This window comes from Pseudomonas sp. MF6751, assembly GCF_016613265.1.
Lineage (GTDB): Bacteria > Pseudomonadota > Gammaproteobacteria > Pseudomonadales > Pseudomonadaceae > Aquipseudomonas > Aquipseudomonas fluorescens_BV.
This window is the reverse complement of record NZ_JAENSV010000016.1, coordinates 1-57,671: the sequence shown is the minus strand read 5'-3', so window position 1 is coordinate 57,671 and position 57,671 is coordinate 1. Positions and strand designations below refer to the sequence as shown.

The following is a 57,671-nucleotide window of genomic DNA, read 5'->3' as shown; positions in this document are numbered from 1 at the left end:
GCGGAAGTCGGCACCGATATTCTCAAGGCCCTGGCCGAACTGTCCCCGGCCACCTCGCTGTCACGCCTGGCCGAGCATGTGCAGATGCCGGCGAGCAAGGTCCACCGCTATTTGCAGGCGCTGATCGCCTCGGGTTTTGCCGAACAGAACAGCGCCACCAACCATTACGGCCTGGGCCGCGAAGCGTTGCGCGTAGGGCTGGCGGCGCTGGGCAGCATGGATGTGTTGAAAGTCGGCGCCATGCCCCTGGCCGAACTGCGCGATGAGTTGAATGAAACCTGCTTTCTGGCGGTGTGGGGCAACCAGGGCGCGACCGTGGTGCAGATTGAGCCGGCAGTGCGCGCCGTCACCGTGGTGACGCAGTTGGGCTCGGTGTTGCCGCTGCTCAGCTCGTCCACCGGGCTGGTGTTCAGCGCCTACTTGCCGTCGCGGGAAACCGTGGAGCTGCGCGAACGCGAGGTTCAAGCCGGCACCGCTCACACCTTGGCGGACGATCAGGCCTATGCCAGCGTGTGCGAGCAAATCCGCAGCCGCGGCCTGCACTTTGTACATGGCCTGCTGATGCCCGGCGTGGATGCGTTGTCGGCGCCGGTGTTCAATGCGGTCGGGCAAGTCGCGGCGGTGATGACCGTGGTCGGCCCAACCTCGCTGTTCCATGCCGATGAAGATGGCCCGGCGGCGCAGCACTTGCTGGCGGCGACCCGGGCCGTGAGTTGGCGGATGGGCTATCAGCCCTGAATCACTCGTCGCTGCGCGCCAGCGCCACGGCCACGCGATCCTCCAACGCCTTGACCTGCGAGCCGGCCACCACGTAGTTGTTGGTCAGCATCGAGAACACCAGCTTGCGCCCGCCGGCATCGGTGATGTACCCACTCAATGACGACACGCCGCCCATGGAGCCGGTCTTGGCGTGCAGGTTGTTTTGCGCCTGCGTGTCGCGCAAGCGATAGCGCAGGCTGCCGCCGGTCATGCGGTCGGTGTTGCCGGCAATCGGCAGCGCGTTGTACCAGGCGTCGAACCACGGCTGTTTGCTGGCGGCCAGCAGCAGGTCGGTGAGGGTTTGCGACGACACCAGGTTGCGCCGTGACAGGCCTGAGCCGTCAACCTGACTGAATGTGGCGGTTTCCAGCCCCTGGCGCTTGAGGAACCCGGCCACCGCCACAGCGCCCGCTGCTGCCGTGCCGCTATTGGCCGTCTTGCGCCCCATGGCCTTGAGCAAGGCTTCAGACATATTGTTGTTCGAAAGCTTGAGCAGCGGTGTGATCAACGCCTGTAACGGCGCCGATTGGTGCTCGGCCAGCACCGTTACCGCCGCCGGGCTTGCCCCGCCCATCACCCGACGCCCCAGTACGGTAATGCCCTGCTGCGCCAGGGCTTGTTCAAACAGATTCGCGACCAGTTGCGTTGGCTCCCAGACGCTGACCAATTGCTGGCTCTGCTTTCCCGGCGCTACTGCGCCGCTGAGTTGCAACAGGTTGGTGCCGTGACGGCGATTGATTCCATAGCTGTTGCCCGGTCCGCTCATGGCACGGTTGCTCAGTTGCAGGTAATCAGTAGGCGGGAAAATATCGACACTCACCGGCGAGCCGGCCAGCAATGGCGCCTTGGCCGTAACCAGCACGCTGCCCGCATCAAAATCCGCATTGGGCGCCACGGTCAGCGCCGAAATCTGCGCGCCGTAGTAGGTGGTTTCGTCATCGTGGGACCAGTCGACACCTAGCCGCTCGGCATCAAACCAGGTGTCATCGAACACCAGATCACCCTGCACCTGGCGCACGCCCTGGCTGGCCAATTGCGCGGCCAGCGCCTGGTAGTCGGCAAACTGAATGCTCGGGTCGCCCAGGCCACGCAGGTACAGGTTGCCGGTCAGGCGGTCGCCCTGGCGTATGCCGTTGCTCAGCAGTTGGGTGGCGAAGCGATATTGCGGCCCCAGCACATCCATGGCCGCCGCAGTGGTCAACAGCTTGAGGTTGGACGCGGGCACCAACCGGCTGCGTGGGTTGTGCTGATACAGCGTGGAGCCCGTGCGGGCGTCACGTACCATCAGCGAGACCGTAGCACCTTGCAGCGCCGGATCGCTCAGCAGTTTATCCAGGGTTGCCGGAGTGGAAGTTTGGGAGACGCTGGCGCAGCCGCCCAGTAAAAAACTCAAACCGACCAGCAGGGTGCCGGTGCGTAGCCATTTTCCAAAGTACATCAGTAGCGTTTTCCATAAGCATGCAATGGCGGCAACGCTAACAGCTCGCTATCAATGTGGCGACCGCTTTCCTGTAGGAGCTGGCTTGCCTGCGATGCAGACAACTCGGTGTATCAGGCAAACCCCGTCGATGCCATCGCAGGCAAGCCAGCTCCCACAGATAAATGAATCAGAAGGTCAAGGTACTGGACACCGACACCTGCCGCGCATCGCCCATGGACACAAACTGCGTATTCACCGAGGACGTGTAGTAGGTACGGTCGAACAGGTTTTTCACGTTGAGCTGGAACTTGACCTTCTGCCCCTCAAGCCTGGTGTCATAGCTGGCGAACACATCAGCCACGGTGTAGCTGGGCAGTTCGAAACTGTTGGCCGCATCCCCTGCCCGCTCGCCGACATAACGCGCCCCGGCGCCGACGCGCAGTTGATCACCGCCCAGGATGCTGCCGAAGTCATACACCGCTGACAGCGAGCCGGTGCTTTTTGCCACGTTCTGCAGGCGGTTGCCTTTGAGCTTGGGGTCTTCGGTAACCTCGGCATCGGTGTAGGCATAGCTGCCGATCAGGCTCCACTTATCCGTCAGCTGGCCGCTGGCATCCAACTCCAGACCACGGGAGCGCACTTTGCCGGCCACGCTGTACTCAGAGGTCAGGCCCTCGCCTACCTGCACCAACACGTTGCGTTTATCGATCGTGAACAGTGCTGCGCTGGCGGTGATACGCCCCGGCAGGTCGAACTTGGTACCCAGCTCCCAGGCTTTGGATTCCTCCGGCTGCAAACTGCCATTCAACACGGTTTTATTGGCCAGTGGCGCGATGGTGGAGTTGGGTTTGAACGACTCGGTGTAGCTGCCGTAGAACGACAATTCGTCATTATAGCGATACACCAAACCGCCCCGAGGCACCCACTTCTGACCATTGCCGTCGGTGTTGGCGGTGAACGGCACGCCTTTGCCGGCGTATTGGTCGTACATCTGGTAGCGCGCACCGCCGACCAGAATCCATTGATCGTTAAGGTGGATGGCATCCTGGAAGAACAGCGAATCGCTGCGCAAAAGGTCGGTCTGGTTGCTGTCCGGCGCGCTGACTTTGGAACCGGCGACTTCGTTGCCGTACACCGGGTTGTTGTAATCGAAGCCGCCTCGCGGTGCCTGGCGGATCAGGTCGGCACGGTAGATCTTGCGGTACTCATCGTCCAGGCCGAACACCAGATCGTGCTGCATACCTGCAACATCGACCTTGCCTTCGAGGCTGGCGGTGGCAAAGCGGTCGGTGGTCAACGCGCCCTGGGTACCGTCCATGCTGCGGGTCAGGGTGCCATTGGTGTTGACCTTGACCACGCGCACCTGGCTGGCGTCGTAGGTTTCGCGGTTCCAGCTGTAGCCGAAGTGGGCTTTCCAGTCGTCGTTGAGATCATGGTCGACAGTCAGGCGGTACAGATCGGAGCGGCCTTCCATGTTGTTGAACGGCTCATCCAGACGGCGGGTGGCGGGGATGTTCAACGGGTGGTTGGTCTTGGGATCGATGGCGGTGCCACGGTCGAACGGGGCGAGAAATTCGCGGTGCTCATAGGCCAGCAGCACTTGGGTGGTGTCGCCATACCAGGCCAGCGACGGCGCCACCAGGGTTTCGCGGTGGGTGCCGTAGTTGCGCCAGTAGTCTTCGTCTTCATGGTCGACGATCAGGCGATAAGCCAGGCCGCTGTCACCCAGGGGCCCGGTGGTGTCGAGGTTGCCGCCGCTGCCGTTCTTGCCGCTGCCGAAGGTCGAACCGCGTGCGGTCAGGGAGGTGGACTGCACCAGCTCAGGCTTTTTGCTGACGATATTGACTACACCGCCTGGGTCCTGGATGCCATACAACAGCGACGACGGGCCCTTGAGCACTTCGACGCGTTCGGCTGTCGCGTTCAAGGCACGGCCCTGCACCATCGGCATACCGTCCTTCATGATCGAGCCGTTACGGTTGTCGCCAAAGCCGCGCAACATCACCGCATCCTGGGTGCTGCCGAGGGTGTTTGTCTGGGTGATACCGCTGATATTGCCCAGCGCGTCATCCAGGTTGCGCGGTTGCTGGTCGCGCAGCACTTGAGCAGGCACTACGTTGACGGTTTGTGGGGTTTCCAACAGCAACCCATGGGAGCGCATTACCGAGCTGGTCGGCGGCGGTTGGTAGCTGGTGCTGTCCTGGGTGAAGCTGGCGCCGCTGATGGTGGTAGGGCCGAGGTTGACCGCGCCGTCGGTTGGCACCGGCTCCAGCGCCAGGGTGCGGGCGTCGATCTGGCGGAACGTGAAGCCGGATTGGCTCAGCAGGCGTTGCAGCGCCTGGCTCGCCGTCATCGGCCCGCTGACTGCCGGGGCATTGAGGCCGTAGGGCGCTTCATCGGTATAGATCACGCTGATGCCGGTGACCCGGCTGAATTCGCTCAGGGCCTGGGGCAGTGGTTTGGCTGCCAGGGCAAAATTGAACTGGGCGCTGTGCTGCTCCTGCGCACGCGCAACGCTCAAGGGCAGCAACGCCAGCCCCGACACCGCCAAGACCGAAGCTCCCAGCCACTGTTTTACCCAACCGCCCGCCGTCGACTTCATGCTCTGAGAACCCGTGTTGAAAACGCTGTTAATGCGAATAGATCGCAGTTTCAAGCACTACACGGATGGGGCGCAGGTTTACCTCACATGGGTTCGCAACTATTTTTGTTTATGCCGCCCTCAAGGCCACTCGCGGCCAGGCACTCCTTGGCACTCTTCTTCAATTTCTTGATCAAGCGCTCTTGACGCAGCGCCTCGCCCTTGCTCGCACATTGTTCGGTGTACACCAAGGCCACGGCGGGGCTGGACAGAAAGAACCGTGCGCCCTTGCCGCTTTGGTGCGAGGCAAACCGGCGCACCGGGTCATTGCTGATGCCGCAGTACAGCGAGCCGTTGGCGGCACGCACCAGGTAGACGAACCAGGGTTTGGGTTCAGAGGGATCAGTCACAAGTCGGAGTCGGCAAACCAGAAGAGCGCCAATCTTATCAACGCCCGGCCTGAAATGCCTTCAAGCCTTTGAGCGCCTGGGCACGTACCGCGTTTTTCAACGCGGGCGACCAGCCCAGCAACAGGCCCTTGAGGCCCAACGCCTGGCGCGACCAACGCCATAGGTCGAAGTGGTCGTGGTGTTCACAGATCTTGCCGTCACGGAACACGAACCGCGCACCGATATCGTTGACCACGGTATTGCCGGTGGCGCTGAACAAATACGTCGCCACCCAATGGGCACTGCCGGTGCTGTCATCGCTGCGCACATGGTCGTACGTCAGGGAAAAATCCTTGGCCCGCGTGGTAAGCATGCGCCACATATCACCGGCATCCCGCCCGCGCAGTTCGCCGAAAGCCGGGTCGCTGAAGACCACATCGTCGGTGTAGCAAGCGGCCATGGCCTCGGCGTCAAGGCGCTGAAACGCCTCGTAGAAGCGGTGGATCAGGGCATCGTGGGCAGCACTCATGGGCAGGTTCCGCAGCAATTATTGTCAGGCCTGCACGATAATCCGCACAGGCCGCGAAGACCATGGGCATTCATGACAAAAATAGCGCTGCCGTCGATCTGGATCCCTTCAGCGGTCGGCAGTGCGGACTTGAACACTAGCCGCGCGGCCTTGACGGCTATCAATGCAGGCGCGTTGCAACTGACCTCCGTCAGGGTCGCATCACTTACGGTCGATTAACCAGCGCTTAAGCGGGCGCAAGGAAGTACACCGCCCAATGGGTATTTCGACTCAACTAATTTGACCGGGGATTCAAACAACCCTCAACTAATACCAGCAGACGCGAACAACAAGTTAGAGCACTTAGCGCACTCGCCCCATACAACCAATACGAATCCTGCGTTTGGCCTTTAGTTAAATCGCTGTCATAAAACTGCAACTTTCTAAGGTACCATTCCTGATGCACGCGCATAGGCGAACAGTTCAACATCGGTAGAGATACTCAGCCGCTGCATCGCTGTACTTTTCTGTTTGCTGATAGTGGAAATACTCCGGTGGACCTTGGCCGCGATCTGGCTGACCGTCATGCCGCTGGCCAACATGCGCACCACCTCGCTCTCCTTGCCGGACAACTGCGGCTCATGGGACTGATTGCCTGTCCCCGCCTCCACCAGTTGCACCCGCAGGCATTCACTGGCGAAGGTCTGGCCCGCGCACACGGCTTTGATCGCCAGGGGCAACTCCTTGGCAGAGGCACTTTTGGCGACCACTGCCTTGGCACCATGGGCGAAGGCGGCACGCAGGGTGGCAACGTTGGCGAACATCGTCACCAGGATCACCGGTACGTTCGGGTACTGACGACGCAGCAGGCTCAACAGGCTGTAGCCATCGGCTTGCTGACCGCCCGGCATTGCAAAATCGGTGACCAGCACGTCACATGCCGTAGTACTCAACACCCCGAGCAATTGATCGGGGCCGTCGGCTTCGCCGACCACCTTGCACTTGCCATTCGCCTCAATCACAACTCTCTGCCCGACTCGGACAATAGGGTGATCGTCAGCAATAATTACTCGAAGCATAGATACCTACGAATGGTGGCAACTTGAATCCGCGCAAAATACCTCTGTCAGCGATTATCAACAACTGCTAACAAAGACCCGCTTGCAGCCGAAACCAATGTTTAGTAGTGGCTATTTTTTGGACTACAACACAATAGGAAACCACCTACAGCAAAAACTAGACTTCCAAATAAATTAAACCCTCTGTAAACACCTTTCATAGAGTGGACAGATAATCCAGATAGGCGCGCAAGCGTGCCTGGAACAGTGTCAATTCCGCCAGGTGTGCAGACACGCCATCGCGCTGAACCTGCTCGATCAACCTCACCGCACAGGACTCAAGCCCCGTCCCTCCTACAAACACCAGGCTCCCCGTCAATCGATGCAGGCGTTCGGCGGTCAATGATGCGTCCAATGCGGCACAGGCACGACCTAACAGGTCGTGATCTTGCCAAGCCTCGACCAGCAGATTTTCCAACAGTTGATTGACCACCTGTTCACTGCCAAACGTCGCGACCAGGCTCGCGCGGGCGGGCCACCCCGAAACCCGCGCAACAGGCTTCTCACCGATGGGCACGTGATCGGCATCCGGGAGCCATCGCGCCAGTACGGCACGTAATTGTTCCAGGGTCAGAGGCTTGAGTAGCCACGCATCGATGCCCGCGTCGCTGCAGCGCCGGGGGCTGTCGTTTTGCAGATCGGCGGTCAACGCGATGATCGGCACTCGCCTCAACCCGAAGTGGTGCTCATATTGGCGAATGGCGCGGGCCATGCTGTAACCGTCCATGACGGGCATCTGGCAATCAGTGATCACCAGGTCAAAGGGCCGACGAGCATAAGCCACTCGCCCGAGATACCCGTCGGCGACCAGCTCATGGTCCAACCCGAGCTTTTGCAGCAAGCAACCCAGCAATAGACGGTGGGCTGAATGGTCCTCCGCCACCAGGACATGCAACTGCCGCCAGTGAGGCGGGGGAGTAACAGGCGATCTCGATTTGCGGCTCGCGCCTGCGGTTGAACCTGACAGCGAACCCATCAGTACCTCTTCGTAGCTATTGATACGGCAGCAACCTTCGGCACTGACGCAATAGCCATAGAGGCCTACTCAGGCAGCAACGATCGCCACATTCCTTTGAATGCTATCGACACAAAACCAATAACCTTTTGAATTGCTTAAAGCCGATACAACAACTACGAAAAAACGCGAACTCGCCCTATTCGATCCCCCCTGCCAATGTCGTATTAGTTGTATTTCCCCCGCGCACGCCCCTCGCTAAATTGTGCCCCACCCCAAAAGAGGGACGGCTTGCCACTCCCCGGCAGCCGCAAAAAATATCGAGACCGTCGCACCGACAACCACCCGCCGACACCGAAGCGGGCGTTGCGTTGCACGCACCTCTATCTGCCAGCCTGCAATGGAAAAAACAGAAAAATGAAGAGCCCTGTATCCCTATTGAGCAGTGCCCTGCTGCTCGCCATGAGTTCATCGGTATTCGCAGCCAGCAGCGTGGACCTGGCCGTCAAAGGGCTGATCACACCCAGCGCCTGTGCGCCCAGCCTTTCAAGCGGCGGGATTGTCGACCACGGAAAAATTTCGGCAAAGGATTTGAAGCTGGAGGGGTGGACCGTGCTTAAAAATCACAACCTGCAACTAGGCATCACGTGCGATGCGCCAACCCTGCTAGCCCTGAAGGGCATTGATAACGTTGGTGACGCCCACGATCCGAGGAACAGCTATGGCCTGGGCTTGGTCAGCGGAAAAAAATTAGGCAGTTTCTCCCTGACCTTAAGCAATCCGATCGCCGATGGCGCAGCGATCTCCATGATTGAGTCCTCGGATAACGGCCTCACCTGGCGGGAAAGTTTCCCGAGTGACATCTGGCCAGCCTCCTACCTCGCTTCGTTTGGCGACAGCATCACCGGCAGGTGGGCACCCACCCCGGTCCAGCAGGTGGTGGCAGACCTCATGGTGGAAACCATCATCGCGCCGACAGCAGGAATGGATCTGACCACAGAGGTTCCTATCAACGGGTCCGCCACGCTTGAAGTCAAATACCTATAACGCCTCTGCCCCCATGCCCAAGGAGATTCACTGACATGAATGTTTTTGCATCCAGCCTGCTAGGTACCTTGCTGCTCTGCCCGACCGCATTCGCCGCCAGCAACACAGACTTGCTCGTGCGCGGCAGCATCACCCCCAGCGCTTGCTCACCAGCCATCTCCGGCGGCGGGACTGTGGACTTCGGCAAGGTGTCGGTCAAGGACCTCAACACCGATACCTACACCGATCTGCCCAGAGAAACCATGCTGTTGAGTGTGCGCTGCGACGGGCCGACGTACTTCACCCTCAACACCATCGACAACCGTTCAGGCACCTCCGCCAGCCACTTCAGCTGGCATGGGCTGGGCACCACACCCAGCGATGAAAAAGTCGGCGATGCCGGGCTGGGTCTCTATATGCCCGTGGCCGACGGGGTCTCCGTGCGCACCATCACTTCAAGGGATGGCGGCGTGACCTGGATGCCTTCGGTGATGCTCAGCCATACCTTGCTGACGGCGATCGCCCACAGCGACGACGTGATACCGATTGCCATTAAGGAACTGGACGCCGAGATCCGCCTGATCACCCACATCGCACCTGCCAACAACCTGACGCTGACCGACGAAGTCCCTATCGACGGTCACGCCACCGTACAAGTCAATTACCTTTAAGGAGTCCCTACGATGAAAACCCGATTGACCACCCTGGCCGCCGGCGTATTGCTGCTCGGCTCGGCCACCACCTTCGCTGCCTCCAGCGTGGACCTGGCCGTCAAAGGCCTGATCGTGCCCAGCGCTTGCACACCCAGCTTGTCCGGTGGCGGCGTGGTCGACCACGGCAAGATTTCCGCCAAGGATCTGAATCTGGACGACGCAACACATCTGGATAAACGCACCCTGACGATGACGGTCAACTGTGACGCTCCGATTCAGTTTGCCCTGCACCCGATCGATAACCGTGCAAGTTCCAGCATGAGCAGCTCTTACTTTGGCCTGGGTTTTATCAACGATACCCAGAAACTGGGTTACTACTTCCTCACCTTGAGCAACCCGGTCGCCGATGATGGCGTTGTAGTGCAGACGATCGGTTCTACTGACCAGGGCCAGACCTGGTTCAAAGAGAAGTTCCTGGACCCAGGCCTGTACATGTCAGTGGCCTCAATGGAGGACCTTACCCTGCCCCTGGCGGTCAAGGACTTGAGCGTTGATGTGGGTGTGACCACTGCAATTCACCGCGCCGATGGCCTGGACCTGAGCAACGAAGTAACCATCGACGGCTCCGCCACCCTTGAAGTGAAGTACCTCTGACCCATGGTGCCCCATGCCCTCATCCTTGATGGGCATGGGCTTCGCCGTGGGCTGTGTTCACCCGTGCCAGTGATGAATCGATGACTATGTTCACCCGTTTCTTTACCGTGCTGTTGTTATCCCTGTGCGCTGCGGCCAAGGCCAGTGCGGGCACCGCGGCCGAGCTTACGGTAACCGGTCGTGTGACACCGGATGCCTGCTATATCGAGCTGTCGGATGAAGGTTTTGTCGACCACGGAAAGATCCCTGCACACACCCTCCTTGTCGACGAATTCACCGTGCTGCCCAGCCGACAACTCGAACTGCAGGTGCAATGCGCCAGGCCCATGTTGTTTGCGCTGGTGGGTATCGACAATCGTGCGGAGTCTTCCCTGGCACCGGATTATTTCTATGGGCTGGGCAGGAACATCCATGTACCGGACGAGCGTCTCGGCTCCGTGGCGCTGTCGTACCGCAACCCGGTGGGGGATTCACAGGCCATGCAAGTCTTGGCCTCCACCAACAGCGGCGAAAGCTGGACGCAAGAGCCCAATGGCTACCCGCGATCCTATATGGCCTTTGCCCCGGCGGGCGACCGTCAACCCGACTTCATCAGCCAGTTGAGGGTCCAGCTTCAAGTGGACACCGCCATCAACTTTTCGCAGTACCTGACCCTGAATCAGGAAGTGCCCCTCGACGGCTCCATCGTTCTGGATTTGCGTTACCTCTGACCCACTCATTTCGCCTAATGGAAAACCCATCATGACGATGACATGCTCAAACACCGCGTTCGGCCTTGTTGCCCTGCTGCTGATATTCGGTAATCAAGCAAAGGCTGACGGCATGGTCCCGGACACATCCGTGGTGATCGTCCACGAGGCCGATGGTGAAGCTTCCGTCTCGGTGACCAATTCCGACAGCCAGCTTTCGCTGTTGCATGTGACCTTGCAGGATATTCCGGAAGACACCGAACCCCTGCTGGTGGTGACGCCGCCGCTGTCCCGAGTCGAAGCGTCCAAATCCCAGTTGGTGCGCTTTATTCTGCAAAACCAAAAACCGTTGCTCACCCAGCGGCTCAAACGCGCCGTGTTCGAAGGCATGCCCCAGGGCCGCGCAGCCACTGCCGCCGGTCATGCCCGCGTGGGCGTGACCGTGCGCCAGAACCTGCCGGTGATTGTGCATCCCAAGGGCCTGGCACCCAATCGCAGCCCCTGGACCGGCCTGACATGGACCCTGCGCGACGGCCAATTGCAGGTGCGTAATGACACGCCCTATGTGGTGCGCCTGGCACAGGAGCTGCAGTTGTTGCCCGGCGACGGCAAGGCGATGCTGCCGCGCACCTATGTGCTGCCAGGTGAAGCCTTGAGCGTGCCGGCCAGCGGTGGCCAAGCCAAGACGGTGAGGCTGCAACCGGCCACTGTGTACGGGTTTGCGGTCAAGGCCTACGACGCCCCCATCACCCTCTGACAGAAAACCACAGGCGTCGCCAAGACCGCCGCCTGGATAACGAAGTGACGGCTTATCGACCGTCACCAGAACGCCCAAAGCCCCGAACCAAATGAGGGCTGTGCGTTCACTAAGCGAGTACCTTGCGTGAAAACAGTATTGAGTTACCGTGACGGCGAAGCCGTGCCCATTCGCCCAGCCTTGCCGCTGGTGTTGCTGCTGTATGCGCTTATGCCGGACAAGGCGTGGGCCGACGACACCAGCCCCGCAGGCTTCGACGCCCAGACCTTGCATCAGCGCGGCATCGATCCACAGTTGGCCAGCCTGCTGCTGGCAACCCCGCGCTTTGCCGCCGGGCGTCATAGCGTCAACCTGCGGGTCAATGGCCTGCGCCGGGGACGCCTGGAGGTCAGTTTCGATCAACAGGGCACCCCCTGCCTGGACCGTGCGTTGCTGGACGCCGCCAACCTGGTGATACCCGCTGACCCGGTAGGTTGTCAGGATTTTCTCGTGCGGTATCCGCAAAGCCTGGTGGAACCGGACCCGTCGACACTGACGTTGGCACTGGTCGTGCCCACCGAAGCACTGCGCCCCGTGCAACAGGACATCTCGGGCTACCAGACCGGCGGGTTTGCCGGGATGCTCAACTACGACCTGAGCGGGTTCTACAACCGCTTCGGCGAAGACGCCAGCCGGTTTGGTTCAGCCAATACCGAAGTCGGCTTCAACGCCGGCGACTGGATCGTGCGCAGCCGCCAAGTACAGACCTGGCAGGATGGCTTATCGCGCAGCACCCACTTGGAGGCCTATGCGCAACGGACCTTCGCCAGCCATCAGGCAGTGCTGCAGGCCGGGCAGATCAACCTCTATAACCCGGTGTTGTCTGGCGCACAAATCACCGGCGTCCAGGTGCTGACCGAGCAGGCCCTTCAGGAGCAAGGCCAGAGCGCGCAAATCCAGGGGATCGCCAACAGCCCGGCACAGGTAGAAGTGCGCCAGAACGGCGCGCTGATTCACTCCACCGTGGTGCCTGCCGGGCCGTTTGTGCTGAACGATGTACGCCGTTTGAATACACGTTCGGACGTCGAAGTTACGGTCAAGGAAAGTGTCGGCGGGGAACGACGTTTCACCGTACCCGCCGCCATGCTCGGTCTCGGCCTGCCTGCACCCGGCTATTCGGTCGCAGCGGGGCGCGTACGTAACGTCGGCGGGGCCGAGGCAGAGGCGCCGTGGGTGGTCAGCGCCGGTTGGACCGGGAACTTGCATCCGCAACTGACCCTGGGCACTGGCGTGCTGGCGACCGGCGAGTATCGCTCGGCGGGCGCTAGCTTGGGCTGGCTGCCGTGGCTGGACAGTCAGATCCAAGTGTCTACCCAATTGTCCAACACCCAGTCGTGGGAAAAGGTCTCGGGGGTGCAGACTGATCTTTCCTGGTCACAGCGCCTGAGCGAGCGATGGTCGTTCAGCGCCGCCAACTCCTGGCGCAGCAGCGGCTACCGCGAACTGGAGGAAAGCAGCTACGAGCGCGACGACAGTCAGCGCAACTCACGCTATCGCGATCAACAAAGTATCAACCTGGGGTGGTCACATCCGCAGCTGGGCGCATTCAGCGCCGGCGTTTCACGTTCGAGTACCTTCGAGGGCAACAGCAGCAGCCGCGCGCTCGCAGCGTGGGGCACGAGCATTGGCGCAGTCTCGTTATCGGCCAGCGCCGAGTGGCAGATGGGCGGACGCCAGCAACAGGACAACGCGGTCTACCTCACTGTCAGCGTGCCGTTGGGCGAAAGCCGCCGGCTGCGCAGTTGGGTGCGCAACTCCGGCGGCCAAAACCGTACCGGCCTGGGCCTGACCGAACAGATCGACGACCAACTGAGCTACCGCGTCAGCGCCGAACACGACAGCAGTGACCATCAGGTGGAAACCAGCGTGGGCGTTTCGGCATTGCCGCGCTATACCCAACTCGACTTGAGCTACAGCCGCTCCGATGCCGAGCGTTCGAGCTACCAGGGCGGCGCCCGCGGCGGTGTAGTCGTGCATGGCGACGGCATGACATTTACCCCCTACCCGGTGCGCGACACCTTCGCTCTGGTATCCGTCGGCGACATGAGCGGCATCAAGCTCAGCACCCCCAGTGGGCCGGTGTGGACCGACTGGCAAGGCCAGGCCGTGGTGCCGCAGGTCGCCGCCTACGGGCGCAGCCCAGTGGAAGTGCAGACCCGCTCACTACCGCGCAACGCCGATATCAACAATGGCCTGGCCGTGATCTCGGCCGGGCGTGGCGCTGTCGATCGGGTCGAGTTCGGCGTGGGCCTGACCCGCCGCATGCTGCTCACCGTCAGCGACGATAAGGGAAACCCCATGCCGGTGGGAGCGTCCGTTACGACGAACACAGGTGAGTTCATCACCTTGGTGCAGGACGCCAGCCAGGTGTTCCTGCCCAATGTGCTGGACCAAGGAGCGCTGTGGATCACCACCTCCCAAGGCAAACGCTGTGAATTGCGCTACCAACTACCGGCAAAAGCCGACCCCACGGTGTATTTCGAAACCGCACCTGCTCGTTGCCACACACCATGAGGAGTACTGCCATGCACCCTGCAATCTGTTTGCGCTACGTGAGCCTGGGGTTATTGCTCGCGTTTGCCGGCACCGCTCAAGCCTTTGAGGAGTGCCAATTCAACCTCAGCGAACCGATGGTGGATTTGGGCTTGATGAGTCGCCTGGCGCAAAGCGACAGCGCGCCGCAACGCCTGCTCGGCGAGCGCCGTTTGAGCCTGACGTTCACCTGCCCCCAGGCCCAGGACCTGAGCCTGTTTTATCGCGGTACCGCCGCCTCCGCGCAACGTCTGCAATTCACTCCCAACGGCAGCTATGCCATAGAAGTCGGCAACGCCGTGCTCGACGGCCGGGCGGTGGAACTGGGCTTGTTGCCCGGCGCAGGCCAGGCGCCGGTGAGCAGCGCCAGCGTGCTGGAATGGCGGCCCGACCATGGCATCGCGCCGCTGCACCAGAGCACGGTGTTGCAGGGGAAAACCCTGGCATTGCAGTTGACTCTGCGCGCCTGGGCCGACCCGGCCGCCACCCAGGTACGCGACGCCACCACCTGGGAAGTCAGCGGGATGATGTACCACAGCGCAAGCGGGCGTTACCGCGACCTCACGTTGCGCGCCCACTTCGCGCCGACCGCCTGCCAACCGACACTGTCGGACCAGGGCGTCGTGGACTACGGCACGCTGTACGCCAAGGATCTGAGTGCCACCCACGAAACACCGCTACCGACGCGCACCGTACGCCTGAGCGTGACCTGCGATGCTCCGGCCCGCTTCGGCCTGCGCATGAAAGACAATCGCGATGGCTCAGCCACCGGCGGCACCGATGAAACGGCCTATGGTCTGGACCTGGACGCCAGCAACAACAAAATCGGACGTTTCTACCTGACGGTCGACCCAGCGGAATTCAGCGCCGACAGCGTGTCCACGCTGTACCGCACCGACTCCACCAGCAATGGCGCAGCCTGGAGCAGTTCGACTGCGCGGCAGATACCCATGGCTGCCAACAGCCTCATGGGCTTTACCGACAAGACCGGCGTGACTACGGGCCCGCTCGCCATACAGGTCCTGACCGGCACGATGCGCATCAAGACGTACCTGGCCCCCATCCAATCGCTGGATCTGCGCGATGTCGTGCGTATCAATGGGTCCGGCACCCTCGAAATCATTTACTTGTAGGAGTGCGTACCATGAAAATTCCTGCCCTTTGCAGCCTTCTATTATTGACCAGCACCCAGGCGGCGCTGGCGGCCTCGACGGTGGACCTCAGCGTCCAGGGGCTGGTCACGCCCGCCGCGTGCCTGCCGCAACTGTCAAACGGCGGCCTGATTGACTACGGCAAAATATCTCAACAAGACTTGAACCTGGAAACCCGCACCCGTCTTCCCGCCAAGACCCTGTTCTTCGGCATGGCGTGTACCGGCCCGGTACGTTATGCCCTGCGCATGCAAGACAACCGCAGCGACTCGACCCTGGTCGAAAGCGAGATTTACTACGGGCTGGGGTTCGACAGCAACGGCACACCCCTGGGCGTCTACTCCATGACCTTCGATCCTCGGCAGACCCAGGCCAGCAACAACGGGCAACTCTACGGCACCGAATCCACCACCGGGGGCCTGGCATGGCGCACGTCCAACCTCAACCCCATCGACATCGGTTCCAGGAGCTACCTGGGTTTTACGTCGATCGAGGGCAGCGTCAGCGGCCCCACCGCCATTGGCATAATAGGCAGCCACGTCACGGTGCAGACCGTGATCAATGCTCGCAAGCATCTGGACTTGAGCACGCAAACCCCGATTGACGGCTCGGCCACCCTGGAAGTGGTTTATCTCTAGACCTTCTCACAGGTGACGTGCACGTAGCGCGCACGTCCGGCGCCCAGGCCCGCCACGATGGCGCCGAGGCCGATCACTGCGAAGATCCAGCCGATGGCCGTCCAGCCGCCGGTCCAGTCATGCACCACGCCCACAGCGAAAGGGCCAAGGGACGCCAGGGTATAACCGATCCCCTGGGCCATGCTCGACAGGTTGGCGGCTACGTGAGCGTCACGCGAGCGCAGCACAATCAAGGTCAGCGCCAGGCTGAAGGTACCGCCCTGCCCCAGACCGAGCAGAATCGCCCAACCCCACAAACCGTCCAGCGGCGCATACAGGCAGCCGAACAGGCCGCCGAGGGTCAGCAGCATCACCACCACGATCGCCAGGCGCTGGTCCTTGCCACGGGTGGCCAACCATGGCGCGGCCAGGGAACTGAACAATTGCACAATGATCGAGCCGGACAACGCCAATCCCGCCTCTGTGGCACTCAGGCCACGGCCGATCAGGATCGACGGCAACCAGCCGAACACGATGTAGGCCAGGGACGATTGCAGGCCCATGTACAAGGTCACTTGCCAGGCCAACGGGTCACGCAGTAGCCCCTTCACACGGTAAGCGACGCGGTGTGCGCCGTGCTTCTGCCCCACTTGCGGCAACCAGAACAACGCCGCCAACAGCGCTGGCAGAATCCAGAACCCCAGACCAAGGGGCCAACTGTCGCCGAAGTAATGACTCAAGGGTACCGTGGCCCCTGCCGCCAATGCGGCGCCCAGGCACAGGGCCATGGTGTAAACGCCGGTCATGGCGCCCGCACGTGCGGCGAAGTCGCGCTTGACGATACCCGGCAGCAATACGCCGATGATGCCAATGCTGGCGCCCGCGATCAGGCTGCCGGCAAACAGGCCCACTTCCCCGAATGAACTGCGCAGGATGATCCCGCCAGCCAGGGTCAGCAAGATGCCGAACACCACCCGCTCAGCCCCAAAGCGTCGGGCCAGGATCGGCGCCATGGGCGCGAACAGGCCCAGGCACAACACCGGCAGGGTGGTCAGTAAACCGGCTTGGGCGGCCGACAGGCCCAGGCTGCTGGAGACGTCGGCCAACAGCGGCGACAGGCTCGACAAGGCCGGGCGCAAGTTGAGCGCGACCAGGATCAGGCCCAGCAACAGCAACCAGGGCCGGCTCACCCGCGGGTGGCTGTGCTGCACCTCGTCGTCATCGGCCTCGGCGTCAATCAACAACTCTTCAAGTTCGGGCGTGCGTTGGGTTTCAGGGTTCATTGATCAACTGCCGGCAGAGGGATTTGGCACGTTCGGGGTCTTGCTGCTCCACGGCGTCAAGCAGGGCAACGTGCAAGTCGAACACGGCCTGGCGACGCGGTGAAAGGTTCAGGGTCTGGCGCAACTGCGCGCCGACGATAGCGGAGAAATACTGATACAGCTCGCTCAACGCCGGGTTGTGTGCGGCGTCCACCAAGCGTTGGTGAAACGCCAGGTCAGCGCTGATATAGGCCTCGAGGTCGCCCTGATACAGCGCGGCGCTGGCATCCAGCGCTGTGCGCAACGCTCGCAGGTCACTTGCAGTACGGCGTTGCGCAGCAAGGCCGATGGCCTCCACTTCCAGAATCTGCCGCGTCTCCTGCGCCTGCCCCAGGGTGCAATGAGACAACGCACGCATCGTGCCCAACGGGTCGGTCATCGAGCGCAGATAACTGCCGTCGCCCTGGCGGATTTCGATCAACCCGGAGAATGCCAACACGCGCATGGCTTCGCGCACGGTGTTACGGCTGATCCCCAGTTCGGCGCACAGTTCGGGCTCGGTGGGCAGGCGTTCGCCAACGGCCCACACACCCTCGGCAATGCGCACACGCAGTTGTTCCAGCGCCTGGTCAACCAGGGAGCGTTTGATCAGCGGGGCAATGTCTGTCATGGGCTTTACGCTTTCGTCCAATCATAGGATGAATTTTCCTACAGCCTATTAGGAGTCGCCTACAAAGGCAACGCACTAGGGTTTTTAGGCAGGGAAAGGAGCAGTATTTTCGATTGGTAAAATTACCCTCAGAGGGTAATTATTGGACTCAGGTGTCTTATGGAAAAGTACACACCTCATTACGATCTGGCCTTGATCAAGGCGCAAGTCATCCGGCTGGGCCACAGAGCCTTTACGGCAACTGCGCGGGAGAGCGCTCGTCAACTTGAATTGAGCATCGGCCAGATGCGGTTGGCGGTCTGCGCCCTTGAAACGCGAATGTTGTACAAATCGATGACAACCTATGCAGACCACCGGATATGGCAGGACGTCTATCTGATCAAGATGTACGGTACGGAGATTTACATCAAGGTGACTCACCGCCCAGGCGGCGAAGCTCCCGTAATCTCCTTCAAGGAGAAAACCTTATGAAAACCCAACAATGCGTGAATTGCGGAACCCATGATGGAATGCAGTATTTCGCAGGTCGCACCTTCACCATCAACACACGCGGCATGATGCGCGACATTCCAAACATCGCGGGCTGGGAATGCCAGGTTTGTAAGGAAATCGAATTCGATCATGACGATGACAGCGCAGAGCGTTATTCCGATGCCAGTGACCAATTGTTGATTGATGGGAGAAAAATCATCGCGGCTGAAATGAAGCGAATCCGTCGCAAACTGCACCTCACTCAGAAGGAGGCAGTGAAGCTGTTGACTGTGCGCGGGCAAAACTCATTTTCTCGCTACGAAAGGGCTGAGGTTTTCCCTCCTGAACCATTGTTTACACTCATGCGCCTACTGGATAAGCATCCGCATCTGCTGGCCGAGATCGAGGCGCTCAATGTCGGAGAAGACCTCAATCGCCTGCTCATAGCAAAAGATCAGCAACAACGTGCGGCCCAAGCATCCTGAACAGATCAACAGGCAAAAATAAACCCGGCACCAGACCGGGTTTATTTTTTCAAACGTCGATCAATGCAATATCTGGCTCAAGAACAACTTGGTCCGCTCATTCTGCGGGTTATCAAAGAAGTCATTCGGCGCCGCCTGCTCGACGATCTCGCCCTTGTCCATGAAGATCACGCGATTGGCCACTGTGCGGGCAAAGCCCATTTCGTGGGTCACGCACAACATGGTCATGCCGTCTTCGGCCAGGCCGATCATGGTGTCCAGTACCTCTTTGACCATCTCTGGGTCCAGCGCCGATGTCGGCTCGTCGAACAACATGATTTTGGGCTTCATGCACAGCGCGCGGGCAATCGCCACACGCTGTTGCTGACCACCTGAAAGCTGCCCGGGAAACTTGTGGGCCTGCTCCGGAATGCGCACACGCTCCAGGTAGTGCATGGCGATTTCCTCGGCCTTGCGCTTGGGCATCTTGCGCACCCACATCGGCGCCAGCGTGCAGTTTTGCAGGATGGTCAAATGCGGGAACAGGTTGAAGTGCTGGAACACCATACCGACTTCGCGGCGGATCGCTTCGATCTGCTTGAGGTCGTTGGTCAGCTCCACCCCATCGACCACAATGCGGCCTTGCTGGTGCTCTTCCAGGCGGTTGAGGCAGCGGATGGTGGTGGACTTGCCCGAGCCCGATGGGCCGCACAGCACGATACGCTCGCCCTGCTTGACGTTGAGGTTGATGTCTTTCAACACGTGGAACTGGCCGTACCACTTGTTGACGCCCTGCATCTGGATAATGCCTTCAGGGCTCACAGGCTGTTTGATTGCTTCGCTCATCAAAAAACTCCTAACGCTTGTGGCCAGTGTCGAGCTTGCGTTCCAGATGCATGGAATAGCGCGACATACCAAAACAGAAAATCCAGAACACCAGGGCGGCGAACACATAGCCTTCGGTGGCCATGCCCAGCCATTTGGGGTCGGCGGCGGCTTGCTTGACGCTGTTGAGCAGGTCGAACAGGCCGATGATGATCACAAGGCTGGTGTCCTTGAACAGGGCAATGAAGGTGTTGACGATCCCAGGGATCACCATCTTCAAGGCTTGCGGCAAGATCACCAGGCCCATGCTGCGCCAGTAGCCCAGACCCATCGCCGCAGCGGCTTCATATTGGCCCTTGGGAATCGCCTGCAAACCACCGCGCACCACTTCGGCCACATAGGCCGACTGGAACAGGATCACACCGATCAGCGCCCGCAGCAGCTTGTCGAAGTTCATGCCTTCGGGCAGGAACAGCGGCAGCATCACCGAAGACATGAACAGCACGGTGATCAACGGCACGCCGCGCCAGAACTCGATGAAGGTCACGCAGACCACCCGAATGGCGGGCATGTTCGAACGCCGTCCCAGCGCCAGCACAATGCCCAGCGGCAAGGCGCCGGCGATGCCCACGGTGGCGATCACCAGGGTCAGCATCAGGCCGCCCCACTGGCTGGTCGCCACGTTGCTCAGCCCGAACACGCCGCCATGCAGCAAGCAGTAGGCAATGATCGGGTACAGCACCAAAAAGCCCAGGCCATAGATCGCCTTGCGTGGGAAACGCGAGATGAACAACGGCGCCACGCCCACGATGGCCAGCCATACCGTCATGTCCACGCGCCAGCGCAGGTCGACGGGGTAATAGCCATACATGAACTGCCCGAAGCGCTGTTGGATAAACACCCAACAGGCGCCCTCCTTGGTGCAGTCGGCGCGGGTGGTGCCCACCCAGTTGGCATCGAGGATGGCCCAGTGCAGGATCGGTGGCACCACCAGGTACACCAGGTAGATCGCCAGCAAGGTCAGCAGTGTATTGAGCCAGCTCGAGAACAAGTTGGCGCGCATCCAGGCCACCGGCCCGAAGACTTTGCTCGGCGGTGGCATGTCAGGTTTGAACGTATGCGTAGTCATGGGTGTGTCCTCACCGCTCGATCAGCGCAATGCGCTTGTTGTACCAGTTCATCAGCAGGGAAATGCTGATGCTGATCGCCAGGTACACGCTCATGGTGATGGCAATGACTTCAATGGCCTGGCCGGTCTGGTTGAGTACCGTGCCGGCAAACAGCGAAACCATTTCCGGATAACCGATACCGGCGGCCAACGACGAGTTTTTCGCCAGGTTCAGGTATTGGCTGGTCAGCGGCGGAATGATCACGCGCAACGCTTGCGGAATGATGACCTTGCGCAGCGTCGGCCCCGGGCGCAGGCCCAGTGAACGTGCCGCTTCGGTCTGGCCATGGCTGACGGACTTGATGCCCGAGCGCACGATCTCGGCAATAAATGCCGCCGTGTACACCGTCAGCGCCAAGGTCAACGCCAACAACTCTGGGATCAGTACCCAGCCACCGACAAAGTTGAAGCCCGCAAGCTTGGGCATTTCCCAATGCAATGGCGTACCGAAGATCAACACGCACAACGCCGGGATCACCACCAGCAGCGCCAGGCCCGCCCAGAATTTATGGAAAGGAATCCCCGTCGCTTCAAAGCGCTTGTTGGCCCAGCGGGTCATCAGCACGATGGCAACGATGGCGACCGCCAGGCTGGCGACAAACGGCCAGAACCCATCGGACGCCAGCGCTGCCGGCATGTTCAAGCCACGGCTGCTGACAAAGAAGGTGTCACCGAAGTTATGGCTGTTGCGCGGCCCTGGCATGGTCAGGAACACCGCGAAGTACCAGAACAGGATTTGCAGCAGCGGCGGAATGTTGCGGAATACCTCCACGTACACCGTCGCCAGCTTGTTGATCATCCAGTTGGGCGACAAGCGTGCCACGCCGATGATGAAGCCGAGCAGGGTTGCCAGCACCACACCGATGACGGTCACCAGCAAAGTGTTGAGCAGGCCGATGACAAACACCCGGGCATAGCTGTCCGATTCGGTGTAATCGATCAAATGCTGCGCGATGCCGAAACCGGCACTGCGCTCAAGAAAGTCGAAACCCGAGGTGATGCCCCGGTGTTGCAGGTTGGTCTGGGTGTTATGGAACAGGTACCAGCCCAGCGAGACCACCGCCACGATCGTGATGATCTGGAACAGCCACGCACGCACTTTGGGGTCGCTGAAGCTGAGCCTCTGCTTGGGTGCGCCGATTTGATTTTGCATGAAGTGCCCCGAAAATAATGGAACAGAACATCACCCGGCAGTTGGCCTACCGGGTGACAGAACCATCAGCGATCAGCGCACAGGGGGTGCGTATTGAATGCCGCCGTTGTTCCACAGGGCGTTCAGGCCACGGTCGATTTCCAGCGGCGTGCTCTTGCCCAGGTTGCGCTCGAACATCTCGCCGTAGTTACCCACTTGCTTGACGATCTGTACCACCCAGTCCTTCTTCACTTTCAGGTCTTTACCGTATTCGCCGTCGGCACCGAGCAGACGCGCAACGTCCGGGTTCTTGGTGGCCTTGGCTTCAGCTTCGACGTTCTTGGAGGTCACACCGGCCTCTTCAGCGTTGAGCATGGCGTAGCCCACCCAGCGCACGATGGCCAGCCACTCGTCATCACCGTTACGCACGACCGGGCCCAGGGGCTCCTTGGAAATGGTTTCCGGCAGCACCACGTAGTCTTTCGGCGAAGCCAGCTTGCTGCGCTGGGCGAACAGCTGGGATTTGTCGGACGTCAGCACGTCGCAACGCCCGGACTCCAGCGACTTGGCGCTTTCATCGGAGGTGTCGAAGGTGATCGGGGTGTATTTGAGGTTGTTAGCGCGGAAATAGTCGGAAACGTTCAGCTCGGTGGTGGTACCGGCCTGGATGCAGATGGTTGCACCGTCCAGTTCCTTGGCGCTCTTGACGCCCAGCTTGTTGTTCACCAGAAAGCCGATGCCGTCGTAGTAGGTAATGAAGCCCGGGAATTTCAGGCCCATGCCCGCATCGCGGGAGCTGGTCATGGTGGTGTTGCGCGACAGGATGTCGACTTCGCCTGACTGAAGCGCGGTGAAACGCTCCTTGGCGTTCAACTGGCTGAACTTGACCTTGGTGGCATCGCCAAATACGGCAGCCGCCACAGCGCGGCAATAGTCAGCGTCGATCCCGAGGATCTTGCCGCTGGCATCCGGCACCGAGAAACCCGGCAGGCCGTCACTCACACCGCACTGCACAAAGCCTTTCTTCTGCACGGCGTCCAGGGTGGCGCCCGCCTGGGCAAAACCACTGACACCCAGTACAGCCGCCGCAGAGACGATGGCCAGGGTGGATTTCAATACCTTCATTACAAACCTCCAATTGCTCTTGTTGTGTCGGAGCTCCAACCTCAGCGCACCCTTATGAGGCGATATCGACCCGTGTTGGTTTTTTTTGGGGCCAAGCAGCATGAGGTTTTTGCGGTAATTCCAGTTGCTTTCCCACGAGCGGCAGTCACTGATAGTGTTACCGCCCTGGGAGAGTTCTGACATCGAGCTACACATAGCAAGGCGCGTACCAGAGTCTTGGCCGAGTGGCTGTAACTGCGCTTCGATGGCAAAAGATTCAACCTTGCGACATTCTCTTAACAGATCAACCTGTCGCGCACCGTTCCGACGCACCTCATCGGAGCGCCCGCACACCTATGGAGCAAACATGACCGAACCCTTGATTCTTCAGCCCGCCAAGCCCGCAGACGCCTGCGTTATCTGGCTGCATGGCCTGGGCGCCGATCGCTACGACTTCCTGCCAGTGGCCGAAGCCCTGCAGGAAACCCTGCTGACCACCCGCTTCGTTTTGCCCCAGGCGCCCACGCGCCCGGTGACGATTAACGGTGGCTACGAGATGCCGAGCTGGTACGACATCAAGGCCATGAGCCCGGCCCGTTCGATCAGCCTGGAAGAACTGGAAGCGTCGGCAAAAATGGTCACAGACCTGATCGAGGCGCAACAGAGAACCGGAATAGACACCTCGCGAATTTTCCTCGCCGGTTTTTCTCAAGGTGGCGCGGTGGTTTTCCATACCGCGTTCAAGAAATGGGAGGGACCCTTGGGCGGTGTGATCGCCCTCTCCACCTATGCGCCCACCTTCGATAATGACCTGCAATTATCCGCCAGCCAGCAACGCATCCCCACGCTCTGCCTGCATGGCCAGTACGACGAAGTGGTGCAGAACGCCATGGGCCGCAGCGCCTACGAGCATTTGAAGAGCCGTGGTGTCACCGTGGCATGGCAGGAATACCCAATGGGCCACGAAGTGTTACCCCAAGAGATACACGATATAGGCACTTGGCTGACTGAACGCCTGCGCTGAATCCCGTGTTTATGTAGCCGTATGACAGACGCACTACGCCGCGCCCGATTCTTGCATTACACTGGCCGGCGTACATTCCTTAATCAATTAATGAGATGACCGTGCTCAAAGCACTCAAGAAGATGTTCGGCAAAAGCGAGGCTGAGCCGCTCGCGCCTGTTCCCAGTGCTCCTGCCCCCAAGCCCGGCAACCGCAATGACGGTCAACAGCCCGGCCGGAACGCGCCCGCCGCCTCACCGAACAAAACCACGGTGACGCCGCCTGAACAGGTAAAGCCTGCCGCACCCACCCCAGCGCCTGTGGCCAAGCCCCGTCGCGAACGTGCGCCCAAACCGCCCGTGACCCCCTGGAAACTCGAAGACTTCGTCGTCGAACCCCAGGAAGGCAAAACCCGCTTCCACGATTTCAAACTGGCCCCGGAACTGATGCACGCCATCCAGGACCTGGGTTTCCCGTACTGCACGCCCATCCAGGCACAAGTGCTGGGCTTCACCCTGGCGGGCAAAGACGCCATCGGTCGTGCCCAGACCGGCACCGGCAAGACCGCCGCGTTCCTGATCTCGATCATTACCCAACTGCTGCAAACGCCGCCGCCCAAAGAGCGCTACATGGGTGAACCGCGTGCGCTGATCATCGCGCCCACCCGCGAGCTGGTGGTGCAGATCGCCAAGGACGCCGCCGACCTGACCAAGTACACCGGCCTCAACGTCATGACGTTTGTGGGCGGCATGGACTTCGACAAGCAGCTCAAGCACCTTGAAGCCCGTCATTGCGACATCCTCGTCGCCACCCCGGGCCGCCTGCTCGACTTCAACCAGCGTGGCGATGTGCACTTGGACATGGTCGAAGTGATGGTGCTGGACGAAGCCGACCGCATGCTCGACATGGGCTTTATCCCGCAAGTTCGCCAGATCATTCGCCAGACGCCGCCGAAAACCGAGCGCCAGACCCTGCTGTTCTCCGCGACTTTCACCGAAGACGTGATGAACCTCGCCAAGCAGTGGACCACCGACCCATCCATCGTCGAGATCGAAGCACTCAACGTTGCCAGCGAAAACGTCGAGCAGCATATCTACGCCGTCGCCGGTGCCGACAAGTACAAGCTGCTCTACAACCTGGTCAACGACAACGGTTGGGAGCGCGTGATGGTATTCGCCAACCGCAAGGACGAAGTGCGCCGCATTGAAGAACGCCTGGTGCGCGACGGCGTCAACGCCGCGCAACTGTCGGGTGATGTGCCGCAGCACAAACGCATCAAGACCCTGGAAGGCTTCCGTGAAGGCAAGATCCGCGTGCTGGTGGCTACCGATGTAGCCGGTCGCGGTATTCACATCGACGGCATCAGCCACGTGATCAACTTCACCCTGCCGGAAGTACCGGACGACTACGTACACCGCATCGGCCGTACCGGGCGTGCTGGGGCTGCGGGTGTGTCGATCAGCTTTGCGGGCGAGGATGACTCGTACCAGTTGCCGTCCATCGAGGCATTGCTGGGGCGCAAGATCAGCTGTGAAACGCCGCCGACGCATTTGTTGCGCGCAGTAGAGCGCAAACGCCCTTGAGCTGAAATGCGGTAAAAAATGTGGGAGCGGGCTTGTGTGGGAGCTGGCTTGCCTGCGATGCAGACACCTCGGTTTTTCAGTCACGCCGAGGTGATGCTATCGCAGGCAAGCCAGCTCCCACATTGGTTTCTGCGTCTGGCTGGCTACTTCCAGCGATCCGCTGCGGCGTGGTCACTGCTGCGTCCTTCTACCCAACGCGGCCCCTCACTGGTGTTTTCCTTCTTCCAGAACGGCGCCCGCGTCTTCAAGTAATCCATCACAAACGCACAGGCATCAAACGCTGCCTGCCGATGCGCACTGGCGGCGCCGACAAACACAATCGGCTCGCCCGGTTCCAGCGCGCCGATACGGTGCAGCACCTCCAGCTTGAGTAACGGCCAGCGCTGTTCGGCTTCCACGGCGATCTTGGCCAGGGCCTTTTCGGTCATGCCGGGGTAGTGTTCCAGGAACATCCCCGCCACCTCGCGCCCGTCATTGAAGTCGCGTACATAGCCGACAAAGCTCACCACCGCGCCCACGCCCACGTTGGCCGCGTGCATGGCGTTGACTTCGGCACCGGGATCAAAGGCTTCGACCTGCACACGAATGGCCATGGTCAGCCTCCGGTCACGGGTGGGAAGAAGGCGACTTCATCGCCGGCTTGCACCGGCTCGTCCAGGCTGCACAACTCCTCGTTGCGCGCGCACATCAGGCTCGCTTCGTTGAGCACGGCGAATTCCGGGTCAGAAGCCAGCGCGAGGCGCACGGCATCAACGTTGGCAAACTCGCCTTCCATCTCCAGCGAATCGAAACCCACCGCTTCGGCGTAGCGCGCAAAAAACAGTACGTTGATACTCATTGCTCATCCGCCTTGAAATGCCCGCTCTTACCGCCCAGCTTTTCCAGCAGGCGAATACTCTCAATTGTCATGCCGCGATCCACCGCCTTGCACATGTCGTAGATCGTCAGGGCCGCGACGCTGGCGGCGGTCAGGGCTTCCATCTCGACGCCGGTCTGGCCGGAGAGTTTGCAGCGCGCCACGATACGAACCGCGTCTGCACCGTCGGCACTCAGCTCCACCTTGACGCCGGTGAGCATCAACGGGTGGCAAAGGGGAATCAAGTCGCTGGTTTTTTTTGCCGCCTGAATCCCGGCAATGCGGGCCACGGCAAACACGTCGCCCTTGGGATGGGCGCCGTCGACAATCATTTGCAGGGTGGCGGGCAACATGCGCACCCGCGCTTCGGCCACTGCCTCACGGAACGTCACGGCTTTTTCGGTGACGTCGACCATATGGGCGCGACCTTGGGAATCGAGATGAGTCAGCACAGCGATACTCCTGATCAGGAGCAACGATTGTAAACCTGTAGGTCAAATTTGCGCAGGGCTGTTTATTCCATAGATGACTGTGGCGCGGGAGCAAGCTCCCTCGCCACAGGGCACCAGTGCAGGGTTAGAAACGGAAGGTAAACCCGGCGTTGATCCCGTTGTTGTTACCGCGGTTGGACAGCAAGCCGCTGTAGTTCAGCGACACCAGGGTGTCTTTGGTCAAGGCCATTTCCGCACTGGCCTTGATCACCGCGCCATCCCGGGCGACGGGCACGCTATTAACAGCAAAAGCAGTGTCGCTGCCGGCAAACTTCAGCGAGGCTTCGCGATCGGTATCACCGAACTGATGCTCCCAACCCAGCTCACCGCGCAACGTCACTGCCGAGGTGGAGCTGACTGGCAACTGCGTATGCGCACGCAGGCCCACCGTAGATAGCGTCGCGTCCTGGCTTTGTTTGCTGGCGTGCAAGGCAGCGGCGCCGCCTTTTTCCTTGAACGAGTCGCTCTGGTAGTTCAGGTACGTGAGGTTGGCGAAGGGTTCGAATTGGTTCCATTGGGTGTAGCCGATCTCGGCAAACACTTGGTCGGTGCGCGCATTGTAATCGGCCTTGGCATAGTCCGACTGGTTGGCGTAAGCAACCCGCCGCGAAGTATCCAGACGGTGCCAGGTGGTAGCGCCGCCCAGGCGTAAGGCAATCGCCTCGAAGCGTTTACCGCCATACACCGACAGGTGATAGTTGTCGCTGTCCGCCGAAGCCGACTGGCCATTCAGGTGGCTCTGGGTATAACCGGTCGCCGCCCCCACGCGCCAGCCGTCGCTGACCTCGGTATCCAGCCCCAGCAACACCCCACTGGTGAACGAGGAATAGCCACTGGCGTTGTTGTCACCGCTGACGTTATTGCGCCCACCGAGCAGCTGCACCCAGCCGCCGTTGTCATGGCTATCGATCTGCGCGCTGGAATCCAGTGCCTGGGCCTGTTGCAAACGAGCATTGACCGCTTCGCGAAGGTATCGACTGTCGGCCATTTGCGCCGCTGCAACATCAGAATGCAGCTGCCCCGACAATCGCTTGAATGCATCCCGAGCCTGGGCAGCGGAATCGGAAGCCAACAGGCTTTCGTAAACCGGACTGCCGGCGCCCAGCTTCTCGGCCGCCGTCGCCACAGCCCGTTCGTTGCGGGTTTGCGCGACGCTGGCGAAGGTGGTCTGGTTGCGTGCTATCGCAAGGGTCAGTTGGTTCGGTTGGTAAGCGAGTTGCGTGCCGATGAACAGGTAGTTGGGCGCGAACGCCGCAAACTGGCCATTGATACTCTGGCTGGCGCTGAGGATGTTGAACTGCTGGCCCAACAAGCTACGCGCCTCAGTGGCGGACAGCAGGTTTGGGCTGTTCTCTAAAGACACGGTCACCACACCGCCATTGAGGGTTGCAACACCGCTGCTCTGGATTTGGTCGCTGCGGCCACTGGTACCGACTTCGACGGCATACACCGAGCCAGGATTGAAGGTCACGTCGCCAGTACGCAGTGTGCCAATCGAATGCCCTGGTGCCACGCGCCCGCCATTGTTGACAGTTAAGGCGCCCACCGTGCCGGTGCCGGCCAGGGTGCCGCCCACTGTGGTCATTACGCCATTGTCCGCATTACGCGTGCCCACGGCACTACCATCCACCGTCACGGCAGAGGTCAACGCACCGTCCACCGACAATTTGCCACCGCGAACCCAGGTACTGCCTGAATAAGTGTTCTGGCCTTCCAATACCAGCTCGCCATCCCCGAACTTGACCAGGCTACCCACATAGGTGCTGCCAGTGAGCACGTCCTGGCCACGGGTGAGCATCGCCTGCTCCCTGGCATGACCGATCTCGTATTCGAACTGATCATCGGCCGAGGCATTGGCGGGCAGGCCATTGAGCCAGCCTTTTTGCTGTTTGGTGGCAGCCCAGGTCGCCTGTTCGGCAGCGCCTTCTACGCGGCGGGCGCGAATGGCTTCATCGGAAATCGGGTTGGCCCAGATATCGCGGGTACCGCTGGGCAACGCCACTGCCACAGCCCCGAGGAACTGCCCCGGCCCTTGCATGGCTTTTTGCAGGTTGGGCAAGCCCCAGCCACTGACCACACCTGGTACTTGTGGGACACCCGGCGCGGCATCGTGCACCGGTTGCAGGTTGTCGTAGGTGCGGCCTCCGGTCAGCTCGCCAACCGGCGTGTCCGGGCCATCCGGCGCTTGCAGGCTGGAGGTGGTCAGCAACACGTCCCGCGCCTGGCTGGGCGTCATATAGGGGAAGCGTTGCATCACTAGCGCCAAGGCCCCGGAGACGCTCGGCGCGGCGGCCGAGGTGCCGTTTGCATTCGGGATGAGTTCGCCCTCGGGGCCGGCAGACGGAATGCCCGACACGCCCATCACGCACCACCACTTGGACGTACCGCAGCGGTTATAGACCTGGGCGCTGGTCTCGTCATAGCCCGTGATCGAAAGGAACTTGCCTTCGATATCCGGTTTGAAAAACGGCAGGTTCGCGTTGGTGTAGGGGTTGGCTCCGTGGCTGTCGTTGCCCGCCGAGATGATCTGGATAAAGGTGTTCTGACGGGCCGCGTCGGCCATGGCGTCCATCCAGGTTTTTTGCCCTGCATGAGCCTTGTCCCAGAACGGGCGATAGGCGGCGGTCATGTCACGCAGGTTTTGCGCGGCGCTGTCGCCGACGTTACCGAAGTGGTTCTCCACATCATCGCGCGAGCTCTGCCCCCAGCTCTGATTGACAATCGCCACGTTCTTCGCCGCCAGGGCGTTGTAGCTGGCCATGAACGCGTTGTAGTCGAGGTCGTTGGAGCCTAGGTAGCGGTCGTTGTCGCTGCCGCCGGTGTTGGCGACAAACAGATTGGCGTCGAAGGCAATGCCGTGCATACCGGTGCCGTTGCGGCTGGCGGCCAGCACGCCGGACATTTCCGTGCCATGCCCGTCGTTGAACGCCGAGTCGTATTCCCCTGGAATACTGAAAGGCTCACCCTGCTTGAACTCGCCGCTGGGCACTTCAAGTCGGTAGCGCGGATGGGTGGCGTAGTACTCGCCCGTGGAGGTCACCGCCTGCACCCGGTCCTGGCCCTGGGCATTCTTGCCCTGGAACTCGGAGTGTTCGGTGAGGATGCCTGAGTCCAGCACGCCAACATTGACCCCCTTGCCGGTGATGCCCAAGGCATAGGCGTAATACGCGTTGGTGCGGTCCAGGCCGGAGTTGACCTGGGCCTCCGGCGTCTTCCAGGTTTGCGCGTTGGCACTCCAGTCACGGGTTACGCCCGCCCAGGAAAGACCTGCGCTCAATTGCCCGCTCAGGTTGCTGCTCACGCCCGGCTCTACGTAGGTGTAAGGCTTGGCGGCCGGCAAGTTGGCGATAATAGCCTTGGAGAAGTCGAGGATATTGGTGGTGTAACGGCCGCTGTTGTTGAACAGCTGGCTGCGGTAGTAATCCAGGCGCGAAGCGTAGTCCAGTGGCCGCCGGGTGTCGCCGAGCATGGCGCCGATGGTCAGGTTTTCGGGTTGCAGCTCGTAGTTTTGCTTGAGGGCCGAATCGAACTTGCCGGACTGGGCAGCGAAATCCTTGGCCGCGAGATCGACGATATCCGCGTAGGCAAACCTGAGGTTTTTGTACACGGCGGTATCAGGGCCGAATGAGGCGACGGCTTTCCTGAACGCCGATTCCAATACCTGCGAGGTGTAAGGATTGTCGTCTGCATTGGCCATGGAGCCGTGGCCCAGCCATAAGGCCAGGCCGAGTGCTATGGATGTAAGGGGTATGGTCTTGAAACGAGGGGTGCGATTGCGTTGTGCCACAGTGAAGCGATTACCTGCTACGTCCATTTTCCTTTCCCTTTGGATATGTGCGTCATCAATGAGCGGTGTTTCGGGCTTTTGTAATAGGCAGGGTCACGGTGAAAACCCTGGACAGGTTTTCTAAACGTTCGTCGATTCAAGGAGGTGGTATTCCGACGGGGTCAAACAGTGTTCTTATTGTATTTACCGCAGAAAAAATGTAACAAAATGATTACAGAGATCACAAGCACCCAGGACGCGTTAACGCAGGCAAATCTCGCACAGAACAAAAACCCCGGATTTCGTGAAAAATCCGGGGTTTTTCGCAGCGGTTTCAGCGTAGTTACAGGTGGGACTCGGCGTATTCAGCCAGGATCGAACGTGGCACGCCTTGCAGCGCAATGTGCACGCCGTTCGGGAAGTCCTTGAAGCGTTCCGTCAGGTAAGTCAGCCCGGAGCTGGTCGCGGACAGGTAAGGGGTGTCGATCTGCGCCAGGTTGCCCAGGCACACCACTTTGGAACCGGCGCCGGCACGGGTGATGATGGTTTTCATCTGATGCGGCGTAAGGTTCTGGCATTCATCAATCAGAATCAGGCTTTGCTGGAAGCTGCGACCTCGTATGTAGTTGAGGGATTTGAACTGCAACGGCACTTTGCTGAGGATGTAGTCGACGCTGCCATGGGTGTTTTCGTCATCCATGTGCAAGGCTTCGAGGTTGTCGGTAATCGCCCCCAGCCACGGCTCCATTTTTTCCGCCTCGGTACCGGGCAGGAAACCGATTTCCTGGTCCAGGCCCTGCACGCTGCGGGTGGCGATGATGCGGCGATAGCGTTTGGTCACCATGGTCTGTTCGATGGCGGCGGCCAGGGCCAGGATGGTTTTGCCCGAACCTGCGGCGCCGGTCAGGTTGACCAAGTGGATGTCCGGGTCAAGCAGCGCATACAGCGCCAGGCTCTGGTAGATATCACGCGGTTTCAGGCCCCAGGCTTCCTGGTGCAACAGGGGCTCCTGATGCAGGTCGAGGATCAGCAGCTTGTCGACCTGGATCTCTTTGATCCAGCCCACGAAGCCCTGTTCATCGACAATAAACTCATTGATATGCACGGCCGGCAGGTTGTCGATCAGCTGTACCTGGTGCCAGGTGCGGCCGTGGTCCTGACGGGTTTCGACCTTGCTGACACGGTCCCAGAACGAGCCGGTCATCATGTGATAACCACGCGAGAGCATCGACACGTCGTCGACCAGTTGGTCGGTGCTGTAGTCCTCGGCAGCGATCCCACATGCTCGTGCCTTGAGGCGCATATTGATGTCTTTGGTCACCAGCACCACGCGCAGGTCCTTGTCGCGAGCGTGCAGGTCGATCAATTGGTTGATGATTTTGTTGTCGTTCAGGTTTTCCGGCAGCAGGCTGTTGGGCTCACTGCGCTTGCTCATCAGGATCGACAGCAAGCCCTTGGGCCCGCTTTTGCCACGCTGGATCGGCACACCGACCTCAACATCCTCGGGCGAGGCTTCGCCCAATGTCTTGTCGATCAGACGGATGGCCTGGCGGCATTCGGCGGCAACGCTGTGATGGCCACTTTTGAGTTTGTCGAGCTCCTCAAGCACGATCATCGGGATGGCGACGTGGTGTTCTTCGAAGTTCAGCAGTGCGTTTGGATCGTGGATCAATACGTTGGTATCAAGCACATAAAGGATTGGCTGGTCGGAAGAAGGGTTACGTCCATGATCATCCATACTCGGTCACCTTTGTGGGAGCCATTCGACGCAATACCTGGGCGGTGCTGCGCCTCGATTCGACCACCGACCACACCTGAGTGACGTCAAGTGCAGTGCCCACATTAGGAGTCTTGGAAGACGCCACCTGTGCTGCAGGTTTCGGCGGTCTGACTTCGTAATACCGCAAAACCCATGACAGGAAAAAGCACTTTGACGCTTTTTTGAAGTTTATTTTTCAGGATGACGAATAGCACTAGCCGAGTGCCATGTACCCCGTTAAAGTCGGAAGTCCGCCTGCATCGAAATGTCGCAGCAAATCGCCCCGAAAACACCCCATCCCCAGCAAAGCCGGGCACTTCATCGAAATGCCTCGCGACACTCCTGCCAACCCAAGCCACTCTGCGCCGTAGCCTGCAACACCATCGGCAATGCCACCCGCGCCTTGTCCTGGGTGTCGTGAAACACGATCACGCCTTTGCGCCACAGCAGCATCAACGTCAGCACCCGTTGCGCCGACTCATCTGCCTTGAGCTTGCCCGGCTCGTCCTGGGAATCAATGTCCCATAACGCCACCTGCAGACCCTGTTGCTGGAAGAATCCCTGGCTGTCCGCGCGGCGCTGCCCATACGGTGGGCGGAACAAGGGCACATAGTTTTCCGGCATCAGGTTCTGTACCAGCCCGGCACTGCGGGTGATGGAGCTTTGCCAGTCGACCCAATGGCTGTGGGAGCGGTACTGCCAGCCCTGAAGCCCCACGCACTGCCCTTGGTACAGCGCCTGCACATCGGCGGCGGAACTGCGCTCCACGCGGGTTTGCAAGTTGCTGCCAAGGACAAAGAACGTCGCGTTCATCTTTTGCTTGCGCAGGTAATCGGTGAGCCAGTCGGTATTGCCGCTGACAGGTGCAGGGCCACCGTCGAAGGTCAGTAAAAACATCCGGTCATTGAGTTCATCACCGTTGCGCTCATGATCGCCAAAGCGCGCCACTTCACTGCTGATCTGCGGAAACAGCGCGGCCTTGCGCAACAACTCGTCCAGATAGCGTTCGTGAAAGTGCCGACTGGGGGCGGCCCAGCCTATATAGAAAGAGTTGTCACTGACCTCGAACTTGCCGGCCTGCTCGCGCAGATCGTCCATGTTTTCCACCAGGTAGCAGAACGAGGCATCTTCTTCGCAGCTCTGCTGGGCGAATGTGTAGTTCCCCAACAGCCGTTGCCAGAGCTGGCGACGCAGGTCGTCAATGGCGGCCAGGTTGATGATCTTCAGCCCCAGGCGTTGCTTGAGCGCCGCGTCGTCCAGGGCTTCGCTGGCGAGCAGGCCGTGGGCGAACATCAGGATCTCCGCACGCGAAGCCACATCGAACAGCGCCGGGCTGGCGAGTTTTTCCGGCCAGGTACCACGGTCCAGGCTGGCGACATCCACCGGCGCGGCCTGGGCATTCAGGCACAGCAGGCAAGCGGACAATAAAAGCGCTAATCGCACACGGGGTCTTCCTCTCCAGAGTTACCGCCCATCATAGCGGATCGCATCTATCGCCATCATAGGTGGAGTCAAAACGCCCCAACCCCTAGAATCTCGCCCACGATTCCAGGAGCCAACTTCATGCTGATGGTGATTTCCCCCGCCAAAACCCTCGACTTCGAGTCCAAGCCGGTCACTGCGCGCTTCACCCAGCCGCAGTACCTGGACCACTCCCAGGAACTGATCGAGCAACTGCGCGAACTGAGCCCGGCGCAAATCAGTGAGTTGATGCACGTCTCCGACAAGATCGGTGGCCTCAACGCCGCGCGTTTCGGCAGCTGGACGCCGGCCTTCACTCCGGCCAACGCCAAGCAGGCGCTGCTGGCGTTCAAGGGCGATGTGTATACCGGCCTGAATGCCGAGGCTTTCAGCGAGGCCGATTTCAGCTATGCCCAGGACCATCTGCGTATGCTCTCGGGCCTGTACGGCCTGCTGCGCCCGCTGGACCTGATGATGCCGTATCGCCTGGAGATGGGCACCAAGCTGGCCAACGCCCGCGGCAAGGACCTTTACGCGTTCTGGGGCACACGCATCAGCGAATGGTTGAATGAAGCCCTGGCCGAGCAAGGCGACGATGTGCTGCTTAACCTGGCCTCCAATGAGTACTTCTCGGCGGTCAAGCGCACGGCCCTGAACGCGCGGATCATCAACACCGAGTTCAAGGACCTGAAGAACGGCCAGTACAAGATCATCAGCTTCTACGCCAAAAAGGCCCGGGGCATGATGAGCCGGTTTGTGATTGAAGAACGCATCAACGATCCGGCCAAGCTCAAGCAGTTCGATGTACAGGGCTATCGCTTCAATGCGGAGCAGTCCAAGCCGGATAACCTGGTGTTTTTGCGCGATCACGCACCGGAATAAGGCCTGTACAGCCACCAACATCAACTGTGGGAGCTGGCTTGCCTGCGATAGCGGAGGGTCAGCCGACTCACATGTCGCTGATACACCGCTATCGCAGGCAAGCCAGCTCCCACATTTTTTGCCTGCATTTCACCCCGCCAACCGTCATTTATTTGGCGTCAAAAAACATCAATACACATCTCTAACAATTTCTTCACTCGACACTCGTCGGTTTTTTTCGTAGTGGCACCACTTTTTTTTAACGGTAGTGGCACAAAACTACCCTCTCGCACCAACTCCCCATAACTACTGGCCTAAATAGCAAGTGCTATCAATATAGTACTAGTGCCATCTTTTCTAATATTTCAAAAAATTTCCAGAAAGGGGATGAGCGGCCCGGAACTTCATCCGGAAGCACCGCTCATACCACCGGTAACGAAATTCTCTGTTTACGTAAGAGATGACTTACATACCGACCAATGGAAGTAGCCAAGTTGTCATAAAGCACTCTGGCTCGAAGGTCATATCATCAACTGATTGAGTTGAGGGCGGCGATAAGGACTCATTGCCAACCCCCTAAAGGCCAAGGCAGCGCTGACCTAAATGAGCCAGTGTTAACACCCAAGACATTGATATCAAAAGGCTTCTTGCCTGTATCAAAGCCCTGCGGCACTGGCGCCGGACCCTTCCGCCACGGAAAACCGGCTGCATTTCAGGGCAAGCCCCAATAATAAGGCCACGTTGCGCACAACTTGAGTGCAATAGTTAGTCACTCGCTATTTAACATGCCTGCACGCGGTAAGTCGGCGTCTATTCGCCTAACTTTCGCGGCATCAGTGACGCTTGCAAACATGAACTCCGGCCATCTAATGGCATGATTTAAACATAGAGGTAATTGCGATGCGCATCAGCATATTTGGTTTGGGTTACGTTGGCGCCGTGTGTGCCGGTTGCCTGTCTGCCCGTGGCCATGAAGTGGTCGGCGTAGACATCTCCAAGGACAAGATCGACCTGATCAATGCGGGTAAATCCCCCATCGTTGAACCGGGTCTGGGCGAACTGTTGAGCCAAGGCATCGCAACCGGTCGACTGCGCGGTACCACCAACTTCGCCGAAGCCATCCGCGACACCGACCTGTCGATGATCTGCGTCGGTACGCCGAGCAAGAAGAACGGCGACCTGGAACTGAACTACATCGAGTCGGTATGCCGCGAGATCGGTTTTGTGCTGCGTGACAAGACCACCCGCCACACCATCGTGGTGCGCAGCACCGTATTGCCGGGCACTGTCGCCAACGTGGTAATCCCGATCCTGGAAGACTGCTCCGGCAAGAAAGCCGGCGTCGACTTCGGCGTTGCGGTCAACCCCGAATTCCTGCGTGAATCCACTGCCATCGCCGACTACGACCTGCCACCGATGACCGTTATCGGCGAGTTCGATAAAGCCTCCGGCGATGTGCTGCAATCGCTGTACGAAGAACTCGACGCGCCGATCATCCGCAAGGACATCGCCGTTGCCGAAATGATCAAGTACACCTGCAACGTATGGCACGCCACCAAAGTCACCTTCGCCAACGAGATCGGCAACATCGCCAAGGCCGTCGGCGTTGACGGTCGTGAAGTGATGGAAGTGGTCTGCCAGGACAAGACCCTCAACCTGTCCCAGTACTACATGCGCCCAGGCTTTGCTTTCGGCGGTTCGTGCCTGCCAAAAGACGTGCGTGCCCTGACCTACCGCGCCGGCTCCCTGGACGTGGAAGCACCGTTGCTCAACTCGCTGATGCGCAGCAACGAATCCCAGGTGCAAAACGCCTTCGACATCGTCTCCAGCCACGACAAGCGCAAAGTCGCCCTGCTGGGCCTGAGCTTCAAGGCCGGTACCGATGACCTGCGTGAAAGCCCATTGGTAGAACTGGCGGAAATGCTGATCGGCAAGGGCTACGACCTGAGCATCTACGACAGCAACGTCGAGTACGCCCGTATGCACGGCGCGAACAAGGACTACATCGAAGGCAAGATCCCTCACGTGTCGTCCCTGCTCAACTCGGACTTCGACGAAGTGATCAACAACTCCGACGTGATCATCCTCGGTAACCGTGACGAGAAGTTCCGCGCCCTGGCGCACGAAGCCCCGCACGGCAAGCAAGTGGTCGACCTGGTGGGTTTCATGTCCAAGGCCACCAGCGTGAGCGGCCGTACCGAAGGTATTTGCTGGTAACAGCAACGGCAAGTTTCAGGCTGCCAGTGGCTTACCCCAGCGCTTGCAGCCTGAAGCCTCCTCACCTTGCGGATGACGCTTATGTCCAAGTTAAAACATGTATTTCTGCAATCGGCCGGCTGGCTGTTCTTTCTCAGCCTGCTGATGGGGCTCGCCCTGCTGTTGCCGGCGAGCACCTTCGATTCGCAATCGAAGAATTTTATTTTCCTGATTGGTGCCGTGGGTATCTGGCGCTACTCGATGGGCGCGACGCATTTCTTTCGCGGCATGCTGTTCCTGTACGTGGTGTACCCGCACCTGCGCCGCAAAGTGCGCAAGCTGGGCAAGGCCGCCGACCCGTCCCATGTGTTCCTGATGGTCACCAGTTTTCGTATCGACGCGCTGACCACCGCCCAGGTCTACAGCTCGGTGATTCGCGAAGCTATCGACTGCGGCTTCCCCACCACCGTGGTGTGCTCGCTGGTGGAAATGTCCGATGAGCTGCTGGTGAAAAGCCTCTGGGAAAAGATGAACCCGCCGGCTCACGTCAAGCTCGACTTCGTGCGCATCGCCGGTACTGGCAAGCGTGACGGCCTGGCGTTTGGTTTCCGCGCCATCTCCCGCCACTTGCCGGACGACCGTGCTGTAGTCGCCGTGATCGATGGCGACACCGTGCTGGCCGAAGGCGTAGTGCGCAAGACCGTGCCGTGGTTCCAGCTGTTCGGCAATGTCGGCGGCCTGACCACCAACGAATTCTGCGAAGTGCGCGGCGGCTACATCATGAGCGAATGGCACAAACTGCGCTTCGCCCAACGCCACATCAACATGTGCTCCATGGCCCTGTCCAAGCGCGTGCTGACCATGACCGGGCGCATGTCGGTATTCCGCGCCAGCGTAGTGACTGACCCGGGCTTTATCGCCGACGTGGAAAGCGACTCGCTGCAACACTGGCGCCTGGGCCGTTTCAAGTTCCTCACCGGGGATGACAAGTCCAGCTGGTTCAGCCTGATGCGCCTGGGCTACGACACTTTCTACGTGCCGGACGCCGCCATCAACACCGTGGAACACCCGCCGGAAAAGAGCTTTATCAAGGCCAGCCGCAAGCTGATGTTCCGCTGGTACGGCAACAACCTGCGCCAGAACTCCCGTGCCCTGGGCCTGGGCGTGCGTCGCCTCGGCCTGTTCACCAGCGTGGTGCTGTTCGACCAGCGCGTATCGATGTGGACCTCCCTGCTCGGCCTGACCGTGGCCATGATCGCCACCTTCAAGTACGGCGGCGCGTTCATCCTTGCCTACCTGCTGTGGATCGGCATCACCCGCCTGATCCTCACCCTGCTGCTGTCGTGCTCCGGCCACAAGATCGGCCCGGCCTACCCGCTGATTCTCTATTACAACCAGATCATGGGCGCGTTGGTGAAGATCTACGTGTTCTTCCGCCTTGATCAACAGTCCTGGACCCGCCAGGACACCAAACTGACCCGCGATTTGGCCAGCTTTCAACGTTGGTTCAACACCTGGTCGTCTCGGACCATGACCTTCTCCGCCGGCAGCATCTTCGTTGCCGTGTTGCTGATGATGGTCTGACCCTGCCAAGCCTGAATTAACCTAGGAATTACACCCGATGAATAGCCAAGTAAACGCCAACGTTGTCCACGAATCCGAAGCCCAGCGCCAACACGCCCGGGTGAAAATCCCGGCCAAGCTGCGCTTCTTCAACAGCGACCGCACGCCGACCGAAGCAAAGGTTATCGACCTGTCCGCCGGCGGCCTGGCTTTCACCGCCACCCAGCCGCTCACCATCGGCCAAGTGCACAAGGGCCGCCTGCAGTTCGTGATCGACAACCTCGGCCTGGCCATGGACGTGGAGCTGCAGATTCGCTCCTACGACCGCCAGACCGGCCGCACCGGTTGCCAGTTCCAGAACCTCGATGCCCAGGATATTTCTACCCTGCGCCACCTGATCACCTCGCACCTGTCCGGTGACATCGTGACCATGGGCGACGTACTCGCGACCCTGCAACGCGACAACTTCACCAAGGCACGCAAGGTCAAGGACGGCGGCAGTGGCATGACCGCGTTCGGTCGCCTGCGCGCCGTGACCTTCAGCCTGGCGATCTTTTTGGTGGGCCTGGCGGCCTTCGGTTTTGTGGTCAAGTCGCTCTACGGCATGTACTTCGTCAGCCACGCCCAGGCAGGCCTTGTGAGCGTACCGGGCATGAACGTGACCATGCCCCGTGACGGCACCGTGCAAAGCCTGCTCAAGGGTGATTCGGTAGCAGCCAAGGGCGCGCCGCTGGCGACTTTCAGCACCAGCATGCTCGACGTGCTCAAGGGCCACCTGGACGAAGACCAGTTGCAACCGGCCAAGGTCGAAGAACTGTTCGGCAAGCAAATGACCGGCACCCTTACTTCGCCGTGCGATTGCGTGGTGGCCCAGCAATTGGTCGCCGACGGCCAGTACGCCAGCAAGGGGGATGTGATCTTCCAACTGGTGCCGCGTGGCAGCCAGGCCAATGTGGAAGCGCGCTTCAGCTATCGCCAGTTCGGTGATGTGCGCCCAGGTACCCCGGTGAGCTTCCAGGTCGCCGACGAAGAACAAGTGCGCACCGGCACCATCGTCAGCAGCACCAGCCTGAACAGCGCCGACCTGTCCTCCGACATCCGCGTGCAGATCAAGCCTGATGCACCGCTGGACAGCACCTACGCCGGCCGCCCGGTGGAAGTCACCAGCGACCGTGGCCCATCGCTGAACTGGCTGATCGACAAAGCCATGGCTCACGGTCTGTAAGCGAGGACATGCCTGTGACTCTTCCAAATACACCGTTGACCCATGTGGGAGCCGGGCTTGCCCGCGATGCAGGCGACTCGGTGCATCAGTTGCACCGCAGCGATGCCATCGCAGGCAAGCCAGCTCCCACACAGAGCAAATTTCACTTGGCCTCTGCGTACTGCGCGCTGGCACTGGCCGTGAGCCTGGCCGGTTGCGCCGGCCTGCCCGACCAGCGCCTGGCCAATGAAGCGCTGAAACGTGGCGACACCGTCACCGCGCAGCAGAATTACCAGCAACTGGCAGAGCTGGGTTACAGCGAGGCCCAGGTGGGCCTGGCCGATATCCAGGTCGGCACCCGCGACCCAGCGCAAATCAAGCAGGCCGAAGCCACCTACCGTGCGGCGGCAGACACCTCGCCGCGTGCCCAGGCACGCCTGGGTCGCCTGTTGGCGGCCAAGCCCGGCGCCACTGAGGCCGAACACCATGAAGCCGAAAGCCTGCTGAAAAAAGCCTTTGCCAATGGTGAAGGCAATACCTTGATCCCGCTGGCAATGCTGTACCTGCAATACCCCCACAGCTTTCCCAACGTGAATGCCCAACAGCAGATCAGCCAATGGCAGGCGGCGGGTTACCCGGAGGCCGGCCTGGCCCAGGTGCTGCTGTATCGCACCCAGGGTACCTACGATCAGCACCTGGATGATGTGGAGCGCATCTGCAAAGCCGCGCTGACCACCACGGATATCTGCTACGTGGAGCTGGCCACGGTCTATCAGAAAAAACAGCAGCCGGAACAACAGGCCGAACTGCTCAAGCAAATGGAAGCAGGCGTAAGCCGTGGCACCGTGACTGCGCAGCGCGTCGACAGCGTGGCCCGCGTACTCGGCGATGCCACCCTCGGTACCCCGGACGAAAAAACTGCCCAGGCGTTGCTGGAAAAAATCGCCCCTGGCTACCCGGCGTCCTGGGTCAGCCTGGCGCAACTGCTCTACGACTTCCCCGAACTGGGCGACGTCGACCAGATGATGAAGTACCTCGACAACGGCCGCGCCGCCGACCAGCCACGCGCCGAATTGCTGTTGGGCAAGCTCTACTACGAAGGCAAGTGGGTGCCGGCCGATGCCAAGGCCGCCGAGGCACATTTCGAAAAAGCCGTGGGCCGTGAAGTGGCCGCCGATTACTACCTCGGCCAGATCTACCGCCGTGGCTACCTGGGCAAGGTCTACCCGCAAAAAGCCCTCGACCACCTGCTGACCGCAGCGCGCAACGGCCAGAACAGCGCCGACTTCGCCATCGCCCAACTGTTTTCCCAAGGCAAGGGCACCAAGCCCGACCCATTGAACGCCTATGTCTTCAGCCAACTGGCCAAGGCCCAGGACACGCCAGAAGCCAATGACCTGGCCACCCAGCTCGAAGCGCCGCTGACGCCTGAGCAACGCGCCGAAGGCCAACGCCTGGTGCAACAGGAACTGGCCGCCCGCGGCACCCTGGCCCAAAGCACGCTGCAACTGCACGCCCTGCAAGAAGAAGACGGCGAGGAATCCCTATGAAGCTCAACCCATTCGTCAAGGCCGGTATCGGCCTGACCTTCGCCCTGCTGTGGTCGTGCCCGACCCTGGCCGCGCTCACCGAAGCCAAGAACTTCGGCCTGGAAGTCAAAGCCACCGCGCAGTCCGAAGACGACCGCGACCTCGGCACCCAGAAAGGCGGCGACGTCAACGGCATCGGCCTTGACGTTCGCCCCTGGATCTACGGCGAAAGCGGCGCGTGGAGCGCCTATGCCATGGGCCAGGCGGTGGTGTCCAGCGACATCATCGAGACCGACACCCTGCAACAGTCGGCCGATGACACCACCGAGCAGCAGTCGAGCAACGACGACCGCAAGGCCAAGAAAAACTACCTGGCCCTGCGTGAGTTCTGGGTCGGCTACAGCGGCTTCACGCCCTACCCCGGCGAGATCCTCAAGTTCGGCCGTCAGCGCCTGCGCAATGACGACGGCCAATGGCGCGACACCAACATCGAAGCGCTGAATTGGACCTTCGACACCACCTTGCTCAAGGCCAATGTCGGCGCTGCCGAACGTTTCAGCGAATACCGCACCGACCTCAAGGAACTGTCGCCGGTCGACAAAGACCGCCAGCACTTCTACGCCGACGCTGCCTACCAGTGGACGCCGGGCCAGTGGATCGGCGTGCGCGGCCATCACACCCATGACGACGGCAAGCTCGACTACGCCGAACCGGGTGTCGCCAGCGACCCGCTGGACAAGCGCGAAAACGGCGACCTGACCTGGCTGGGCATCGAAGCCAACAGCGACGCCTACAACTGGCGCAACACCAACACCGTCAACTACTGGGCAAGCATCACCGGCATGCGCGGCGACCGCGACAAGGTCAACGCCTTGAACGCCGACGGCACGCGCCCCACCAGCGCCAAACGCAGCGATGACCTCAGCGGCTGGGCCACCGACATCGGTGTGCGCCTGCGCCTGGACCCGCAGTGGCAAGTGGGTGCGGCCTATTCCCGTGCCAGCGCCGAATACGAGCAGAACGGCCTGCAAAGCAACCGTTCGAACTGGACCGGCACCCAGTCCCGCGTGCATCGCTTCGGTGAAGCGTTTCGCGGCGAGATGAACAACATGCAGTCCATGAGCCTGTTCGGTTCCTGGCAGCTGCGCGAGGACTATGACGCCAGCCTGGTGTACCACAAGTTCTGGCGCGTGGACGGCAACAAGCCGGTGGGCAGCAACGGTATCGACGCGGTGCAGAACAACACCGACGACGTCACCGGCGCGATCCTCTCCAGCACCTCCCTGCCCCTTGAAGACGGCAAGAAAGACCTCGGCCAAGAGATGGACCTGGTGGTCACCAAGTACTTCAAGAAAGGCTTGCTGCCTACGGCGCTGAGCCAGTCGATCGACGAGCCTTCAGCCCTGGTGCGTTTGCGTGCCGGCGTGTTCAAGCCCGGCGATGCCTATGGCAGCCAGGTCGACTCCTACATGCACCGCGCGTTTGTCGACGTGGTCTGGAAATTCTGATGGGAGCCTGCGCCATGAATGCTCAAAGCCTACTCGTCGCGGCGATGCTGATGGCCAGCGCCACAGCGTTTGCCGATACGGCGGCCAAGGCGCCGATCATCGCCAAGGAACTGCAACAGGCCAAAACCTACACCATCTCCAGCCCGCCCACCGCGCCGCTGGAAATGGCCAAGCCGGCGCTGCCCGACCTGTCGGGCTACACCGCGCAGGCGATGGAAAAGAAAATCGTCAAGACCAAAGCCGGCAAAATCAGCATCCGCCGCATGATGCAGGAAGACGCGCTCAAGGACTTTATCGGCGGCGATAACAAGATGGCCGAATGGGTGGTGCGCCAGCATGGCATTCCCCAGGCGATCTTCGTCGACGACGGCTACATGAACCTCAAGGACCTGCTGGGCAAGGTGCCCAAGCAGTACTTCAGCGAAACGTCGCCAGGGGTGTTCCTGGCCAAGTTGCCGATCGTGGTGGGCCGTAAAGGCATCCTCGATATCGACAAAAACACCCAGGAACTGCGCCTGTCCCAGCAAGCCGGCTCGTTTTTGATCAATGACGGCCAGCTGTTCGTGCGTGACACCAAGGTCACCGGCTGGGATGAAAAAACCAACGGCCCGGCGCTGTTCAAGTCGGCCAAGGAATTCCGGCCGTTCCTGCTGGCCTGGGGCGGCACCGAGACCTATATCTCCAAGACCAAGATGGCCAGCTTCGGCTACGCCAACAGTAAGTCGTACGGGGTGAGTATTTCCCAGTACACGCCGAACATGGCCAAGGTGCTCAAGCGCCCCGAGCCGACCGGTTGGATCATCGACTCCGAGTTCTCGGACATGTGGTACGGCTTCTACTGCTACGAGACCACAGGCTTTGTGATCAAGGGCAATACCTACAAAGATAACATCGTCTACGGCATTGACCCCCATGACCGTTCCCACGGCCTGATCATCGCGGACAACACCGTGTACGGCACCAAGAAGAAGCACGGCATCATCATTTCCCGGGAAGTGAACGACAGCTTCATCTTCAACAACCGCAGCTACGACAACAAGCTCTCGGGCCTGGTAATCGACCGTAACAGCGTCAACAACCTGATCGCCGATAACGAGATCTACCGCAACCACACCGACGGCATCACTCTCTATGAGAGCGGCGACAACCTGCTGTGGGGCAACAAGGTGATCAGCAATCGGCGCCACGGGATCCGCGTGCGCAACAGCGTGAACATCAAGCTCTACGAAAACACCTCGATGGCCAACGGCCTGACCGGCGTGTACGGCCACATCAAGGACTTGACCGACACCGACCGCGACATCGCCCTCGACCCGTTTGACGCCAAGGTCTCGCTGATCGTGGTCGGCGGTGAACTGGCGGGTAACGGCAGCGGGCCGCTGTCCATCGACTCGCCGTTGAGTATCGAACTGTATCGCGTGTCGATGCTGGCGCCGACCAAATCCAGCGGCATCAGCTTCTCCGGCATCCTGGGCGACCGCCAGGAAGAAATTCTCGACCTGCTGGTGCGCCAGCAGAAAGCCGTGCTGATCGACCCCGTCGAACGCCAGACCGAATTGCAGGACTGAGGATGACCCTTATGCACCCACACATGATCAAACTGCTGAGCCTCTCGGGTCTGACCCTCGGCCTGCTGGCGGCCAGCCAGGGCGTACGCGCCGATGAAGTCAAAGCGCCTACCTTCACCGCCGAACCGTGCTGCAGCCTGTGCCCGGCCGCCCATGACGCGAAGAACTACACCACGCGCTACCAGCAGAACTTCACCACCCTGGTGCAAGCCCAGGGCGACTGGCTGTTCCGTACCCAGGAAGACCTGCGCACCGAGTTCGACACCACCCCGGCCGGCTACAAGCGCATGCAGCAGTTGCACGATGCGTTCAAGAGCAAGGGCGTGGAACTGGTGGTGGTCTACCAGCCAACCCGTGGCCTGGTGAACCGCAACAAGCTCAACCCCGAGGAAAAGGCCAAGTACGATTTCGACAAGGCCCTGACCAACTACAAGACCATGCTCGGTCGTTTCGCCAAGATGGGCTACGTGGTACCAGACCTGTCGCCGCTGACCAACGAGCAGTTGCCGGATGAGTTACCGGCCCACGATTTCTACTTCCGTGGCGACCAGCACTGGACCCCATACGGCGCCCAGCGCACCGCGAAAATCGTCGCCGCCAAGGTCAAGCAGATGCCGGAATATGCCGAGATTCCCAAGCGTGAATTCGAGACCAAGCGCTCGGGCCGCATGGGCAAGACCGGCACCCTGCACAACATGGCCGGGCAACTGTGCGGCACCAGCTATGCGATCCAGTACATGGACCAGTTCACCACCGAGCCCAAGGGCGAAGCCGGTGACGGCGACCTGTTCGGCGATTCGGGCAACCCGCAGATCACCCTGGTGGGCACCAGCCACAGCGGCAAGAACTACAACTTCGCCGGTTTCCTCGAAGAAGAAATCGGTGCCGACATCCTCAACGTCGCCTTCCCCGGCGGTGGCCTGGAAGGTTCGATGCTGCAGTACCTGGGCAGCGACGAGTTCCAGAAGACCCCACCGAAGATCCTGATCTGGGAATTCTCGCCGCTGTACCGTCTCGACCAGGAAACCATCTACCGCCAGATGATGGCGCTGCTGGACAACGGCTGCGAAGGCAAGACCGCGCAGATGTCGGCCAGCACCACGCTCAAACCGGGCAAAAACGAACTGATGGTCAACAGCGCGAACAAAGACCTGCGCAACGCCAACCATCAGGTCGATATCCGCTTCGCCGATCCGTCGGTGAAAACCTTGCAAGCCACCCTCTGGTACATGAACGGGCGCCACGAGGACATCAAGATCGAGAAACCCGAGACATCCGATACAGACGGGCGTTTCGCCTTTGAACTGCGCACCGATGAAGACTGGGCCTCGCAGAACTTGCTGGCCGTGGAAGTGCAGGGCCCCGAAGCGGGCGCTGCGGCGCAGAAGGTTGAAGCGAAAATTTGCACACGCAACGTATTCCCAAGCGGTGGTCAGCAGACCGCCCAACTCGGGAAGTGAGGTTACTTATGCAAAAGTTATTGCTCCCTACCCTGCTGGGCCTGGCCGTGTTTGCCGGCTCCGTGAATGCGGCCGCGCCGTTGCGCCCGCCTCAGGGCTATTTCGCACCGATCGAAGCGTTCAAGACCGGCGACTTCAAGAATGATTGCGACAGCATGCCAACGCCCTACACCGGGCCATTGCAGTTTCGCAGCAAGTACGAAGGCTCCGACAAGGCCCGTTCGACCCTGAATGTGCAGTCGGAAAAAGCCTTTCGCGACAGCACCGCCGACATCACCAAGCTGGAAAAAGACACCAGCAAGCGCGTGATGCAGTTCATGCGTGACGGTCGCCCGCAGCAGCTCGAATGCACGCTCAACTGGCTGGTGTCATGGGCCAAGGCGGATGCGTTGATGTCCAAGGACTTCAACCACACCGGCAAATCCATGCGCAAATGGGCATTGGGCAGCATGGCCTCGGCCTATGTGCGCTTGAAGTTCTCCGAGTCGCAGCCGCTGGCCAAGCACCCGCAGGAAGCCCAGCAAATCGAAGCCTGGTTCAACAAGCTGGCCGACCAGGTGGTGAGCGACTGGGACAACCTGCCCCTGGAAAAAACCAACAACCACTCCTACTGGGCAGCCTGGTCGGTGATGGCAACATCCATCGCTACCAACCGCCGCGACCTGTTTGACTGGGCGGTGAAGGAATACAAGGTCGGCGTGAACCAGGTCGATGACCAGGGTTTCTTGCCGAACGAATTGAAGCGCCAGCAACGCGCCCTGTCGTACCACAACTACGCGCTGCCGCCGCTGTCGATGATCGCCAGCTTTGCCCTGGTCAACGGCGTGGACCTGCGCCAGGAAAACAACAGCGCGCTCAAGCGCCTGGGCGACAAGGTGCTGGCGGGGGTGAAAGACCCGGACATCTTCGAGCAGAAGAACGGCAAAGAGCAGGACATGAAGGACCTCAAGGAAGACATGAAATTTGCCTGGCTTGAGCCCTTCTGCACCCTCTACACCTGCGCCCCGGATGTGATCGAACGCAAGCATGGCATGCAACCGTTCAAGACCTTCCGCCTGGGCGGAGACCTGACCAAGGTCTACGACCCGGCGCATGAAAAAGGCAACAAAGGCAGCTGATACATAGCTCCCGGTTGGACTCGGTCCAACTGTGGGAGCTGGCTTGCCTGCGATAGGGGCCTGACATTCAACATTGATGTCGACTGAAACACCGCCATCGCAGGCAAGCCAGCTCCCACCGTTAACCCGGTTCCTTCAGTGAAATTGCAATACAGCCTCCCCCGAAATCGTGGGGGGGTTTGGGGGGGCTCTGGCCCTTGACTGTTGGTTAAACATGGAGAGATCGGGATGGTTTTCTCGTCCAATGTGTTCCTGTTTCTGTTCTTGCCGATCTTCCTCGGCTTGTACTATTTGAGCGGGCAACGCTATCGCAATCTGCTGCTGCTGATTGCCAGCTACGTGTTCTACGCCTGGTGGCGAGTGGACTTCCTGGCGCTGTTCGCGGCCGTCACGCTGTGGAACTACTGGATCGGCCTCAAGGTCGGTGCCGCCGGTGTGCGCACCAAGCCGGCGCAGCGCTGGCTGTTGCTCGGGGTGGCGGTCGACCTGTGCATCCTCGGCTATTTCAAGTACGCCAACTTCGGCGTCGACAGCATCAATGTGATGATGAAGTCCGCGGGCCTGGAGCCGTTCATCCTCACCCACGTGTTGTTGCCGATCGGGATCTCGTTCTACATCTTCGAGTCCATCAGCTACATCATCGACGTGTACCGTGGAGACACCCCGGCGACCCGCAACCTCATCGACTTCGCAGCGTTCGTGGCGATCTTCCCGCACCTGATCGCCGGTCCCGTGCTGCGCTTTCGCGACCTGGCCGACCAGTTCAACAACCGCACCCACACCCTGGATAAATTCTCCGAGGGCTGCACGCGGTTCATGCAGGGTTTCATCAAGAAGGTCTTTATTGCCGACACCCTGGCGGTGGTGGCCGACCATTGCTTCGCCCTGCAAAACCCCACCACAGGCGATGCCTGGCTCGGCGCGCTGGCCTACACCGCGCAGTTGTACTTCGACTTCTCCGGCTACAGCGACATGGCCATTGGCTTGGGCTTGATGATGGGTTTCCGCTTCATGGAAAACTTCAAGCAGCCCTACATCAGTCAGTCGATCACCGAGTTCTGGCGGCGCTGGCACATCAGCCTGTCCACCTGGCTGCGTGACTACCTGTACATCACCCTGGGCGGCAACCGCAAAGGCACCCTGACGACTTACCGCAACCTGTTCCTTACCATGCTGCTCGGTGGCCTGTGGCACGGCGCCAACATCACCTACATCGTGTGGGGCGCCTGGCACGGCATGTGGCTGGCGATTGAAAAAGCCATCGGCCTGAACACCGCGCCGCGCAGTTTCAATGTGCTGCGCTGGGCCTTTACCTTCCTGCTGGTGGTAATGGGCTGGGTGATTTTCCGCGCCGAAAACCTGCACGTTGCCGGGCGTATGTACGGTGCGATGTTCAGCTTCAGCGAGTGGTCACTGTCGGAACTCAACCGCGCCAACCTTACCGGCCTGCAAGTGGCAACCCTGGTGGTGGCCTACGCAACGCTGGCGTTTTTCGGTCTGCGCGACTTCTACACCAACCGCCCTGCCGACAAGTCCAAGCCAGCCGACCCGAGCCTGATCAAGGCCGTACCCGGCGATAACCCTGGCAGCATCCACGAGCCCGGTTTCAGCGTGGGCCGTGACGCTGCCGTGCAACCGGCTTACTGGACCGCTGACTGGCCACGCTACGCCATGCGCGCTGCGGTGCTACTGCTGTTCGTGGCGTCGATCCTGAAACTGTCGGCGCAGAGTTTCTCGCCGTTCCTTTACTTCCAATTCTGAGGGAGCCGACCATGACCCGTTCATTACGCGTCCTCTACATAAGCCTGTTCCTGGTGCTGTTGCTGGCACTGGGCGCCTGGTCGCTGCGCAGTTTCTTCGGCTTCAGCACCAACGCCGATGCCACGGTGCTTAACGGTCGCTGGACCAAAGCCGTCGAGACTCACTACGACGACGAGTTCCCGATCAAGCGCCTGGGCACCAACCTGTGGGCAGCGCTGGACTACAAGCTGTTCAATGAAGGCCGCCCTGGCGTGGTGCTGGGCCGTGATCACTGGTTGTACAGCGACGAGGAATTCAACCCCGCCGTCAACGAAGACCAGAACCTGCAAGGCAACTACGCGCTGGTCGAAGGCGTACGCCAGAAGCTCAAGGCCCAGGGCATCCAACTGGTGATGGCGATCGTGCCGGCCAAGGTGCGCCTGTATCCGGAGCATCTGGGTGAAGTGAAACCGGCCAGCGTGCACGCCAACCTGTACCAGGACTTCCACGCCCGCGTGGCGGCAGACAACATCCCGGCGCCAGACCTGCTCGGCCCGCTGCAACAGGCCAAGCTCGCCGGCAAGCAAGTGTTCCTGCGTACCGATACCCACTGGACCCCGGACGGTGCAGAAATTGCTGCCAAGCAATTGGCCAAGGCGATTGCCGACAAGACCCCACTGAGCGGCGAGCCGCAGCGCTTTGTCACCGAGGCCGAGAAAACCGAGCCGCATAAAGGCGACCTGCGTTTGTTCCTGCCCCTGGACCCGCTGTTCGAAAACCTGATGCCACCTAAAGAGCCGCTGGAAAAACGCGTCACCCACCTGGCCGAAGAGAAAGGTGATGACGCGCTGTTCAGCGACAGCGAAACCCCGGTGGCACTGGTCGGCACCAGCTACAGCGCCAACCCCAACTGGAACTTCGTCGGTGCGCTCAAGCAAGCCTTGCACAGCGACGTGGTTAGCTACGCCGAAGACGGCCATGGCCCGATCCTGCCGATGCTCAGCTACCTCAAAAGTGATGACTTCAAGAACAGCCCGCCCCAGGTGCTGATCTGGGAATTCCCCGAACGCTATCTGCCCGTCAACAACGAAATCGGTGATGCCGACCCAGCCTGGGTTGCGCAGCTTAAACAAGCCGGTTCGCGCCAACAGAACATGGCAATCAACACATCTAAATCCGAGACGCCCGACCGGGCGCAAAACTGAAAGAGAGGTAACTCACAATGACTTTCACTACTACTCCTCGTCGTCTCGCTAAAACCCTGGCTATCGCAGCGGGCTTGAGCTTCGTATCCCTGTCGGCCTTCGCTGCCGGTGATGCCGCCCTGTACGGCCCGACCGCACCAAAAGGCTCCAGCTTTGTACGTATCTACAACGCCAGCAACCAAGAAGTCAGCGCCACCGTCGGCAGCACCAACCTCAGCGACGTTGCGCCACTGGCCAGCAGCGACTTCAGCTTCATGCCGGGCGGTGACTACAGCGCCAAGGTCGGCAGCCAGACCCTGCCGGTCAAGCTGGCTGCCGACCACTACTACACCCTGGTCAACAGTGGCAGCGGCCAGCCGCAGTTGATTGAAGAGCCCCCGTTCAAGAACAAGCAGAAATCCCTGGTGCGCGTGCAGAACCTCAGCGACAAGGCCCTGACCCTGAAAACCGCCGATGGCAAGACCGATGTGGTCAAGTCGGTGGCTGCCAAGGGCCGTGGCGAACGTGAGATCAACCCGGTGAAAGTGAGCCTGGCGTTGTATGACGGTGACAAGAAAGTCGGCGATGTGAAGCCGGTTGCGTTGGAACGCGGTGAAGCGGCGGTGCTGTATGTCACCGGCTCAGGTTCAAGCCTGTCGCCAGTGTGGGTGAAACGCCCGGTATCGACCCGCTGATTATTTCCCTGAGTTGACACGCCCCCTTGTGGGAGCTGGCTTGCCTGCGATGGCGGTCTTGAAGGCGCCATCGCAGGCAAGCCAGCTCCCACACTGAACGGGTTTCAGCTCAGGACCGAGACAAAAACAAGAGTGAAACGACAAACCTTCGTAGCTCTGACCCAAACTGATTCAAGGAGAAACACCCATGATCCCAGTAATCCTTTCCGGTGGTAGCGGCTCACGTCTTTGGCCGCTTTCCCGTAAACAGTTCCCCAAGCAGTTCCTGGCCCTGACTGGCGAGCACACCTTGTTCCAGCAAACCCTGGAGCGCCTGGTGTTCGAAGGCATGGACGCCCCCATCGTGGTCTGCAACAAAGACCACCGTTTCATCGTCAATGAGCAACTGAGCGCACGCAAGCTCGAGTGCCAGCGCATCCTGATGGAACCTTTCGGCCGCAACACTGCGCCGGCCGTGGCCCTGACCGCAATGATGCTGGTCAACGAAGGCCGTGACGAGCTGATGCTGGTACTGCCCGCCGACCACGTGATCGACGACCAGAAAGCCCTGCAACGCGCACTGGCCCTGGCCACCGTGGCCGCTGAGCGTGGCGAGATGGTGCTGTTCGGCGTGCCGGCCACCCGGCCGGAAACCGGCTACGGCTACATCAAGTCCACCAACGACTCGCTGCTGCCTGAAGGCGTGAGCCGCGTGCAGCAGTTCGTGGAGAAACCCGATGAAAAACGTGCAATCGAGTTCGTCAAAAGCGGTGGCTACTTCTGGAACAGCGGCATGTTCCTGTTCCGCGCCAGCCGCTTCCTCGAAGAGCTGAAAAAGCACGACCCGGATATCTACGACACCTGCGTGCTGACCCTGGAACGCAGCGAGCAGACCGCCGACACCGTGACCTTTGACGACTCCACGTTCGCGTGCTGCCCGGACAACTCCATCGACTACGCCGTGATGGAAAAAACCCAGCGCGCCTGCGTAGTCCCGCTGGCAGCCGGTTGGAGCGACGTGGGCTGCTGGGCTTCGCTGTGGGCGGTCAACGATAAAGACGCCAACGGTAACGTGAGCAAAGGCGATGTAGTGATCCAGGACAGCCGCAACTGCATGGTGCATGGCAACGGCAAGCTGGTGTCGGTGATCGGCCTGGACAACATCGTGGTGGTGGAAACCAAGGACGCGATGATGATTGCCCACAAGGACAAGGTCCAGGGCGTCAAGCAGATGGTCAACACCCTCAACGAACAAGGCCGCAGCGAAACCCAGAACCACTGCGAAGTCTACCGTCCTTGGGGCTCTTATGACTCGGTGGACATGGGCGGACGCTTCCAGGTCAAGCACATCTCGGTCAAGCCGGGCGCGTGCCTGTCGCTGCAGATGCACCACCACCGCGCCGAACACTGGATCGTGGTCAGCGGCACCGCCGAAGTCACCTGTGACGACAACGTGTTCCTGCTCTGCGAAAACCAGTCCACCTACATCCCGATCGCCTCGGTGCACCGCCTGCGCAACCCGGGCAAGATCCCGTTGGAGATCATCGAAGTGCAATCGGGCAGTTACCTGGGCGAGGACGACATCGAACGCTTCGAAGATATCTACGGCCGCTCGACGCCGATTGAGCGTGGCGTATCGGTGAAAACTATCGCGCAGTAAAACAGTCGTACAAGAAGCCCTCGCCCAGCCCATTGCGTCCCCTATCCGCAGTGGGTTGGGTGGGGGCTTTTCGGTTCAATGACCATCAAAACAGACAGACAGCCCCTCGCAGGGTGTCAGGCCTGTTTTTAACGAACCCAGTTACGCGGTGCAAACGCGTTGTAATTGCCGTCCTCCTTGGGTTCAGCATTTTTATACGTGTTCTTGCCGATTTTCTCCGCCGCTTTACCCCCCCACATCAGCGCCGAACCTGCGACTTTCGAGGAAAGGCCACCTGAGCTTGCCATCTTCTTGCCGGCCACCTTCGCCATCCCGCCAACGAACGTCAACGCGGCCCCATAGGCTTTGTCTTTCGAACTGTCGGTGCTATGAAGTACTGAGGATGGCAAAACATGCGAACGAATTGTATCGCCGAGGCCTTGCAGCACAGTTTGCCGCAAGCTCGTAAGCCCCATACTTTGCATACGCGGCCCCGAGCGCGATTCGAGGGGGGCGGCACTCGCTTGCACGTGTCCTGCCTGGCTGGAGGCCTCCGCTGGTGCGGACACGCTGAGAGGGGTGGACAGGCTTACAGCGGCGTCTGAAATATTCATAAAAAACTCACATTGTATAAGTGCAACGTTGGGTTCCGTCGTTGATCAACCAAGCCTCCTTGCGCAAACTGTGTGGCAAGTTATTCAAACCGGTTCCCACATCGTCGGGTGCAATGACCTACGTTGACCCTTGCCCTCATCTTGCCGATCCTTGCGCCTACCATGACGCATTCGTGATGAGGTTTGACGGCCTCAGAGATTCATAGGATCCCTTCTTTTTCAGAAGATCCATGTCAGCTATGAGTGGGTTGGGTGGGGGCTTTTTATTTGGGCTTTGCGGTGCCTGTTCAGTCTTCTTCGGCAGCCCTTTTCACAGCTTGACGACCCCCATAGATTACGGAAAAACTTTGTGGGCTCATGATGTCGGCAGACAGCACACCACTGATCCATCGCTAGTGGCGGGAACGCTTTTACTGAGTGCAAACACCCTTTATTGATTAAAAAATTATTGCTCTGCTTTAACTACTATAGGGTTGTTGGATCGATTAAAAAAGATTCGTTGTTGAAAGCCATGAGTCTCTCTTATTTCGTTCAATATCTGCTGAACCGGATTGTAGCGAACATCCAGATGGGCAAACCCTACTGAAACCATAAATGTACGGTCTTTATTTACACTCGCCTCAACCCCGACTTTTTCCGCCAGATACGGGTTAATGAATTCATCCCTCCAAACCGACGAGGTGATAGTTCTTAATCGCTCAACGGTACTCTCGGGATAACCTTCCGGCTTTGTAAAGTCTGAAATAACCAATGAAAACTCCTTGGCTAACTCTTCAGCCTGCATAAATAACTGGCTGGTAACTTTCGCTCCAAGCATCTCGACATCATCCAAAACCGCGCCCGACGAGATTACACTCGACTCAGAATGATCCATCGCGATGATAAAGAGCTCTAGCATCGAAGTCGAGAGTTCTTCTGGTTCCCACCCAATCACCGCGCTTTTATTTTTGTCGATAAATTCAGGAATGAATTTTTCAACCTTAATGGCTGCGTCAGTTGGAGTGGCTTCCACATACAAACTTAGCGCACCGATTCTGTTTGCAGCCATTACATCAGGTATATCCGAGGCGTAAGCAAATGAGGGACTGGCGTGGCCATCCCCCGAGAATATGATCTTAGGTGTCCCATCGCTAAACGCAGCTCTCAGTTCATTATCACTTAACGCCCGCTCTTGACCATCAACATAGGTAAACCACACGGTGGGTGAAAGCCCAAGGATATCTGTGAACGTCACTGGGTTATTGCGCACCATCTCATAGCGATTAAGCCCATCCACTTCACCTGCAGGGTCGGGATTACTCCATCGCTGTAACCACGGCACGTAGTACCTGAACCCATAGTAATAAAGCCCCGTCGCATCCCGCTCCTTGCCCGAATAACGCAACGTGCGATAACTCTCTTCGCTCGAATCACCCTTCTGCGTGAAGGCCGTCGTACCAAACGGATGATACGTCTCGCGACTGATGATCCGCGCTTCACTGTCCAGTTCCAGCGAACAAGAGCCCAGATGATCGCTAAGGGTGTAACGGTATTGATCATTCGCCAGTTGCTGCGGCGCCGCGCCTTCCCAATGCAACACCTGCACCGTGGTGCGGCCGGCCTGGACGGTGACGACGTGCAGTTTCTCGCCATCCCCATCGCGCGTTTCCAGCCCTGGTAGATATCGGGTCTCACTGACCAAGGTGCGGGCGTTGGTTTGCGTCGTGCGCACCTTGCGCTGGCGCATGCCGTCGGCACCGTAGACATAGCGCTCGGTGTCATCCAGGCACAACGTTCGCTCTACGGTATGCACGTGGCTCAGTTGATTACGTACATCCCAATTGAGTGTGCGGCCCCGATCCAACACCAACAGGTTGCCGTTGGCATCGAAGCCTTCGGAGATCTCCGCTTCGGTCGGTGGTCTCCCCTCCACCTCAGGCAGGCAGCGATTACTGTGCTTGGCCGCCGTCAACACACGCCCATGTTGCTGTGGGCCGTGGTGGATCAGCTCGAGCAAATTGCCGCCAGCGTCGTAGCGATAGGTTTGACGATAGTTAGCCACGGCAGCCGGATCCTCGAGATGAGCAGGCCCGCGATTAGCGCTGCCGGCCTCCCAGCCGGTGGCTTCGATCAACTGGTAAAGACTGTCGTAGGTATAGCGGTTGATCGGCTCGATGCGTTGGTTGGCAAAGAAGCGCACCGGCAGTGCCTTGTCTTCAAGGCTAAGGATATTGCCCACCGGGTCATAGACGTAGTGCAAATCCTGTAGCGGTTCGTCGCTAGGCCCGGCAGCGCTCAGACGGTTCAATCGCCCGTCTTTCGGGCAGTAATCAAACCGACTGGTGACCTGGTTGCCTGCCGTTTGCTGTTCTATCTGTCCTTGAGCGTTGTAGTGAATGTCATGTACCAGCCGCTGCGGGGCGGTCGCGTTTTTCAGCTGCAGCCAGGCCTCGCGCAATCGGCCGTCGATGGTGTGAGTGAAACGCTGCCGATTGCCCCGCGCATCGGTTTGCTCCAGCACATCGCCCAACGGGTTGAGCAGCAAAGCGCTGCGAGCACCGGCTGCTTGTTCAAGCAAATCATCTCTCTCATCAAGGGGCAGTGGCCAATCAGGCATATCCAGGCTTTGCAGATAACGCTGGGTTTGCGCTATCGGCTCGCCAGCTACCCCGTAGTAGTCGAAATGACGAGTACCGGCCGGGTCATCTTGGCGCACCACCCGCCCACATTGATTACGTTCAGCCGCAGTCGGCTCAGCCATCCCGTATGCAAAGCGCTCGGTGCAGGCTGAATTTTCAATAATCGCCACAGGTCGCAGTAGCGCATCGAATACTACGCGGCGTTGACTACCGCGCCCATTCCAGAACTGCACACCCTGCCCAGCCTCACCGAACAGTTGAACATCCCAACCCGCATCGACGCTTTGAATCAACAATACTTGGCCGCCAAGCGAGTGAAGGATATTCAGGTTGGCAGGCACCTGCGGGTCGTCTTTTTGCACCGACTGCAGACGCGGGTCCCAGCGCGCTGTCGCTCTGCCTACCGCGTCATGCGCAGTGCGGTCGATGTGTGCCTGTGCCGCTTGGCCGGCAGTCGATCGTAAATACTTCACCGAGCGAACGGGTAGACTTCTCGGATCGGTAACAGTCAATGTGGGGGTATGGCTATTCAAGCTGAGCATGGCTGAGTCTCTCTACTTGAGGATTGCCGACATAAAATTCATTTCACACCGGCCATCTCCGTTCGAAGTTCGTGGTTAATAGCGCTCATGGGGATTTTATTTCCAAGAGTTTGCACTACCTACCTTAATGAAGCGTCTAAGCGGCATCTTTTCATTTCTACGATCATTAAAGCCCTGAACGTCGCCTCCCGACTCGACCAATATAGCCTGACGAACGATATCATTGGCCTCACTATCATATTCTCTTATGATCGAGCTAAACACCTTTGGACCCACCATCGAACTCATCAACTTTATTCGCTCAGGTGTTTCCAACTCGAGTATCCCGGCTCCGATGCGACCGTGACTATCCGTATACTCTTCAGACTTAACAACTTCTTTATAACGCACGACCATTTCTTTCTCGATATGCTTCAGTGTTTTGTTTCCAGCATGCGCGGCAAACGAGCTATTGTTTATCAGCACCGCATTTCTGGAGCCCCTATTTTCCCAAGGCACCCAAACAGGTGAGTTTGTGATTATTTCGTCGGGTCTTGCATAAAGCGTCGTATCGCCCAGGCGCTCGTGCCCTTCACTCTCAGCACCGAGATACTGGTCATCGACATCGGAGTAGAGCCCTCCTTTCTTGCGAACCAAATAGGGCCGTAGCGTATCCACCGCAAACGCAAAGTTTTTTGGATCTCCCGACCTGAAGTCTTTATAAATAGCCCCCACTGGACTTTTTTTGAATTTCCTGAAGAGTTTCTCCTCTCTCAAATAGACAACATTATGAACTTTAAGATCCTGTAGGACATTCGCAAATGCATCCTCGTTACCTGACTCAAGATAAAGATGAACTTTATACCCGCTCGCCTGCTCAACAGTATTATTAATATTGCTGACATGCGCCGCCAACGCTTCCGCTGACTCGCCCACCCATATCAAGTGGATATCTTTATTCACCGGCTCGCGTTTCTCACCCACAGCGTCTCGATAACCAATGGGATTACCGCCTAGAAAGGCGAATACATTTAAACCATCACTGACACCCACGGGGTCCGGGTTAATCCAGCGCTGAAACCTGGGCATGTAATAGCGCAGACCGTAATAATAAAGGCCGGTCGCATCCCGCTCCTTACCCGAATAACGCAACGTGCGATAACTCTGCTCGCTCGAGTCTCCCCTCTCAGTGAACGCCGTACTGCCAAACGGATGATAAGTCTCGCGGCTGATGATCCGCGCTTCACTGTCCAGCTCCAGCGAGCAGGACCCCAAATGATCGTTCAGGTTGTAGCGGTATTGATCATTGGCCAGTTGACGCGGCACCGCGCCCTCCCAGTGCAACACCTGCACCGTGGTGCGGCCGGCCTGAACAGTGACGACATACAGTTTTTCGTCATCAATCGTGCGGGTTTCCAGACCGGGTAAATAGCACGTCTCGCTGATCACCGTGCGGGCGTTGGTTTGCGTCGTGCGCACCTTGCGCTGACGCATGCCGTCGGCACCGTAGACGTAGCGCTCGGTGTCATCCAGGCACAACGTTCGCTCTACGGTATGCACGTGGCTCAGTTGATTACGTACATCCCAACTCAGTTTTCGGCCCCGGTCCAACATCAACAGGTTGCCGCTGGCATCGAAGCCTTCGGAGATCTCCGCTTCGGTCGGTGGCCTCCCGCCCACCTCGGGCAGGCAGCGATTACTGTGCTTGGCCGCCGTCAACACACGCCCATGTTGCTGTGGGCCGTGGTGGATCAGCTCGAGCAAATTGCCGCCAGCGTCGTAGCGATAGGTTTGACGATAGTTAGCCACGG

General features: G+C 59.7%; 47 protein-coding genes (1 of these 47 running past the window's edge). 26 read left to right on the top strand and 21 right to left on the bottom strand.

What is annotated here, in order from left to right:
- On the top strand, window positions 1-738 hold the 3' portion of the coding sequence (locus JJD66_RS15180; RefSeq protein ID WP_054897733.1) for an IclR family transcriptional regulator. It extends 42 nt beyond the left edge of the window; 738 of the gene's 780 nt are visible here — the last part of the coding sequence; its start codon lies beyond the left edge, outside the window; it ends in the stop codon at window positions 736-738.
- Between the two features lies 1 nt (window position 739).
- Here JJD66_RS15180 and dacB read toward each other — a convergent pair whose 3' ends face one another.
- From dacB to JJD66_RS15150, 6 genes are all read right to left on the bottom strand, one after another.
- Window positions 740-2,197: a D-alanyl-D-alanine carboxypeptidase/D-alanyl-D-alanine endopeptidase gene (gene dacB / locus JJD66_RS15175; protein ID WP_200648493.1), complete on the bottom strand. Its 1,458-nt coding sequence runs from the start codon at window positions 2,195-2,197 to the stop codon at window positions 740-742.
- A gap of 169 nt (window positions 2,198-2,366) precedes the next feature.
- Complete coding sequence (locus JJD66_RS15170) at window positions 2,367-4,781, bottom strand: TonB-dependent siderophore receptor (protein WP_200648492.1); 2,415 nt, start codon at window positions 4,779-4,781, stop codon at window positions 2,367-2,369.
- Window positions 4,782-4,864: 83 nt separating this feature from the next.
- Entirely contained in the window at window positions 4,865-5,170 is a 306-nt protein-coding gene (locus JJD66_RS15165) for a GIY-YIG nuclease family protein (protein WP_105225848.1), read from the bottom strand.
- A 37-nt stretch (window positions 5,171-5,207) separates the two neighbouring features.
- On the bottom strand, window positions 5,208-5,678 hold the full coding sequence (locus JJD66_RS15160) for a nuclear transport factor 2 family protein (protein WP_200648491.1): 471 nt from the start codon (window positions 5,676-5,678) through the stop codon (window positions 5,208-5,210).
- 422 nt (window positions 5,679-6,100) lie between these two features.
- Entirely contained in the window at window positions 6,101-6,736 is a 636-nt protein-coding gene (locus JJD66_RS15155) for a response regulator transcription factor (RefSeq protein ID WP_054897729.1), read from the bottom strand.
- A 196-nt stretch (window positions 6,737-6,932) separates the two neighbouring features.
- Window positions 6,933-7,751, bottom strand: coding sequence for a response regulator (locus JJD66_RS15150; protein ID WP_200648490.1), 819 nt, complete (start codon window positions 7,749-7,751; stop codon window positions 6,933-6,935).
- Between the two features lie 270 nt (window positions 7,752-8,021).
- On the opposite strand from JJD66_RS15150, the gene JJD66_RS15145 reads away from it, so the two are divergent.
- The 8 genes from JJD66_RS15145 (at window position 8,022) to JJD66_RS15110 (ending at window position 15,869) form a co-directional block, all read left to right on the top strand.
- Window positions 8,022-8,777, top strand: coding sequence for a DUF1120 domain-containing protein (locus tag JJD66_RS15145; RefSeq protein ID WP_308706293.1), 756 nt, complete (start codon window positions 8,022-8,024; stop codon window positions 8,775-8,777).
- Window positions 8,778-8,812: 35 nt separating this feature from the next.
- A complete protein-coding gene (locus JJD66_RS15140; RefSeq protein ID WP_200648489.1) occupies window positions 8,813-9,427 on the top strand; it encodes a DUF1120 domain-containing protein in 615 nt (204 codons plus the stop codon).
- A 12-nt stretch (window positions 9,428-9,439) separates the two neighbouring features.
- Complete coding sequence (locus tag JJD66_RS15135) at window positions 9,440-10,063, top strand: DUF1120 domain-containing protein (protein WP_198714892.1); 624 nt, start codon at window positions 9,440-9,442, stop codon at window positions 10,061-10,063.
- Window positions 10,064-10,143: 80 nt separating this feature from the next.
- Window positions 10,144-10,773, top strand: a complete 630-nt coding sequence (locus JJD66_RS15130) for a DUF1120 domain-containing protein (protein ID WP_200648488.1) — start codon at window positions 10,144-10,146, stop codon at window positions 10,771-10,773.
- Between the two features lie 31 nt (window positions 10,774-10,804).
- Window positions 10,805-11,509 carry a fimbria/pilus chaperone family protein gene (locus tag JJD66_RS15125; protein ID WP_200648487.1) on the top strand — a complete coding sequence of 235 codons (705 nt, stop codon included), beginning with the start codon at window positions 10,805-10,807 and terminating at the stop codon, window positions 11,507-11,509.
- 138 nt (window positions 11,510-11,647) lie between these two features.
- Entirely contained in the window at window positions 11,648-14,062 is a 2,415-nt protein-coding gene (locus tag JJD66_RS15120; RefSeq protein ID WP_200648533.1) for a fimbria/pilus outer membrane usher protein, read from the top strand.
- Window positions 14,063-14,073: 11 nt separating this feature from the next.
- Window positions 14,074-15,213, top strand: a complete 1,140-nt coding sequence (locus JJD66_RS15115) for a DUF1120 domain-containing protein (RefSeq protein ID WP_200648486.1) — start codon at window positions 14,074-14,076, stop codon at window positions 15,211-15,213.
- Between the two features lie 11 nt (window positions 15,214-15,224).
- Complete coding sequence (locus JJD66_RS15110) at window positions 15,225-15,869, top strand: DUF1120 domain-containing protein (protein ID WP_200648485.1); 645 nt, start codon at window positions 15,225-15,227, stop codon at window positions 15,867-15,869.
- Here the strand turns inward: JJD66_RS15110 and JJD66_RS15105 are convergent.
- Together JJD66_RS15105 and JJD66_RS15100 are read right to left on the bottom strand one after the other, a co-directional pair.
- Window positions 15,866-17,131: a CynX/NimT family MFS transporter gene (locus JJD66_RS15105; RefSeq protein WP_198791260.1), complete on the bottom strand. Its 1,266-nt coding sequence runs from the start codon at window positions 17,129-17,131 to the stop codon at window positions 15,866-15,868. The two genes, JJD66_RS15110 and JJD66_RS15105, sit on opposite strands and share 4 nt — an antisense overlap.
- Window positions 17,121-17,780 (bottom strand): FadR/GntR family transcriptional regulator, encoded by a 660-nt coding sequence (locus JJD66_RS15100; RefSeq protein WP_200648484.1) that lies wholly within the window; start codon window positions 17,778-17,780, stop codon window positions 17,121-17,123. The genes JJD66_RS15105 and JJD66_RS15100 overlap by 11 nt, the downstream gene beginning before the upstream one ends.
- Before the next feature lie 159 nt (window positions 17,781-17,939).
- Between JJD66_RS15100 and JJD66_RS15095 the strand changes: the two genes are divergently transcribed.
- Together JJD66_RS15095 and JJD66_RS15090 are read left to right on the top strand one after the other, a co-directional pair.
- Entirely contained in the window at window positions 17,940-18,251 is a 312-nt protein-coding gene (locus JJD66_RS15095) for a type II toxin-antitoxin system MqsR family toxin (protein WP_054897719.1), read from the top strand.
- Window positions 18,248-18,736 (top strand): type II toxin-antitoxin system MqsA family antitoxin, encoded by a 489-nt coding sequence (locus JJD66_RS15090; RefSeq protein WP_200648483.1) that lies wholly within the window; start codon window positions 18,248-18,250, stop codon window positions 18,734-18,736. Before JJD66_RS15095 ends, JJD66_RS15090 begins: the two co-directional genes overlap by 4 nt.
- A 60-nt stretch (window positions 18,737-18,796) precedes the next feature.
- On the opposite strand, the gene JJD66_RS15085 is transcribed toward JJD66_RS15090, so the two are convergent.
- The 4 genes from JJD66_RS15085 to JJD66_RS15070 form a co-directional block, all read right to left on the bottom strand.
- A complete protein-coding gene (locus tag JJD66_RS15085) occupies window positions 18,797-19,561 on the bottom strand; it encodes an amino acid ABC transporter ATP-binding protein (RefSeq protein WP_010444394.1) in 765 nt (254 codons plus the stop codon).
- 10 nt (window positions 19,562-19,571) lie between these two features.
- Window positions 19,572-20,669 carry an amino acid ABC transporter permease gene (locus JJD66_RS15080; protein WP_014717022.1) on the bottom strand — a complete coding sequence of 366 codons (1,098 nt, stop codon included), beginning with the start codon at window positions 20,667-20,669 and terminating at the stop codon, window positions 19,572-19,574.
- Between the two features lie 10 nt (window positions 20,670-20,679).
- The gene (locus JJD66_RS15075) at window positions 20,680-21,861 is read right to left on the bottom strand and encodes an amino acid ABC transporter permease (RefSeq protein WP_200648482.1); all 1,182 of its coding nucleotides are present in this window, start codon (window positions 21,859-21,861) and stop codon (window positions 20,680-20,682) included.
- A gap of 72 nt (window positions 21,862-21,933) precedes the next feature.
- A complete protein-coding gene (locus JJD66_RS15070) occupies window positions 21,934-22,965 on the bottom strand; it encodes an amino acid ABC transporter substrate-binding protein (RefSeq protein WP_034128697.1) in 1,032 nt (343 codons plus the stop codon).
- Between the two features lie 346 nt (window positions 22,966-23,311).
- Between JJD66_RS15070 and JJD66_RS15065 the strand changes: the two genes are divergently transcribed.
- Window positions 23,312-23,968 (top strand): alpha/beta hydrolase, encoded by a 657-nt coding sequence (locus JJD66_RS15065; protein ID WP_105225836.1) that lies wholly within the window; start codon window positions 23,312-23,314, stop codon window positions 23,966-23,968.
- 95 nt (window positions 23,969-24,063) lie between these two features.
- On the top strand, window positions 24,064-25,530 hold the full coding sequence (gene rhlB, locus JJD66_RS15060; protein WP_105225835.1) for an ATP-dependent RNA helicase RhlB: 1,467 nt from the start codon (window positions 24,064-24,066) through the stop codon (window positions 25,528-25,530).
- Between the two features lie 143 nt (window positions 25,531-25,673).
- Here rhlB and moaE read toward each other — a convergent pair whose 3' ends face one another.
- The 6 genes from moaE to JJD66_RS15030 all read right to left on the bottom strand — a co-directional run bounded on the left by moaE (window position 25,674) and on the right by JJD66_RS15030 (window position 33,845).
- On the bottom strand, window positions 25,674-26,123 hold the full coding sequence (gene moaE, locus JJD66_RS15055; protein WP_105225834.1) for a molybdopterin synthase catalytic subunit MoaE: 450 nt from the start codon (window positions 26,121-26,123) through the stop codon (window positions 25,674-25,676).
- A 2-nt stretch (window positions 26,124-26,125) separates the two neighbouring features.
- Window positions 26,126-26,368: a molybdopterin converting factor subunit 1 gene (gene moaD / locus JJD66_RS15050; RefSeq protein ID WP_198714898.1), complete on the bottom strand. Its 243-nt coding sequence runs from the start codon at window positions 26,366-26,368 to the stop codon at window positions 26,126-26,128.
- Complete coding sequence (moaC, locus tag JJD66_RS15045) at window positions 26,365-26,838, bottom strand: cyclic pyranopterin monophosphate synthase MoaC (RefSeq protein WP_198714899.1); 474 nt, start codon at window positions 26,836-26,838, stop codon at window positions 26,365-26,367. Before moaC ends, moaD begins: the two co-directional genes overlap by 4 nt.
- Window positions 26,839-26,962: 124 nt before the next feature.
- Window positions 26,963-30,691, bottom strand: a complete 3,729-nt coding sequence (locus tag JJD66_RS15040) for an autotransporter domain-containing protein (RefSeq protein WP_200648481.1) — start codon at window positions 30,689-30,691, stop codon at window positions 26,963-26,965.
- A gap of 295 nt (window positions 30,692-30,986) precedes the next feature.
- Window positions 30,987-32,381 carry a PhoH family protein gene (locus JJD66_RS15035; protein ID WP_005785025.1) on the bottom strand — a complete coding sequence of 465 codons (1,395 nt, stop codon included), beginning with the start codon at window positions 32,379-32,381 and terminating at the stop codon, window positions 30,987-30,989.
- A gap of 339 nt (window positions 32,382-32,720) precedes the next feature.
- A complete protein-coding gene (locus JJD66_RS15030) occupies window positions 32,721-33,845 on the bottom strand; it encodes a polysaccharide deacetylase family protein (protein ID WP_200648480.1) in 1,125 nt (374 codons plus the stop codon).
- Between the two features lie 120 nt (window positions 33,846-33,965).
- Here JJD66_RS15030 and yaaA point away from each other — a divergent pair, with 120 nt between their 5' ends.
- The 13 genes from yaaA to JJD66_RS14965 all read left to right on the top strand — a co-directional run bounded on the left by yaaA (window position 33,966) and on the right by JJD66_RS14965 (window position 52,128).
- Window positions 33,966-34,745: a peroxide stress protein YaaA gene (gene yaaA, locus JJD66_RS15025; RefSeq protein WP_200648479.1), complete on the top strand. Its 780-nt coding sequence runs from the start codon at window positions 33,966-33,968 to the stop codon at window positions 34,743-34,745.
- Window positions 34,746-35,624: 879 nt separating this feature from the next.
- Entirely contained in the window at window positions 35,625-36,941 is a 1,317-nt protein-coding gene (locus tag JJD66_RS15020) for a nucleotide sugar dehydrogenase (RefSeq protein WP_054898938.1), read from the top strand.
- Window positions 36,942-37,022: 81 nt separating this feature from the next.
- Window positions 37,023-38,504 carry a mannuronan synthase gene (gene alg8, locus JJD66_RS15015; RefSeq protein ID WP_161794312.1) on the top strand — a complete coding sequence of 494 codons (1,482 nt, stop codon included), beginning with the start codon at window positions 37,023-37,025 and terminating at the stop codon, window positions 38,502-38,504.
- Window positions 38,505-38,541: 37 nt separating this feature from the next.
- Window positions 38,542-39,708, top strand: coding sequence for an alginate biosynthesis protein Alg44 (locus JJD66_RS15010; RefSeq protein WP_014717008.1), 1,167 nt, complete (start codon window positions 38,542-38,544; stop codon window positions 39,706-39,708).
- 8 nt (window positions 39,709-39,716) lie between these two features.
- Complete coding sequence (algK, locus tag JJD66_RS15005) at window positions 39,717-41,237, top strand: alginate biosynthesis TPR repeat lipoprotein AlgK (RefSeq protein WP_442800177.1); 1,521 nt, start codon at window positions 39,717-39,719, stop codon at window positions 41,235-41,237.
- Window positions 41,234-42,724 carry an alginate export family protein gene (locus JJD66_RS15000; protein ID WP_200648478.1) on the top strand — a complete coding sequence of 497 codons (1,491 nt, stop codon included), beginning with the start codon at window positions 41,234-41,236 and terminating at the stop codon, window positions 42,722-42,724. The genes algK and JJD66_RS15000 overlap by 4 nt, the downstream gene beginning before the upstream one ends.
- On the top strand, window positions 42,724-44,292 hold the full coding sequence (gene algG / locus JJD66_RS14995) for a mannuronan 5-epimerase AlgG (protein WP_038448982.1): 1,569 nt from the start codon (window positions 42,724-42,726) through the stop codon (window positions 44,290-44,292). Before JJD66_RS15000 ends, algG begins: the two co-directional genes overlap by 1 nt.
- Before the next feature lie 11 nt (window positions 44,293-44,303).
- Window positions 44,304-45,752 carry an alginate O-acetyltransferase gene (locus tag JJD66_RS14990; RefSeq protein WP_060763580.1) on the top strand — a complete coding sequence of 483 codons (1,449 nt, stop codon included), beginning with the start codon at window positions 44,304-44,306 and terminating at the stop codon, window positions 45,750-45,752.
- Between the two features lie 8 nt (window positions 45,753-45,760).
- A complete protein-coding gene (locus JJD66_RS14985; RefSeq protein ID WP_054898941.1) occupies window positions 45,761-46,870 on the top strand; it encodes a mannuronate-specific alginate lyase in 1,110 nt (369 codons plus the stop codon).
- Between the two features lie 228 nt (window positions 46,871-47,098).
- The gene (locus tag JJD66_RS14980; protein WP_105225826.1) at window positions 47,099-48,631 is read left to right on the top strand and encodes an MBOAT family O-acyltransferase; all 1,533 of its coding nucleotides are present in this window, start codon (window positions 47,099-47,101) and stop codon (window positions 48,629-48,631) included.
- Between the two features lie 11 nt (window positions 48,632-48,642).
- Complete coding sequence (locus tag JJD66_RS14975; RefSeq protein WP_198714908.1) at window positions 48,643-49,815, top strand: alginate O-acetyltransferase; 1,173 nt, start codon at window positions 48,643-48,645, stop codon at window positions 49,813-49,815.
- Window positions 49,816-49,832: 17 nt separating this feature from the next.
- On the top strand, window positions 49,833-50,489 hold the full coding sequence (locus tag JJD66_RS14970) for an alginate O-acetyltransferase AlgF (RefSeq protein ID WP_032893493.1): 657 nt from the start codon (window positions 49,833-49,835) through the stop codon (window positions 50,487-50,489).
- 187 nt (window positions 50,490-50,676) lie between these two features.
- The gene (locus tag JJD66_RS14965) at window positions 50,677-52,128 is read left to right on the top strand and encodes a mannose-1-phosphate guanylyltransferase/mannose-6-phosphate isomerase (RefSeq protein WP_105225824.1); all 1,452 of its coding nucleotides are present in this window, start codon (window positions 50,677-50,679) and stop codon (window positions 52,126-52,128) included.
- Between the two features lie 128 nt (window positions 52,129-52,256).
- Here the strand turns inward: JJD66_RS14965 and JJD66_RS14960 are convergent, their stop codons facing one another.
- The 3 genes from JJD66_RS14960 to JJD66_RS14950 all read right to left on the bottom strand — a co-directional run.
- Window positions 52,257-52,721 carry a hypothetical protein gene (locus JJD66_RS14960; RefSeq protein WP_105225823.1) on the bottom strand — a complete coding sequence of 155 codons (465 nt, stop codon included), beginning with the start codon at window positions 52,719-52,721 and terminating at the stop codon, window positions 52,257-52,259.
- Between the two features lie 445 nt (window positions 52,722-53,166).
- Complete coding sequence (locus tag JJD66_RS14955; RefSeq protein WP_325167108.1) at window positions 53,167-55,701, bottom strand: RHS repeat domain-containing protein; 2,535 nt, start codon at window positions 55,699-55,701, stop codon at window positions 53,167-53,169.
- A gap of 276 nt (window positions 55,702-55,977) precedes the next feature.
- Window positions 55,978-57,671: RHS repeat-associated core domain-containing protein (locus JJD66_RS14950; protein WP_325167107.1), on the bottom strand; the 1,694-nt coding region annotated here is incomplete at its 5' end.

Bases quoted from the DNA above. Each gene is read 5' to 3' on its own strand.
- JJD66_RS15020 (WP_054898938.1), top strand. From the start codon at position 35,625: ATGCGCATCAGCATATTTGGTTTGGGTTACGTTGGCGCCGTGTGTGCC.
- algK (WP_442800177.1), top strand. From the start codon at position 39,717: ATGCCTGTGACTCTTCCAAATACACCGTTGACCCATGTGGGAGCCGGG.
- JJD66_RS14965 (WP_105225824.1), top strand. From the start codon at position 50,677: ATGATCCCAGTAATCCTTTCCGGTGGTAGCGGCTCACGTCTTTGGCCG.
- JJD66_RS15065 (WP_105225836.1), top strand. From the start codon at position 23,312: ATGACCGAACCCTTGATTCTTCAGCCCGCCAAGCCCGCAGACGCCTGC.
- JJD66_RS15125 (WP_200648487.1), top strand. From the start codon at position 10,805: ATGACGATGACATGCTCAAACACCGCGTTCGGCCTTGTTGCCCTGCTG.
- JJD66_RS15090 (WP_200648483.1), top strand. From the start codon at position 18,248: ATGAAAACCCAACAATGCGTGAATTGCGGAACCCATGATGGAATGCAG.
- JJD66_RS15140 (WP_200648489.1), top strand. From the start codon at position 8,813: ATGAATGTTTTTGCATCCAGCCTGCTAGGTACCTTGCTGCTCTGCCCG.
- JJD66_RS15010 (WP_014717008.1), top strand. From the start codon at position 38,542: ATGAATAGCCAAGTAAACGCCAACGTTGTCCACGAATCCGAAGCCCAG.
- JJD66_RS15080 (WP_014717022.1), bottom strand. From the start codon at position 20,669: ATGACTACGCATACGTTCAAACCTGACATGCCACCGCCGAGCAAAGTC.
- JJD66_RS14980 (WP_105225826.1), top strand. From the start codon at position 47,099: ATGGTTTTCTCGTCCAATGTGTTCCTGTTTCTGTTCTTGCCGATCTTC.
- JJD66_RS15130 (WP_200648488.1), top strand. From the start codon at position 10,144: ATGACTATGTTCACCCGTTTCTTTACCGTGCTGTTGTTATCCCTGTGC.
- JJD66_RS15115 (WP_200648486.1), top strand. From the start codon at position 14,074: ATGCACCCTGCAATCTGTTTGCGCTACGTGAGCCTGGGGTTATTGCTC.
- JJD66_RS15000 (WP_200648478.1), top strand. From the start codon at position 41,234: ATGAAGCTCAACCCATTCGTCAAGGCCGGTATCGGCCTGACCTTCGCC.
- algG (WP_038448982.1), top strand. From the start codon at position 42,724: ATGGGAGCCTGCGCCATGAATGCTCAAAGCCTACTCGTCGCGGCGATG.
- JJD66_RS14985 (WP_054898941.1), top strand. From the start codon at position 45,761: ATGCAAAAGTTATTGCTCCCTACCCTGCTGGGCCTGGCCGTGTTTGCC.
- JJD66_RS15135 (WP_198714892.1), top strand. From the start codon at position 9,440: ATGAAAACCCGATTGACCACCCTGGCCGCCGGCGTATTGCTGCTCGGC.
- yaaA (WP_200648479.1), top strand. From the start codon at position 33,966: ATGCTGATGGTGATTTCCCCCGCCAAAACCCTCGACTTCGAGTCCAAG.
- alg8 (WP_161794312.1), top strand. From the start codon at position 37,023: ATGTCCAAGTTAAAACATGTATTTCTGCAATCGGCCGGCTGGCTGTTC.
- JJD66_RS15095 (WP_054897719.1), top strand. From the start codon at position 17,940: ATGGAAAAGTACACACCTCATTACGATCTGGCCTTGATCAAGGCGCAA.
- JJD66_RS15070 (WP_034128697.1), bottom strand. From the start codon at position 22,965: ATGAAGGTATTGAAATCCACCCTGGCCATCGTCTCTGCGGCGGCTGTA.
- JJD66_RS14990 (WP_060763580.1), top strand. From the start codon at position 44,304: ATGCACCCACACATGATCAAACTGCTGAGCCTCTCGGGTCTGACCCTC.
- rhlB (WP_105225835.1), top strand. From the start codon at position 24,064: ATGACCGTGCTCAAAGCACTCAAGAAGATGTTCGGCAAAAGCGAGGCT.
- JJD66_RS15035 (WP_005785025.1), bottom strand. From the start codon at position 32,381: ATGGATGATCATGGACGTAACCCTTCTTCCGACCAGCCAATCCTTTAT.
- JJD66_RS15085 (WP_010444394.1), bottom strand. From the start codon at position 19,561: ATGAGCGAAGCAATCAAACAGCCTGTGAGCCCTGAAGGCATTATCCAG.
- JJD66_RS15040 (WP_200648481.1), bottom strand. From the start codon at position 30,691: ATGGACGTAGCAGGTAATCGCTTCACTGTGGCACAACGCAATCGCACC.
- dacB (WP_200648493.1), bottom strand. From the start codon at position 2,197: ATGTACTTTGGAAAATGGCTACGCACCGGCACCCTGCTGGTCGGTTTG.
- JJD66_RS15110 (WP_200648485.1), top strand. From the start codon at position 15,225: ATGAAAATTCCTGCCCTTTGCAGCCTTCTATTATTGACCAGCACCCAG.
- JJD66_RS14975 (WP_198714908.1), top strand. From the start codon at position 48,643: ATGACCCGTTCATTACGCGTCCTCTACATAAGCCTGTTCCTGGTGCTG.
- JJD66_RS15170 (WP_200648492.1), bottom strand. From the start codon at position 4,781: ATGAAGTCGACGGCGGGCGGTTGGGTAAAACAGTGGCTGGGAGCTTCG.
- JJD66_RS15155 (WP_054897729.1), bottom strand. From the start codon at position 6,736: ATGCTTCGAGTAATTATTGCTGACGATCACCCTATTGTCCGAGTCGGG.
- JJD66_RS14960 (WP_105225823.1), bottom strand. From the start codon at position 52,721: ATGAATATTTCAGACGCCGCTGTAAGCCTGTCCACCCCTCTCAGCGTG.
- moaE (WP_105225834.1), bottom strand. From the start codon at position 26,123: ATGGCCATTCGTGTGCAGGTCGAAGCCTTTGATCCCGGTGCCGAAGTC.
- JJD66_RS15105 (WP_198791260.1), bottom strand. From the start codon at position 17,131: ATGAACCCTGAAACCCAACGCACGCCCGAACTTGAAGAGTTGTTGATT.
- JJD66_RS15075 (WP_200648482.1), bottom strand. From the start codon at position 21,861: ATGCAAAATCAAATCGGCGCACCCAAGCAGAGGCTCAGCTTCAGCGAC.
- JJD66_RS15100 (WP_200648484.1), bottom strand. From the start codon at position 17,780: ATGACAGACATTGCCCCGCTGATCAAACGCTCCCTGGTTGACCAGGCG.
- JJD66_RS14970 (WP_032893493.1), top strand. From the start codon at position 49,833: ATGACTTTCACTACTACTCCTCGTCGTCTCGCTAAAACCCTGGCTATC.
- JJD66_RS15150 (WP_200648490.1), bottom strand. From the start codon at position 7,751: ATGGGTTCGCTGTCAGGTTCAACCGCAGGCGCGAGCCGCAAATCGAGA.
- moaD (WP_198714898.1), bottom strand. From the start codon at position 26,368: ATGAGTATCAACGTACTGTTTTTTGCGCGCTACGCCGAAGCGGTGGGT.
- JJD66_RS15160 (WP_200648491.1), bottom strand. From the start codon at position 5,678: ATGAGTGCTGCCCACGATGCCCTGATCCACCGCTTCTACGAGGCGTTT.